The following is a 57671-nucleotide window of genomic DNA, read 5'->3' as shown; positions in this document are numbered from 1 at the left end:
CAGCGGGAATCTCCAGCGCACGGGCGACCTCCTCGCAGGTCAGGTCCGCCCAGGCGATCAGGAGCACCACCTCACGGTCGGCTGGCGCGATCTCCCCCAGCGCCGCCGCGAGCCTTCCGCGCACGGCCTGCGCGTCCAGCCGTACGGCGACCAGGTCGGCCGGGCCGTCGACGCTGTCCGGGTCGGCCGTGGTGACCTGGTCCGCCCGGGCCAGTGCCCGGTACTGCCGCGCCTCGGTCCGCTGGTGGCCGGCGATCAGGTGGACCCGATGCCGAACAGCCAGGGCCGGGCGCTGGGGTGCGTGGTGTCGTACCGCTGCCGGTTGTCGAACGCGACCAGAAACGTCTCCGCCGCCACGTCGTCGGCCAGGTCGCATCCCAGTCGTCGCATCGCGTAGCCATGGATCGCCGGGTAGTAGCGGTCGAAAATGTTCACCCCCGGTGCGGCCCACGCCGGCCGCCATGAGGCGTGTCGCTGAGCGGCTGCAGCGCTATCTGGACAGGTCGAACGAGATGTGTGTGGACAGCGCTTGGAGGAAGTCGGGAGCGTCAAAGACTGCGCCGGCGGAGGCGACGCCGACCGTTCTGGTCTGTCCCGCCAGGAGGCGGTGGACGGCTTCCACGGCGAGCGGCGCGCTGATGGCGTAGATGTCCTGGCCGGTTGCGGTGGCGCGTCGTTGGACGCCGCCGGCTTTCACGACGACGTCGACGAGGAAGGTCTGGGAGGATCGCCCGCGCTCGTCGACAGCTGCCGGTGCGGGTGTGTCCGGAGCTGATATGTCTCTGGCTGCCTCGACCGTCATGTACGTGTGTATCTCGGGGATGGAAAGGTGGCTGGGGACAGTGACGACATCGGCCATCGAGAACTCCCCGACAACCGCCCGATTGCCCGCCGGGGCGGGAAAGGTCCACTGGAGGGCCGGCAGGTCGTCGTCGTGGTACTGCAGGCGCCCGTTGGTGTAGCGGACGCGCCGGCCGTTGCGGCGTTCCCGGGAGACCTTCCCCGCGACGCGGGTGCCGGTCGTGGGGTGCCAGTTGCTCAGCCCGTACGCGATGTGTGCCTCGTCGGCCGCCGTCCAATCGCCCATCGCTGCGGTGGTCAGCAGGTCTCCGAGGCCGCCGAAGAAAGCCATCGCGGGGACGACTACGGTGCCGGCGGCGCGGGCCCGGTCGGCGAAGTGCGTGAACGTGTCCACGTTGGCCTCGATCTCGGCCGCCACGTCCACGTACGGGATCCCCGCGCGCAGTGCCGCCTCGATCACCGGGGCGGCGGTCGCGGCGAACGGCCCGGCGCAGTTGATGACGGCCGCCGCGCCGGCCAACGCCCGGTCAAGCGCGGCTGGGTCGTCGACCGACGCCGGCCGGGAGTCAAGCCCCGCCCGGGCGGCCAGCGCCCGCAGCTTCTCCGCGTCGCGGCCGGAGAGAATCGGGACGAACCCGCGATCCCGCAGCTCCGCCACCACAAAGCGCCCAGTGTGCCCGTAAGCGCCAAACACCGCCACGGCGTAACTCGATCCCATCAGCTCTCCCACCCGCTCAACGACTTGCGAATGACATCGTCTCGGCAGTGACCGGCCGGCGCGAGTGTCTGGAACGCCACGGTGCATACAATTTCGGACATGGGTACTGTCGCTCTGGCCGTCACCGACGGAATGCTGCACTTCGAGCTAGTGCGGTGTCCACTAACGTTCACCGGGTTTGCGGTGGGTGTTGTGGATCCTCGCCTTGGGGGCGAGCGACTCCCCACCGGGTGGTGGGGCGGGCCTCCGCGGGCCAACTGATCCTCGCGCCGCCCGGGGTGGGCGGCGGGGGTCACGTCGGGACCGGCCGGCACCGGGCAGGTTCCGGCCGGCTCGACGGTGCGTGACCACCGCCGGCAGCACGACCGCTGTCGGGGTGGTGGATCCGCCGCCCGGAACACGGGTGGCGATGCTGGCCGCCGCAACGAGGTCGCGGTGCCCGGAAAATGCGCAGTGCGGGCAGGACAACGTCCGCCCACGGGGTTTCGGCACCCGCCTTCCGCAAGCGGGACAGGTGGACGAGGTGCCGCGTTCGTCGACCAGCCGGACGGTGATACCGGCCAGCGCGGCTTTGTCGGTGAGGACCTGCAGGAGCCGGCCGATCTGCCACTGCCGCAACCGCAGGTTGTGCCGCCCCCCGGCGGAGATGTCGAGCACCCCACGGGGATCACCGACGTGCAGCACACCGACCCGCTGCCGCACCGCCCACGAGACGACGCCACGGGCGGCCTCGTGCTGGGCCTGACGGACCCTGCGCCGGTGCCGACCCTCCACCAGCCGTGCCCGGCGGCGATACTGCCGCCACCGCCGCGACCCCTTCTGGCCCGGCTTCGGCGCCCGGCGGGCCACGGCACGGCGGCGGCCCTTGGTGTCGGCCAGGTGCATCCGGTGCTCGGCGCGGATCGCCCGCCCCGACACCAACAACCCCTCCCCGTCCGGGCCGGCCACCGCGTAGGGGTGGATGATCCCCAGATCCACCCCGCCCACCCTGCCCGGATCCGGTCCCTCACCGGGCGGATAAACCGCCACCGGCACCTCGGCGGTCACGTCGAGGAACAGCCGCCCGCCCTCACACAGCAGGGTGACCGACCGGACCTGCTCGACCGGATACGGCACCTCCCGCGCCAGGCGCACCCACAGCGGCGCAGTGCCCTTGGCGGTCGGGATCCGCAACCGGCGCCCGTCGAGGGTGAACGTGCCGTGATACCAGCGCACCGGCACCAACCCCCGCCGCCGACGCGGGAACCGCGCCGACACGTCACCCGCTGTGCGGCGCTTCGCCGCCGCGAACCACGCATCCGAAAACCGGCGCAACACCGACCGCGCACCGACGGAATCCAGTTCGGCGAACGTGCCCGGCCCCGACGCCGCCAACTCCCGACACAACTCCTGATAACCGGACAGGGGTACATCCCGGCGGCGGCGCCGCCACGCATTCACCTCCAACACGCACGCCCACACGTCACCGGCCGAGCGCAGCAGGCCGAAACACCGGCGCCGCTGGCCGGGCGTGACCCGCAGCGCGACGCGGGCGGTGCGGTGCACGGCACGCGGAGCGGCGGGATCCCGACGGCGAGGCACGAACCGAAGCAAACACCAGCCCTACGACATTTTCCCAACCCCGACCAACCCGGCCAACGTTTGTGGACACGGCACTAGCCGTGGCGTACGAGGTCTTCGGCGCCGCCCCGCCCGGCCTGGCCGACCCGTGGTACGAGATCTCCCTGTGCGGTTCGGGCGCCGTGAGAGTCGGCCGGTTCCGGCTGGAGCCCGACAGCGGCTTGGACCAGCTCGCACGCGCCGAAACCGTGATCGTCCCCGCGTGCTCGGATGTCGACGAGCACCCGCCCACCGACCTCGTCGACGCGGTGCGGGCGGCCTACGATGCGGGCGCCCGCGTGGCCTCCCTCTGCACCGGCGCGTTCGTCCTGGCCGCCGCCGGCCTGCTGGACGGGCGGCGCGCGACCACGCACTGGGCACATGCCGGGGCTCTGGCGGCCCGCTATCCGCGGGTCGAGGTCGACCCGGACGTACTGTACGTCGACAACGGCCGCGTGCTCACCTCCGCCGGCAAGGCCGCCGCAATGGACCTCTGCCTGCATCTGGTCCGCCTCGACCACGGCTCAGTGATCGCCAACGCGGCCGCACGCCGCCTGGTCGTACCGCCGCACCGACCCGGCGGCCAAGCTCAGTTCGTCACCACCCCGATGCCCGCCCAGGACAACCACCCGCTCGCCGACCTGTTCCCATGGGTGATCGACCGACTGGACCAACCCCTGACCGTGGAGGAACTGGCCCGACAGGCGAACATGAGCTCGCGCAATCTCGGCCGCCATTTCAGATCGGTAACCGGCACCACCCCGCTGCAATGGCTTCTGACCCAACGAATCCGCCGCGCCCAGGAACTTCTGGAGACCACCGACGACAACGTCGACACCATCGCATCAGCCACCGGCATGGGCACCGCCACAACACTGCGCCGGCACTTCAACCGCACCGTCGGCGTGCCCCCGGACACCTACCGCCGCACGTTCCGCAGCAGCCACCCCCAATAGGACACCTACTACTCCAACCGCACTGTCCGGCTCGGGCACGCGCGCCCGGGCCGTCCGTACCTGCATCTCACCGCGCCGCCGTTCATGCGGACGTGTGGCGGTCGAAGAGACCAAAACCTATCGGGGGTCGCCACTCGGGTGGTGGTTCGGCCGCCTGCTGATGCCTACTCTTGGTTACCGCAGGTCTTGGCCGAGGCGCGGATCGCGGCAGATCCGGATGCCGAGCAGGTCAGTGCCGCTTGGAAAATGTGTGCTTGGCAAGGCAGACGGGCCTTCTCGGTGAGTGGTCAGTCAAGGCAGAATCTCGACGTACCCGTCGCTTCCGTGCACGCGGATCCGCTGCCCATCGGGAATCAGCCGGGTGGCATCGACCACACTGACGACAGCCGGCAGGCCGTACTCCCGTGCGATCACTGCGCCGTGTGTCATCAATCCTCCGACCTCCGTCACCAGGCCTGTGATGGCGACGAAGAGGGGCGTCCAGCTCGGGTCCGTGTGGGCTGTGACGAGGATGTCACCCGGTTCGAGATCAGCCTGGGCCATGTCCAGGATGACGCGGGCGCGCCCTTCGATGGTCCCGGCGGAGACCGGTAGGCCGATCAGGGCGCCGGTCGGCACGTCGTCGCGTCGGTACGCCCCGGCGATGGCCTCGCCATCCGATGTCAGCACCCGGGGCGGCGTGAGCGCGTGGTACGACCGGAACGCGTCCTTGCGCTGCTGGATGAGATGGTCGTCCAACTGGTTGCTGCGCGCGACGTCGTGGAGCTCCTGGAACGCGAGGTAGAAGACGTCCTCCTTCTCAGCGAGCACGTTGGCCTGCACGAGGCGCTCGGCCTCTTCCAGCAGGGCCTGCTTGTAGACGAAGTAGCGGCTGACGATGCCGTACTTCGGGTACTCCCGGTAGCCGATGAAGGTCCGGACCCGGTCGATCATCCGCTTGGTCTCGTCGGCTTTCTGCTCCCCGTCCGGCAGGGCCCGCAGGCGTTCCAGCAGGTCCTCTTGTTTCTTCTGCGCCTCCTGTCGCCCTTGCTCGAAGCGCCGCTCGGCGGCGCCCGGCTCGAAGAGCTTGATGTTGTCGAGGATCAGGGGCACGAGCGTGGTGGGGCGTTCGCTCCAGCGCGGCCTCGTGATGTCGATCTCGCCGACGCAGCGCATGCCGTACCGGTCGAGGTATGCCTCGATGGCATCGCGCGCTTCGGTCCCGCCCGCGAGCTTCGGCAGCTCGTCAAGGAAGTCGTCGTCCTCGACGCCCTGCAGGAACGCCACCACCTCCGGGTGCGGGCGGATCACGTCCGCGACGTCGAGCAGCGCCAGTCCCATCTCCGACGTGACGTTGCCGGGGGCGGACAGCGTGAGGGTGTCGGCCGCGTTCTTCTCGCCCAGCCATTCCTGCAGCTGGTCGTTGAGCCACCAGGTGGCCTCCATCCCCGCCATGATCGCCTGCATGCTCAATGGATCGCCGAGGACTCGCTTGTGCTCCTGGAAGGCCTCCACCAGGAAGTCGAACAGCGCCGGTCCGGTCTTCGTCCGGATGTCGCGCCGCAGGGCGGCGATGGAGGCCTGGCTGCGCTCGATCAGCTCGGTGACGATGGCCGGATCGGTCTCGATCGGGGCGGACGCGCCGCTGGCCGGCGGCCCGCCGGGACCAGCCTCCGGGAGCGTCGGGACGAAGTCGCCGCGGTCGAGGACGGTCTCCAGCGCGTCCCTGATCAGCGGATCGGACCTCCCCGCCATCTCCAGGAGGCCGGCGCGGCTCGCGGGCGAGGCCAGGCGCCGGGTGACGTCGACGAACAGCCTCCCGCCGGCCTCGTGCATCGGCGCCATGGCCGTCAGCTGCCACACGGAGACGCCCAGTGGCTTCATGGGGTCGGTCATCATCTGCTGATGACCAACGGAGAGGTAGACGTGGTTCTCCCGGTCGCGGGCCGCGGGGATGGGGAACAGCGTGGTGATTGGCCGGCTCTGCACGATCTGGAAGTCATCGTCGACCAGGCACCATTCGATGTCCTGCGGGCGGCCGAAATGCGCTTCGATCCGCCGCCCGAGCTGCACGAGCCGCACGACCTGCGCATCCGTCAGCGCCGGCTGCTCCTGCCGCTGCGGGTCGATCGCCACTTCCTGCGTCCCGCCAGCCGGCAGGGCGTGGATGGCACGCTGTTTGGCGGCGACCGCCTTGGCGACGATTTCGCCGTCGCGCACCTTGAAGACGTCCGGGTTCACCAGGCCGGAGACCATGGCCTCGCCGAGGCCGAAGCTGGCGTCCACGGTGGCGACCTTCCGGTTGCCCGTGACGGGGTCGGCCGTGAACAGGATGCCGGCCGCATCCGGGAAGACCATCTGCTGCACGACCACGGCCATGTGGACCGTACGGTGGTCGATGCCGTTGCGCTGGCGGTAGGTCACGGCCCGCTCGGTGAACAGCGACGCCCAGCACCGGCTGACGTGCCGCAGGATCGCCGCCGGCCCGACGACGTTCAGGTACGTGTCCTGCTGGCCGGCGAAGGAGGCCGTCGGCAGGTCCTCTGCCGTCGCGCTGGATCGCACGGCGTAGGCGGCTTGCTCGCCGAGCTGGGCGAGCGCGCGGGTGATCGCCGCCGCCAGATCGCCCGGGATGGCAATCCCTTCGATGATCCGGCGGATCTCCGCGCTGAGCGTGCGGATCGCCTCCCGGTCATCCGGGTTCAGGCGGGACAGCTGATCGAGTCGATCGTCGATCGACGGCGCTTCCGCCATGATCCGCCGGAAGGCGGCCGTCGTCACGCAAAAGCCAGCCGGCGCGCGGATGCCTTCGATCCGCGACAGCCCGCCCAGGTGCGCGGCCTTGCCACCAACGACCGCGACCTGCGTCTCGTCAACCTCTTGAAGATCCAACACGTACTGCTCGATCATTGCGATACCTCCGAGGCAGCCGTGCTCCGTTGCACTGCACTGGCCGATCGAATCACCGACGCCTCGAGCTGTGTCGAACCTCTTGTTGGGCACGTCCTCATGTCTGGTTGGCTTCCCTCTGACGAGTCGGCCGGCCGCTGCGCCCGGTCGGGCGGCGCGCACCCCCGCACCTCCGCGTCAAGAGCCCGCAACTGCACCGCCAATCTCATCAGCGGTTCGAGGTCGCCGCGTCCCCCGTACATCGACAACACACCCACGTCGTGCGCCCCATTTCCTCGTCGGTGCTGTGTCCGGCCGCCGATTCTGCGGCAAGACCCGGGTCTTGCCGCAAGCCCCCCTGTGCGCTATACGTTAGAAGTGGCAAGGAGTGAGATCTTCTTGCCTTTGCTTTTGTCGTCCGCCGCGGGCTGAGATCCTTCGACCGCCTGGAGCGTGCCGGGTACCCCCGGCGGGTGCCGGACCCCCACGACCGCCGCAGCGCCCGGGCACTCTCAGAGCGCGTTTGGGATGTGAGTTGGTCGGGCGTGTCGCACAGCGGGTCCGATCGATGGGTGCGGCTCGGTCGGTGGACAGGTATGGATCGTGTGCGGCGGTATCCGTCTGACCTGACCGACGTCGAGTGGGAGATCGTGGAGCCGATGCTGCCGTCTCCGCAGTGGATGGGCAGGCCGGAGAAGCATCCTCGCCGGGCGATCATCGACGGGATCTTGTACGTAGTGCGCGCGGGCTGCGCGTGGCGGTACCTCCCGGTCGATTCTCCGCCCTGGCAGACGGTGTACGCGCACTTCACGAGGCTGAACAGCCGGGGTGTGACCGAGCGGATCCTCACCGAACTGCGGGAGCAGGTCCGCCTGGCCCACGGCAGGCAGGCCGAGCCGACGGCGGGGATCATCGACTCGCAGAGCGTCAAGGGCGCCGACACCGTGCCCCGGGGTTCCCGCGGCTACGACGCCGGTAAAAAGATCAACGGCAGGAAGCGGTTCATCGTCACCGACACCGACACCCTCGGACTGCTGGTCACCGTCTGGGTGTTAGCAGCGCGGCTCGCCTGATGGTCGACCGGATGATGACGGCATCTGCCGGTAGGTGGCGTGATCTCACAGAGTCCTTGCGGCTGGAGTCCGACCGCCGGCACGTCGACAGCATCGGGGCGACGGGCCGGCGCCACACGGGCTCGCCCGGCGACGTGTCCCAACGCCAGGCCGGGCTCACCCCCTCCAGTCCCGTCCGCCCCGGACGCGAGCGCCGCTCATATTCGTCCCTCCCCGCCATGGTGGGTCAGCGGGAGCGGGGCTCGGGCGCAGATCAGGCACAACGAATGCCTTTCGTCGCTCGTGCTCGCCGGTTTGGCTGCTCACCTGGCTGCCCGCCGGGGATGCTGATGCCTCGCTTACAAGCTCTGTGCGGCGGGTCCGTTCGTGTACGCGCCCGTGCCCGGCCCCGGTCGCTCGTCCGGCGGCGATCCAGCGCACCCGCCGCCGTACAGGCCCTTGCTGTCAACCTTGCCGTCGGGCCGTTAATCCCTGGCTGGAGCGGACGCCCGCGGTTACCTTCGGGCACATGAACCAGGTCACCGAGGCAGAGCTGCGTGCGTCCTTCGTCAACTGCACTCGGGGCGAGCGGGCTCGGATCACACTGCCTGGGCCGCTCGCCACGGTTGACTTCGACCGCCTCGATTTCCTCGGCTGGCGCGACCCCAAGGCACCCGACCGCGCTTGCCTGGTCACCCAGGCCGACGATCGTTGGGTCGGCATCGTGCTACGGGCGGCGGCGAAATCGGCGAAGTCACTCACGAAGAGCACGATGTGCTCGCTGTGCATGACCTTGCACGCCTCCTCGGGCGTCGCGCTCTTCTCGGCACCGCTCGCTGGGACGGCCGGCCGCAACGGCAACAGTGTCGGCACCTACATGTGCGCCGATCTGCAATGCTCGCTCTACGTGCGTGGGCTGCGGAAGTCAGATGCGATCGCCCGGATGAACGAGACCATCGACCAGGCCGAGCGCATCGACCGGCTACGTCGGCAGGTCGGCCTGTTCATCGACAACGTGCTTGCGCCGACCCTGGTGTGAGGGCCTTGCTGTCAGCGTTGCTGTCAGTCGACCCAGCACGGATCTTGATGTTCAGGATTCCCGGTGGGGTTGGAGCCCCCAGCCGGGATCGAACCGGCGACCTCTCGCTTACAAGCGCTGCCAGCATGAGCCGGAGCGTCGGCCGTCGGTTGCCCCGTCCGGCTCGTTCCTGGGGCGCGTGCGCGTCCGTCTCTCGCGGTCTGCGACGGCTGATGTCAGCCGTCGATGTCAGTCGGCGTGGACCTGGCCCTCGTCGACGACGTGCAGGACTCCCACGTAAACCGGTCCCGCTACGGTGATCCCGTGGCACGTTTCAGCATGATGGCTCGCGTCGATCGTCCCGCCGAGGTTGCAGAGGCCGCCGCGTGGATCGAGCAGCACCGTCACGTCGTGACCTCGATATCGCAAGGTGGCTGCGGTTGCTGTGTCCGTTCCTGGCGGATCGATGGACCGCGACACCTAGCAGACACCATCCCGCCGGCGTTGACTGTGGACGACCCATACTGGGAGCGAGACCGAGCCACGCAATGATCGTCAGACGTTGAAGCGGAACTAGAAGCTGCTATCCGTCCACCGGCCAGAACAGCCCTCGGCACCTGCTCACGCGGCCTCTGGGCTTGCCACGGCTGATCGCTGGTTGACGACGGTTTCACGGCCTCTTGGGCCCCCCGCGTGCCCCGCACTGCCAGGAGCCGGCAGACGGAGGTCAACGCCACGGGACGCTGATCAAGGGGACCGCGGACGTGGAGTTCGTTGACGGTCGGCTCCGTTGATGTCAGCTGTGGATATCAGGCGAAGCGTCAAGCCCCGCACTGCCGGGGCCGCGCGGGCGCCACCGGATTCTTGATGCATTCAAGAAAGTGGGGGATACTGCGCAGCGTGCCCGCGACCTCGGACTTCGAGCGCATGCTGCGCGGGGCGGCGCTTCGCGTGACCCGTCCGCGGCTGGCGGTGCTGACCGCGGTGCACGCGCATCCGCACGCCGACACCGTCTCGATCTTCGGTGCCGTGCGTACGGAGCTCCCCGAGGTGTCCCACCAGGCCGTGTACGACGTGCTGCGTGCGCTGACCGCCGCGGGGCTGGTGCGGCGCATCCAGCCTTCCGGCTCAGTGGCTCGCTACGAGTCGCGGGTCGGGGACAACCACCACCACGTCGTGTGCCGGTCGTGCGGTGCCATCGCCGACGTCGACTGCGCCGTCGGCGAGACTCCCTGCCTGACCGCGTCTGACGACCAGGGCTTCTCGATCGACGAGGCCGACGTCACCTACTGGGGCATTTGTCTCGAGTGTGTCCCGGCACCAGCAACCAGTTGATAGAACGAGAAGTAAAGACGGGAGAAGGAACGACGTGTCTGATCGCGGCAGCGAGAGTGAAAACCCTGTAATCCCATCCCCCACTCAGAAGCGGACTCGACCCAGGACGAACCAGGACTGGTGGCCGAATCAGCTGAACCTGCAGGTTCTCCACCAGCACTCGCCGCGAGCCAATCCGATGGGCGGGGACTTCGACTACGCCGAGGAGTTCAAGACCCTCAACGTCGAGGAGCTCAAGCAGGACGTCCTCGACGTGATGACGACGTCGCAGGACTGGTGGCCGGCCGACTACGGTCACTACGGGCCGCTCTTCATCCGGATGAGCTGGCACTCCGCCGGCACGTACCGCATCGAAGACGGCCGTGGCGGTGGCGGCGACGGCGCCCAGCGCTTCGCCCCTCTCAACAGTTGGCCCGACAACGCGAACCTCGACAAGGCGCGCCGGTTGCTGTGGCCGGTCAAGCAGAAGTACGGCCGGAAGATCTCCTGGGCCGACCTCCTGGTCTTCGCCGGCAACGTTGCCCTGGAGTCGATGGGCTTCAAGACGTTCGGCTTCGGCTTCGGGCGAGAGGACATCTGGGAGCCCGAGGAGATCTTCTGGGGGCCTGAGGACACGTGGCTCGGAGACGAGCGCTACAGCGGTGACAGGGAGCTCACCGGTCCTTTCGGTGCCGTCCAGATGGGCCTGATCTACGTGAACCCGGAGGGCCCGAACGGCAAGCCGGATCCGCTGGCTTCCGCACGTGACATCCGGGAGACCTTCCGTCGCATGGCGATGAACGACGAGGAGACAGTTGCACTCATCGCCGGCGGCCACACGTTCGGCAAGACCCACGGTGCGGGCGACGCCAGCTTGGTCGGCCCCGAGCCCGAGGGCTGCCCCGTCGACCATCAGGGCCTTGGCTGGAAGAGCACCTTCGGCAGCGGCAAGGGCAAGGACACGATCACCAGCGGGCTCGAGGGGGCGTGGACGCCCACCCCGATCACCTGGGACAACAGCTTCTTCGAGACGCTGTTCGGGCACGAGTGGGAGCTGACCGAGAGCCCTGCCGGCGCGAAGCAGTGGAAACCGAAGGACGGCGCCGCGGCGGACGCCGTGCCCGACGCGCACGACCCCTCGGTCAGGCACGCTCCGATGATGGCGACGACGGACCTCGCGCTGCGCGTCGACCCGGTGTACGAGCAGATCTCGCGGCGTTTCCTGGAGAATCCGGACCAGTTCGCGGAGGCGTTCGCCAAGGCGTGGTTCAAGCTGTTGCACCGCGACATGGGCCCCGTCTCGCGCTACCTCGGCCCGTGGGTTCCGGAGCCGCAACTGTGGCAGGACCCCGTCCCGGCGGTCGATCACGAGCTGGTCGCGGACGAGGACATCGCTGCCCTCAAGGCCAAGCTCCTCGCATCGGGACTGTCCAGCTCCCAGTTGGTCTCGACCGCCTGGGCGTCGGCGGCGAGCTTCCGCGGCACCGACATGCGGGGCGGGGCCAACGGGGCGCGGATCCGCCTCGAGCCGCAGAAGAACTGGGAGGTCAACGACCCGGCCGAGCTCGCCACCGTGCTGCAGGCCCTGGAGCAGATCCAGCAGGAATTCAACAACTCACAGTCCGGCGGGAAGAAGGTCTCGCTTGCTGACCTGATCGTCCTCGGCGGGTGCGCGGCCGTCGAGCAAGCGGCCAAGAACGCCGGGCATGACGTCGCGGTCCCGTTCTCACCCGGGCGCACGGACGCCTCCCAGGAGCAGACCGACGTGGAGACGTTCACCGTGCTCGAGCCGAAGGCAGACGGGTTCCGCAACTACCTGCGAGCCGGAGAGAAGTTGTCGCCGGAGACCCTGCTGCTGGACCGGGCCAACCTGTTGACGCTGACCGCTCCCGAGATGACGGTCCTGATCGGCGGCATGCGGGCCCTGAACGCCAACGTGGGGCAAGCACGACACGGCGTCTTCACCGGGCGGCCCGAGACGTTGACGAACGACTTCTTCGTGAACCTGCTGGACATCGGCACGGAGTGGAAGCCATCCGCCTCGGCCGAGAGCGTCTTCGAGGGTCGGGATCGCGCCACAGGCGAGGTCAAGTGGACCGCCACCACGGTTGATCTCCTCTTCGGTTCGAACTCCCAGCTCCGAGCCATCGCGGAGGTCTACGCCAGTTACGACGGGCAGGAGAAGTTCGTCCAGGACTTCGTCGCGGCGTGGGTCAAGGTCATGAACCTGGACCGGTACGACCTCGCCTGATGCCAAGGGGCCCCGGTCACCGAGAACGGGACCGGGGCCCCTCTGTCCCTGGCCAGATGGGGGTGGGCGCGGCAGGTTTCGAACCTGAGACCCCTCGCTTGTAAGCTCCGCGCGCTCCGAAGCGCAGTAGCGGCAACAGCGCGACCGCCGGCACCTCGCTGACGCGGCCGGCTTGCGCTCCCCCACGCCGCGCCGGTCCTGGCCCCGCGGCCCGGCCGGCTGCCGGCCCACTGCCTTACCCGTCAACCGCCTGTGGTTGTCCAGCGGTCCGCCGGGCTCCCCGCTCTCCACGCCAGCCGCCGGGCGTTCGGCGCGGTCCCGTCCATGGCGCGACGCAGAGGGGCGGCTCGGAGCCTTGGCTGGCATCCCATCATCGGTCACCAGCTTCGGATTCGGGCGCTTCCCCGAATCTGGCGGCCTCGGTCCGCGCCGTGTCGATGATGGCGCCGGCCTCCAACCGGGCCACTGTCGCACGACGGCGTCCAGTCGGGACGGGGGCGGGCGCTCGACCCGGATGGGGCTGCCGCGGACGAGGGTGTCGTAACTGCATCAACACACCCCGCGCAGAGGTCGGCTGGCGCCCGTCGGTATCGGCGGAGCGGTAGAACAGGAATAATTCCGCGGCATGCGGGCGCGATTCGCCGCGGTCAGGCGGTGGTACGGGGAGCACAGGCGGGTCGTCCGCCGTGTGCTTCTCGCGATGGTCGTCGGTGCGGTGCTGTCGAGCGGCTGCACGGTGGCCAGCGTGGCGTGGATCCGCAGTGGTGCGGACGGCCACATCTACAGCGAGGCCGGCGTGCCGGATGCGCCGGTCGCCCTGGTCCTGGGCACCAAGGTGGGCACGGACGGCACGCCGTCACCGTTCCTCGCCGCCCGGCTGGAGATCGCGCAGCGGCTGTTCGACGGCGGCAAGGTTCGGGCGATCCTGGTGTCCGGCGACAACATGAATGCCGACTACAACGAGCCCGACGCGATGCTGCGCTGGCTGGTCGACCGGGGCGTGCCGGCGCAGAAAGTGGTGCTGGACCACGCCGGCTTCGACACGTACGACTCGTGCGCGCGGGCAAAGCGGATCTTCGGGGTGCAGCGCGCGACCGTGGTGACCCAGTCTTTCCACCTGCCCCGGGCCGTGGCGCTGTGCCGGAGCCTCGGCATCGATGCCAACGGCGTGGGCGACGAGACCGCGAAGCGGTACGCCCAGCGGTGGTGGGTCAGCTCCAGCCGCGAGTACGGCGCCTGCGTTAAGGCGGCGCTGGACCTGCTCTCCGGCCGGGACCCGATCCATCTCGGCCGCCGCGAGACCGGCATCGACGACGCTCTCCGGGACGGCTGACGACGGCCGACACCGGCAGCCGGGCACGACGGGAGTCGAGATGATCACTAGAGCCTCCGTCGCCCGGGACGCGCGCGGCTTCGTCCGTTGGGTGCCAGCCCTTCCGCAGGGGTGCGTCGGCGCGCCGGTCCTCATCTGGAACCCCGGGCCAACGGCCCATACACCGGGCGTACCACCGAGCCCGCCCTGACCTGAGCAGCGGCAAGCAGCAGGCGGACGTCCTGCTCGTCTTCGCCCCTACGTCCTTGGCCCTGCCCAGGCGTCCGTTACCCGGAAGGGCACCCCGATGTGGTGTGATCTCAAGGCATGAAGGTCAGGGTCGTCGGTGCCGGTGTTGTGGGCTTGACCAGTGCACTCCGTCTGAGGCAAACCGGTCATGAGGTCGACGTAGTTGCCGCGAGAATGGGGAAGAGCACCACATCGTCGGTCGCCGCGGCACTCTGGTATCCCTACCGCGCCTACCCGGAGGCGGACGTAACCCGATGGTCGGCGACCACCTACCAGGTGCTGCGCGGCCTGACCTCCGATCCGTCCGCCGGCGTGCGAATGCGCCACGGGCAGGAGTTGTTCCGTCAGCACACCTCCGACCCGTGGTGGCGGGATGCGGTTCCCGAGCTGGGTCGGGTTGCGGTCGACCGACTGCCGGCCGGCTACGTCGACGGTTACGAACTGAGCGTTCCGGTGGTGGACATGGCGGTGCATCTGCCATGGCTGCTCGGTCAGTTGCAAACGGCGGGGGTCGCCGTTTCAACCCGGTACGTGGATGATCTGGCCGGGGCCTTCGAGGACGTGGATGCCGTGGTGAACTGCACCGGGCTGGGTTCCAGGGAGTTGGTCCACGACGAGACCCTCACACCGGTACGGGGACAGGTGATCGTCGTCGCACAGTTCGGCCTGACCGAATGGCTACTCGACCAGAACGATCCCGAACAACTGATCTACGTCGTACCCAGGAGCGACACCGTGCTGCTCGGCGGCACCGCCGAGGAGGGCGACGAGGACCTAACCGTCAGGCCGCAAACGATCACCGACATCCTGAAACGGTGCACCGAGCTGGTGCCCGCGCTCGACAAGGCCCGCATCCTCAGCCATCGCGTGGGCCTACGTCCTGGGCGCCCGACCGTGCGGCTGGAAACCGAGTTCATCGACCGCGGTCCGGTGGTGCACTGCTATGGCCACGGTGGCGCCGGAGTCACACTGTCCTACGGCTGCGCCGAGGACGTCGCCGAACTCGTATCAGGACTGTCCTGACCGCTGTGGGCCCGGCGTCGCAGCGGTGCCGCCTTACCGTCATTCGGCGCGCGGCCGTTAGGGTCGCGTGGTGAGTCAGGGCGGCGAGCATGACGTGGAACAACCCTTGGCCGGGGGCCGTTTGACGGCTGGTGTGGTGCGGGTTGGAGACACGGTGCGCCGCCCAGCGTCGCCGGCGTCGCGTTACGTGGCGCGACTGCTGGCTCATCTCGTCAGGAAGGGTTTCGACGGCTGCCCTCAGCACCAGGGGTGGGACCAATACGGCCGTGACATCTTGTCGTTCGTGCCCGGCCACGTTCCTCCACGATGGCAGCACTTCACCGACGACCAGGTCGGACAGGCAGCGACGCTGCTGCGAAAACTGCACGATGCCACGCGAGACCTGATGCCCAGCCTCCGGGAGGAGGTGGTTTGCCATCACGACCCCGGTCCGAACAACACGGTCTTCCGCGACGGTCAGCCGATCGCCTTCATCGACTTCGACTTCGCGGCGCCAGGCCACCCGCTGGAGGACGTGGGGTACATGGCGTGGGCATGGTGCATCTCGTCACGGCCCGATCGGGGACCCGCGACAGAGCAGGCCCGCCAGGTGCGGATCCTGGCGGACGCCTACGGCTTGAGCCCGACCGACCGGGACCGTCTACCTGCCGCCATCGGCGAGCGCTTACGCCGCAACGAGGCGTTCTGGCGAGACATCCTCGACGACGAAGCGGCCTCGGTCGCTCGCGCACGCTCTGGCGAGGTGCTCGCCTGGACCCGACGCGAATTGGCCTACACCGAGGCCAACCAAAAGACCTTTATCGCCGCACTCAATTCGGCATGAGTTGCAGCCGGGCCCAATCATGCAACGGCCGGAAGCCGACACCTTCGGAGCAGCCGAAGAGGTCACCGAGCAGAAAGTCCTGATCGATCGATATTGATGTCGAGCCGCCAGGCCACCCACGTCGCCCTCGTACAGGTCGGCGACGAGCGGCATTCGCATTCCTCGACTGGGCGCAGCGCGAACTGCTGCCTGCCCTGCTTGAGCTCCGCTGACAGGGGCACGGCAGACTGGTGGCATGACGCGAGGCATTGCCCTGGTCCGGCGACCCAGCGGCCGGCTGGCCGAGGGGCTGGTCACCCACATCGAGCGCAGCGACGTGGACGTCGCGCAGGCCCGGCGTCAGCACGAGGCGTACCGGGCCGCGCTCGCCGAAGCCGGCTGGCAGGTGCGCGAGGTCGCCCCCGCCGACCACTGCCCCGACTCGGTGTTCGTCGAGGACACCGTCGTGGTCTGCGATGGCCTGGCGGTGATCACCCGGCCGGGCGCGGCACAGCGCCGTCCAGAGATCCCCGGCACGGAGAAGGCGGTACGCGAGGCCGGGCTGGAAGTCGTGCGCATCGAGGCTCCCGGGACGCTGGACGGCGGCGACGTGCTGCAAATCGGCACCACCGTGTACGTGGGCCGAGGCGGCCGCACCAACGGCGAGGGCGTGGCCCAACTGCGCGCCCACCTGGCGTCCCGCGGACGCACGGTAATCCCGGTCCCGCTGCGCGACGTGCTGCATCTCAAGTCGGCCGTGACCGCGCTGCCCGACGGCACCCTCCTCGCGCTGCCGGAACTGCTCGACACGACCGCGCTCCGACAGCCGATGCGCACGGTCGACGAGGAGGCCGGCTGCCACGTCGTACCACTCGGGGATGACCTCGTACTGCTGGCCGCGTCGGCGCCGCGCACCGCGGCGCTCGTTGCGGACCTCGGCTTCACACCGGTCGTCGTCGACATCGGCGAGTACGAGAAGCTTGAGGGCTGCGTCACCTGCCTGAGCGTGCTGATCCCCCGGGTCCAACCCACGCCTGCGCCGGACTCGGTCGGCGGCAGATGAGTACGTCGGCCGGCGAGTGCGGCAGGGCGCGGTCGCGGACGCGGACGCGAACGCGGTAGAAGCCGACCACCACGGACAGACGGCGCGAGACTGTCGAGGGCTGGAAGCGGCGTACGTCCTGGAGCCAGTGCCCGTGTCGCTCGATGTCCGCGCGTGCGGCCGACAGCGGAACGCCCGACCCGGCCACGTTTGGTTCATCGCGTACGCCCCAGCTCCATGGCGAGCGGCAGGTGGCTCTGTCGCTGCCGGCCGGTCGTCTCGCTGTGGAGTCTTGTGGGCCGGCGGCGCGGCGCCGGCGGTTAGGCTGTACGGATGCAGGGGGCGGTGTCCTGGAGCGACCTCGATGGCTGACGCCGACGATGTCCGTCAGGTGGCGGTGGCGCTGCCTCACGTGGTCGAGATCGACAGTGACGGCTTCGACTTCCGAGTCGCCGGCAAAGGGTTTGTTTGGTCCTACCCGGAGCGCAGAGCTGGTACGTCGCGCCTCATCCGGACCGATATCGCGGTGCTGTACGTCGGCGACGAAGCGGAGAAGCAGGCGTTACTCCTCGGCGAGCCCGAGGTTTTCTTCACCACGCCCGCGTATGACGGGTTGCCCCTGGTCATGCTGCGGTTGACGCACGTGAGCGTCGACCGTCTACAGGAGCTCATCACCGACGCGTGGCGCATGCGTGCCCCGGACTCGCTCGTCGGTGACCTCGATGACGGAACCGACTCGTTGGACCCAGGTCTGAGCAGAGCTGATCAGTAGGTAGAGGTAGCGCTCCCCCCGCCACCGGAGGCGGAGCCTGCGGAAGGCTGGTCGATCGCCGTCTGCGCCAGCAGCAGCAAGGTTGCGTGTCCCGCACGCTCCGCGGCATGACAGTACGTTTCTCAGGAGGCGTCGAACCATCGCTTGCCAGCTGCCCAGTGCCGTAGCCACCCGGCGAACCCCGGGCTGGCGGTGGTGTGACCGAACTCCGCCCCGAACGGAGCGGCGCCCTCAGGGCTGATGTTCCAGATATGGCCGCGATGCCGGCCGGTCACTATCAGGTGCCAGTACATCCCACAGCCGTCCGTGCCGAGCACGACCGACCCGTGGTTGAAGACTGGGTCGAGCAGCGGCTCGATCTCCTCGTATGGTCGGGGATCGTCCTCCCATAGCCACCCCTCAGTCAGCGGGAAGGGTGCGCTCAGGTTTCGCACCGGACGATCGTCGCCCCAGTCGTCGGGCATCTCCGCGACGCCTACGAGGCCGTAGTCCGGCGGTCCGGAGAAGGATCCATCCGTGATCTCGGCGACGAACGTCCGGTACGGCTCCGGCAGAACGATGCCGTGCTCTGCTTCGAAGGCGTATACCCCTGCCCAGCCCAGAGCCGATTCGCCAGCGTCATCCACGCTGAAGGCGTTACGGAGCTCGGTGAGGTCGTCCGGGTAGGCGTACTCGGTGTTCATGTCGCGGTTGATATCACGGTCCTTCTTCAAGGTGTAATCGGCAGAGTCGACCGTCCTGCAGCGAGCTCGACGGCCACGCGACCAGCGGCAAATGAGTGCGCTTGGTCAGCTAGCGCCCGCTGATACGGTGCCCGCGTGATCAAGGACTTGACCGACGCCTACCTCCAAGCGGTGGACGAGGCGCTGCCTGGCTTCGTCGAGAAGCTCCACGTCGTCGGCTCGGCGGCACTCGGGGCCTGGGTGCCCAACGCTAGTGCCGTGTCCACAAGCGTTGGCCGGGTTGGTCGGGGTTGGGGAAAGTGTCGTAGGGGTGGTGTTGGCTTCGGTTCGTGCCTCGTCGTCGGGATCCCGCCGCTCCTCGGGTTGTGCATCGCACCGCACGGATCGGATTGCGGGTGACGCCGGGCCAGCGGCGCCGTTGTTTCGGGCTGCTGCGCTCGGCCGGTGATGTATGGGCGTGTGTGTTGGAGGTGAACGCGTGGCGGCGGCGCCGCCGGGACGCGCCGCTGGTCGGCTATCAGCAGCTGTGCCGCGAGTTGGCGGCATCCGGGCCGGGCACCTTCGCTGAACTCGATTGCACCGGGGCGCGGTCGGTGTTGCGGCGGTTTTCGGATGCGTGGTTCGCGGCGGCGAAGCGCCGCAGCGCCGGTGACGTGTCGGCGCGGTTCCCGCGTCGTCGGCGGGGGCTGGTGCCGGTGCGCTGGTATCACGGCACGTTCACCCTCGACGGGCGCCAGGTGCGGATCCCGACCGCCAGAGGCACTACCCCGTTGTGGGTGCGCCTGGCGCGCGACGTGCCGTATCCGGCCGAGCAGGTCCGCTCGATCACCCTGCTGTGCGAGGGTAGGCGGCTGTTCCTCGACGTGGCCGCCGAGGTGCCGGTGGCCGTCTATCCGCCCGGCGAGGAACCGGACCCCGGCCGGGTGGCCGGGGTGGATCTCGGGATCATCCACCCCTACGCCGTGGCCGGCCCCGACGGGGAGGGGTTGCTGGTGTCGGGGCGGGCGATCCGCGCCGAGCACCGGATGCACCTGGCCGACACCAAGGCCCGCCGCCGTGCCGTGGCCCGCCGTGCGCCGAAGCCGGGTGAGAAGGGGTCGCGGCGGTGGCGGCAGTACCGGCGTCGGGCACGCCTGGTGGAGGGCCGGCACCGGCGCAGGGTTCGTCAGGCCCAGCACGAGGCCGCCTCCACGGTGATCTCGTGGGCGGTGCGGCAGCGGGTCGGTGTGCTGCACGTGGGCGATCCCCGCGGGGTGCTGGACCTGCCTGCCGGGCGGCGGCACAACCTGCGGCTGCGGCAGTGGCAGATCGGCCGGCTCCTGCAGGTCCTCACCGACAAGGCCACCCTGGCCGGTATCACCGTCCGGCTGGTCGACGAACGCGACACCTCCTCCACCTGCCCCGCCTGCCGACGGCGGGTGCCGAAACCGCGTGGGCGGACCTTGTCCTGCCCGCACTGCGCGTTCTCCGGGCACCGCGACCTGGTCGCGGCCGCCAGCATCGCCACCCGTACCCCGGGCGGCGGATCCACCACCCCGGCAGCGGTTGTGCTGCCGCAGGTGGTCACGCACCGTCGAGCCGGCTGGCACCTGCCCGGTGCCGGCCGGTCCCGGCGTGACCCCCGCCGGCGGCGCGAGGATCAGTTGGCCCGCGGAGGCCCGCCCCACCAACCGGTGGGGAGTCGCTCGCCTGCTACGGCGAGGATCCACAACACCCACCGGAGACCCGGTGAACGTTAGTGGACACCGCACTAGCGACGTCGACACGGTCATCGTGACATCACGCGTCGCGAGCCCAAGTGACCTGGCTGCGCTGGCGAAGGTTCACGAGACCATGCCAGCCAAGCCGCACTTGGACGGCGTGTACCTCGATCAGGCGACGTTCGAGGAGTTCCCCATTGATCCTCGCGTGGTTCCGTTCGTAGTCAATGGCGAGCCTCGCACCGACAAGCCATGCGGCGAATTGACTCCTGTGCTCTGGCTGACCCTGCAGCGGTACGGAATCCGGGTTCGCGGGCCGGAGGTCGACGAACTCGGCATACACGTCGACTCAGCGGCGCTGCGCCGGTACAACCTTGAGAACCTTCGTGACTACTGGAAGCCAGCGGCCCCAAACATCTATCAGCACGTTGCCGAGCTACCCGCAGACACCCCTGTGGATGCTAACGCCGTAGCGTGGTGCGTCCTCGGTCCAGCCCGGCTGCACTACACGCTCGCCTACGAAGACATCACCTCGAAGGCCGGCGCCGCAGCGCACCTTGCCGAGATCTTCCCCGAATGGAAAGCCTTAGCCCACCGGGCAGTCCGGTGGCGCACCAGTCAAGAGGAGTCGTTCACCGCGCCGGACATGCGGGAAGTCGCCCGCAGCATCGATGCCGTAACTGACGACGCTTGGAAGCGCTGGGGCGACCAGATCGCCTGAGCCGTAAGGCATTCACAGCCTCATGGGGCAGCCAGTTGCGGTCGACGTAGTGCGGAACGTCTGTCGCGCCGGTAGGCCGCTGCCGAGCAACCAACGCGCGCTCATCGGCATTGCCACGCTCATCGCGGCAGAAGCGCGCAGTCGCTTGGTCTTGCGGGGGCTTCGAGGTGATCGAAGCCCCCGCTTTGACTGTCGGCGCCGCATCAGTGCGAAGACCCCCCAGCCAAGGTAGGGCCGCAGGTAACGGACGTACCGCAGCGGGGCGGTATCAAGCTCGATACGAAACTCGCCAGCCAGTTCATCGTGCGGATTCGCGTTGAGCCAGTTGCGCACGGTGATCCACTGAGCGGCGACGTACCGGTCCCAGCTGTCCTCGTCGGCGAGCACCATCTCGACCAGGTCCCACCCCAGCTGTCCGAACAGCTCGACGAGGCCGGGCAGGTCACGGTAATCCTCTGCGGCGGAGGCGTGGCACCCTTCCACGGTTGCCTGATCTGGTGGGGTCGCTTTCCAGAACGGCTCGCCGACGAGCAGCATCCCTCCCGGGCAGATACTGCGCTGCAGTTGAGCAATGGTGCCGGCGATGCCGCCGCCGATCCAGGTGGCCCCGATGCAGGCGGCGACGTCGACGGGTGTGGCTGCCACGTACCCGGCGGCGTCGCCGTGCCGGAACATGACCCGGTCGCCGACACCGAGTTCGACGGCACGGGCTCGGGCGTCGCCGATCGAGACCGTGCTGATGTCGATTCCGGTACCGATGATGCCGTGGTCACGGCTCCAGGTGCACAGCATCTCCCCACTGCCGCAGGCGAGGTCGAGCACGCTCATCTCTGTCTGCAGGCCGATGGCCTGGCCTAGCGTGGCGAGCTTTTCGGCGGTGAAGGGGTTGTGGATGCGGTGGTTACGTTCCCGGATGGTGAAGTTGCGCGGAAGATCCACTTCTAGAGTTCCTCACGTCGATGCTGCGGATGGTGACAAGGCCAACGCGGATTGACGTGACGGACACACGCATAAAATGCCTCCAAGGTCATGCGAGGCCAGAAGGTAGGTGCTCCGGAGGCTGCGGTCAACGGGATATTGCCGGTGCCTCCACGCCGCGGTTCGATCCTCCGCAGAGCTGGGCCGGGGCGCACTCATCTCGGCACGACCACGCGATCAGCGGCAATTTAGAGCGTTGGAGGGTCGAGACGAGGCTCCTGGCAGGCGTCGTAAGCGCTCATTCCTCTGCGTTGCTCGGCCAGACAGAAGCCTGTGCGACGTTCACTCGCTCCCGTTGAATGTGAGTGCCGGGCCGCCATAGAGGTGGAACCCGACGTCAAGGGCCTCACTGACCCGACGGCGAAACGTCCCGTCGTCAGGTCCGGTCAGGACGCGGTAGCGCGGCAGGCCCTCGGGTGGCTGGTCGATCATGGCGCAAGCCTGCCAGATGAACTTCGGACTGCTCGCGAACGAACCGATCAGCGGCAGATGTGTGCGCCCCAAGCGCGTCGGCGGTTGTTAAAGTCGACGCCTTAATCGGCAGGAGGGCGGCGCAGGACATGCGGGTGACGATGACGAGCGCTGCGGGACGGACTGGCCACGCGAACGAGGACTTCACTGGCGCCGTACCGACGGCAGCGGTGCTCATCGACGGCGCCGGCATCTCCGGCACCGAATCGATCTGCCGACACGGCGTGGCCTGGTACGCCAGCCGCCTGGGAGGCAGCCTCCTCAGCCTCTTGTCACTCGTGCGGGACCGCAGCCTTTCGGCGCTGCTCGCCGAGGCCATCAGGCAGGTGACGGACGATCACCGGGACACCTGCGACGTCGCCGACCCCATCAGTCCGTCGGCGACCGTAGCCATCCTGCGCCTGTCCGACGGCCTCATCGAGCACCTGGTGCTCGGTGACTCGGTCCTCGTGCTCGACCGAGCAGACGGTGCGCCGCTCGTCGTCTCCGATCCCCGGGAGGTGATCATCAGCCGGTCGTACCGGTCCGCGCTCGAGGCCGCCGCCGAGGGTAGCGACGAGTACCACCGAGTCCTCCGAGACTTGCGCGCCAATCGGAACCAGCCGGGCGGCTTCTGGCTGGCCAAGGACGACCCGCGGGCGGCAGACGAGGCGATCACCGGAAGCTGTCCGATCTCCGAGCTGGCCGGTGCCGTCCTGCTCAGCAATGGAGCCAGCCGCATCGTGGACCGGTTCCGGCTCGCCGACTGGCCAGGGGTCATGGCCGTCCTAGCGTCGAGCGGACCCGCCGAAATCATCCATCGTGTCCGCCAGGCGGAGGCGCGCCACGCGGTGGCGGCGGACGATGCGACGATCGCACACTGTACCGACCTCGGCGAGGCCTGACCGTCGCCAGCGGAGCGCACTCTCACCGGTCTCCTCCCCCGGGCCGCCGCCTTTCCCGACCGAGGAGAAGGGCGTGCGGCGGGAGCACGCCGGGGCACCGAACCTCAGCCCAGATGTCTGAACCACTGTCGGCGAGGCGGTGTGCGCGGACCCGGGCGGCCAGGTGCGGTGGCGGATCGACTTCGGGCCACGTCGCGGTAGTGCGGCCTGGACGGATCTACGGCCTGGTCATCGACCACGAGGGGACATCCAACTCCGTCCCACTCCTCAGCGCCGACAACTGCTCCACCTCACCCTCAACATCGCCTGCGGGATCGTGCTGATGTCCCAGGCGTCCGACGCCGCACGGGCCATCACCGGAACGAGCGCGGTGACCGCGGCCGAGCTGCTACATCGGTTGGGCCGGGAGGCTCTCCTGGGAGTCGCGGCTCGCAGATCGCCTATCACGGCCCGCTGTCCCCCGAGGGAAGAGTTGGATCCTGGCAATCGGCACCCGCCGTCCGTGGTTACCTGGCACCGGGTCGCGCCCCACTTCACGAGCTGTTAAGAAAAATACGCTATCTGGGGGATTTATTTGACCAAACCATCATCACCTGCCTTGCGGGGGCCACCGTGCTGGCCGCCGTGATCGGCCTGTGGTCTGCCGCACCAGCGCGGGCTGGGGGTGGCACGACGATCAACATCGATCCGGCGGACACCGGCACGACGGCGGCCGCGTTCGGCACTCACACGTGCGACCCGAACCTCGGTGGTGGCCCCTTCCAGGCCGAGGACGTCTGGGTCTTCGCCCTGCCGGCTGCGAAGCAGCAGGGCACCTTCACCTCACTGACCATCGAGTTCGCCACGGAGGGTGGCCCCGTCACGGAGACCATCACGACCACGCCTGCCGCTGACCGCGCGATCGTCGGCGACAGGGCGTGGATCAGGACGCCAGCCGGCCCGTCCGCAACCGGCGATCTGGTGGATCCGTTCGCCCTCACCAACGCCACGGCGGTGATCACGGGCACCGACGGAACATTCGACCTGGCGCAGACCTGCCCGGCGACCGGCGGGACACCTAGCCCCAGCCTGCCGGTGACCGACGCGGGAATCTCCGGCCCAACGCTCGGCAAGCTCACTGCGGTGGGCGGCAGTCTCATCGTGGTCGGCCTCGTACTGCTTCTCGCGCAACGGCGTCGTCGCTACGTCGCATGACCTGAGCCGGTTCATCCGAACACCGGGGTTCTGCCCGGCAGGGCCGGGTCAGCCGACTGGATCTGCCGCTGGCCGGCGCCCGAGAGCTTGGGTGCCGGCCAGGGACTGTCGTCCGAGTTATCTCCCACCTCGCCATCTCGGCCCCGACATCACGCAGGTCAGGCCGAGGGCAATCCTGGCCAAATCGGCTCAGGGCCGGGTGGGCTTCCGTACGCTGCGCTGAGTGAAATGGGCACGTTCCTTCGTCGCGCTGGCGGCGACCCTGACAGTTGCGGCGTGCGATGCCGCCCGGACCCCGCCGGCCGGTGCGCCCATTGGTCGGGCCCTCACGCGCAGCGTCGGGCAACGTCAGCTATGGATCTGGTGGCTGCGCCCATGCTGAGCCGTGCGCGGCCGCTCTCCAGCCCGGACACCAGACCGGACCGGCCCGAGCGACCGCGAACTCCCCCGCCCAGGTGACCCTCGTTCCGTTCTTCACCAGCAAGCCGGGTGCGGTCGACGAGGTGCATCGGGCCCACCTCGCGATGGTGGAGCCGACCCGGGCCGAGCACGGCTGCCTCGACTACGACCTGTACCAGTCCGGGAGGACCCGTCGTTGATGTTCTTCTACGAGAACTGGACCGACCAGGAGGTGCTCGCCAAGCACATGAACAAGCCGAACTTCTACCGGTATGTTCGGGGCGAGGTGGACGGGAGCTTGGTGGTCCCTTGGACCGCGCACGTGATGGCGATGGTCAGCCAGCCCTCCAGCTAGACCAGCCGGGCGGCTTCGGAGTCCCGGCCCTGGGCCTGCTCGGCGCCGGACGCGGGCCCACCCGGGTGGGAGCATCCCGGTCGGCCTGCTGCCACAGTTCGACGGCACCGATCATGTTCGCGCACCAACCGGCCGACGCAGGCGCTCCGCTTGCGCTCGCCTAGCGGGGACCGGACCGGGCTGGCCGTCACAGTCAACTTGTTCGGGGGCAGGACATGCGGTTGGGACGGAGTGTCCTCGGCTGGCTCCGCCGCCGGGACCCGGGATACCGGACAGGTCGCCGGGCGGCGCGGCTGACCCTCGTCGCCTCCGTCAGCTTCTACGGCTGCCGGTACGGTCTGGGCAGCACCGTTCTGGCGACGTACGCGTTGTTCGCCACGGTCGCTACCGGCGAGTTCGCCCAGTTGCCGGGCGACGCGTCCCAGCGAGCGCGCACGCTGCTCGCCGCACTGCCGATGGCGTGGGTGCTGGTGGCCATCGGCACCGTCCTGGCCTGGAGCACCTGGGCCGCGGCGGCCGGCATGCTGGTCGTCGGGTTCGCCGTGGCGTTCGCCGGCGTCGGCGGCCCGCGCCTGGTCGGGCTGGCCAACGCGTTCCAGCTCTTCTACATCCTGGCCTGCTTCCCGCCGTATCAGCCCGGGACGCTTCCGGCCCGGTTGGCTGGTCTGACGCTGGGCATCGTGCTCGTGAGCCTCGCCGAGGTGGCGCTGTGGCCCGACCCGGCACCGGTCGCCTTTCCGCACCGCCTGGGCGACGCGGCGAGGGGGGTCGCCGCGTTCCTCGAGGGAATCGCGGACGTGATGTCCGGGCAGCAAGGTGCAGACGCGGAGGTGGCGCGGCGCCACACTCGGGCCATCCGTGCGGTCGAACAGGTGCGGATACTGCAGCTACCCCCTACCCAGCGGCCCATGTCCGCCAGCGTGCGGGACCGTGCGTTGCGAGACGCTGCCGCCGCCGTACACGAGATGCTCGCGCTCGCCGAGTCGCTCGCGACCGAACGGGGGACAACCGAGACCAGGGACGCCGACGCGGCGCGGCTGCTGCGGCAGTCCGCAGCATCGATCCGCTCCTCCGGCGACATCGCGCTCGGGGAAGCCCAGGCAGCCGGCACGGACGACCACCTTGATGCCGCGGGCGCCGCACTCGAAAGGCGGCGGGCCCGGGCGGGGCAGCGGGCCGACGCCATTCGTCTGCGCGTAGACGCCATCGTTCAGGCAGTGGTCGAACAGGCCGGCATCTTCGCGACCGCCGCGCGGGTGGCTGGTGGCTTCCGGACGAGGCAGGCCACCGAGCGTCCGGCCACCGGTCCCGACCAGTTCTGGTACGCCCGGCGCAGCGTCCTGTCGTTGTACTGGCAGCAGTTTCGCGCGCACCTCACCCCACGCTCGGTGTATTTCGAGGGAGCCGTCCGGCTTGCCGTGGCTCTCGCCGCCGCCCGCATCATCGCCGGAACGTTCAACCTGCTCCACGGCTTCTGGGTGCTTCTCGCCATCCTCACTCTCCTGCGGACCTCGGGCGCGGACACCCGCACCACGTTGCGTCCCGCACTGGTCGGCACCCTCATCGGTGCAGTCGCCGGCGGCCTGCTGCTCCTCAGTTCTCCACCGCCCGAGATCTACGCGGCGCTGCTGCCGATCAGCATGGTGCTGGCGTTCGGCGTGGGCCCTCTGCTGGGCATGGGCTGGTCGCAGGCCATGCTGACACTGCTGCTCATCTTCGTCTTCGCCCAGCTCACGCCGGCGAATTGGCAGCTGGTCGGGGCCCGTCTGGTGGATGTCCTGATCGGTGCGGCGGTCGGTGTTCTTGCCGGGTTGCTGATGTGGCCCCGCGGCGCCAGCAGCGAACTGCGGCGCAACGCTGCCGCCTACCTCGGGTCTGCTGCGGAGGCCATCGCACAAACCGTGCAGGTACTCGCGGGGAAAGACCGAAGGCCCGGGGCGCTCGACGCCGCGCGTCGAGGGAAGATCCTCACCGACGCATCCTTCGCCCAGTACCATTTCGAGCGCCACGATCCGCGGATGTCGTATGTGGACTGGGAGGTCGTACTGATCGCCGGGAACCGCATCCTGCAGGGCGCAGAGGCGCTTCTCGTCCGCGATCGGCCCGGCGTTCTGGCGTCCTGGCCCGAGTCCGCAGCCCAGCTCGTCGGCTGGGCCCAGCGACTGCGGTCCGCTTACGCCGACCTGGCCAGACAGTTGCCGCAGGGGCAGATCCGCCGCCCCGTCGCCCCGCCGGCGGCTGCCCCGGACATCGTCGACCGCGTCGACGAGAGCATCCGGAGCGGCGAGACCCGGCCCGAGGTCCTGCGCCCGGTCGAGGTCGACGTCTGGCTTGCCGGCCTCACTGGCCACATCGCGCGGATCCAGTCACCACCGACGATGCCGGCGGGACATCGGCAGAAGACCTAGACGACGTCCTGCCCATCCCGGCTGAGGCAGGTGGCCTGGCGTCGCCGCAAAATGCGGTCCGCTCGGGCGAGCCGTCCTGGTTGCGGGGATGTCCGCACGCCTGTCCCGATCGCGGTCGCCATGTCACAGGCGAGACGCACTGCGCCCGTGATCACTCCAAGCAGCCTCCCAGCTTGGCTTATTACTTTGGGTGACGATCGGGCGACCGGATGGCGTCCGGCTGAGGCGTGAGGGGCTGGAGCGGGTGCAACAAAGATCACGACGGATTGTGGTGGCCGTGCTGGCGGCACTGCTGGTGCTGGGCGGCGGCGCGGCCTTCGCCATCGGGGCGTACGGCCGTTCGCTCAACGACAACCTGGCCCGCGCGGACGCCTTCGCCGGACTGCCGGCCGACGCTCGCCCGACGCAGCCGGTCACCGGCGCCATGAACGTGCTGCTGCTCGGCAGCGACTCCCGCGACCCGGACACGACCGCGAGCTCGCGGACCGACACGATCATGCTTCTGCACCTCGAAGCCGACCACAAGAAGGCTGAGGTCATCTCGATCCCTCGGGACACCTGGGTCTTCGTCCCCAAGTCGACCGACGGTCGACACGGGAACACCATGGCGAAGATCAACTCCGCGTACGCCTGGGGCGGCACGCCGCTCATGGTCCAGACCGTGGAGACCTTCACCGGCGTTCACATCGACCACGTCGGACTGGTCGACTTCGCCGGTTTCGAGCAGGTGGTCAACGCCTTGGGCGGCGTGGATCTGAAGATCGAGAAGACCATCACGTCGATTCACCCGCCGTACCGGACCTTCGACAAGGGCACCCACCATCTGAACGGCGCGGAAGCGCTCGACTACGTACGCCAGCGCTACCAGTTCGCCGACGGCGACTTCAGCCGGGAACGGCACCAGCGAGAGTTCCTCCAGGCACTGCTCGACCGGGCGGCGAGCCTCGGCACGTTGGCCAACCCGGTCAAGCTCAACTCCTTCCTCCAGGCCGTCACCAGGTCGGTCACCGTCGACAAGGACTTCGACCTGGTCGACGTCGCGCTGGAACTGCGGGACCTGCGCAGCACGGACCTGACCTTCCTGGGCAGCCCGAGCGCGGGGACCGGCACCAGGAGTGGGCAGAGCGTGGTGCTGTCGGACACTGCCCGGGCGGGGGCGCTCTTCCAGGCGGTCGCCCACGACACGGTCCAGGAGTACGTGCGGGGAAGCGAGGGCCCGACACCGTCCCCGACCCACTCCGCCAACACCCGCCTCTAGTGCGGTCTTCACGAGCGCTCACCGGTCGGGGTGGCTGTGGTGGATCCTCGTCGACAGGGCGCCCCGGCCGCCTCGTCCTGCCGCTCTGCGTGCCGGGCCGGGCGGAGCGACAGCGGCCAGTCAGCTCGCAGCCGGGGCCGGCTTGAGCGCCTTGCACGCCTCCCGCGCCGCGCTGGCCGTCGGATCACTCGCCTCCGGGGTGGCGCCGCGCTGCACTCCGTGGTCCGAGAGGCAGTGGGCGTACGCCGGGTTCGTTCCCGACCCGCTGCCAGGGCCGTTGCCGTCACGGGCGCGACCCGGGCCGCCGCTGGGCAGTGCCGAACGGCAGGCCTCCTGAGCCTTCTGCCAGGTCGCGTCGTCGACACCCCGACGGGCGGAGCCCCGCGAACCCACCGGGCTGGCCGCCGCCCGGGCGGCCCGACGCGGCCGGGAACGGGGCGCCCGAGGGGCGGCCGGGCGGGCGGCCGGATGGCCGGCCGGACGGGCGCACGGTGGGCAGGTTGTCGGGCGCAGGCGGGGCGGACCGCCGGGTGGGGTTTCAGCGGCCCCGCGTGGCCCGGCAGATCTCCACCGGCGGAGCCGGTGCGCCGTCGACCGGCGCCCGGTCCTCCGGCATGCCGCCGATCCCGCCGGCCGCGATCCGGTCCAGGGTGGCCAGTCCAGCTTCGTCGGTGCCGAAGACGGTCTAGTTGGGGCGCAGCACCGGCGATGCGTGCGGGCATTGCGCCGGGTTACCTGATGGGCCTGGCGTCGGTCAGGAAATCGCCTCTTCATCGGCGCCGGCACAACGGTGCGCACAGTCGATCTCGGGCACCTCGGCCCCGCCACCGAATGGCCGGTCCGCCAACCCGTCAACGGCCTCGTGCTGACCCCCGACGGTCACCGCCTCTACGTAGGTCAGACCGATGCCGTGCGCTGGCACGATCCCGCCACCGGCACCGAACTCGGCCGCGCCGCCGTACCCGGCCTATGCCTACATGGCCTGGCCGGACACGCCTGACCCACCTCGTGCGTCCCGCTCTCGTGGCAGGGGGCCATCCGACCACTCGTGCAGCTCAAGCGGCCTTGAGCGCGAGCGCCTCGGTGACCTGTACGTGACGTTGACGATGAACGATGAGCGGTATGCAGTTCACCCGACGGACCCTGCTCGGCGCCACCGCGGCAGCCGGAGTGACCGGTCTGGCCACCGGCTGTGAGCCGGACCGGCGGGAATCCGGTGCTCCACCGGCCGACGGCCCGGCGAGCGCCGCACCGCCCTTCGACCCGGCGAGCTGGGACAGCGTGCGCGCACAGTTCGCGCTCGACCGCAGCCGGGCGCACCTGGCCACCTTCGTCTTCTCGGCACACCCCGCACCGGTCCGCGCCGCCGTCGCCGCGCACCGGGACGGGCTCGACCGGGATGCGATGGGCTACCTGGGCGCCAACGAGCAACGGCTCGACGAAGCTGTGCTCGAGGCGGCCGCCGACCACCTCGACACCCGCCCGGACCAGATCGCCCTGACCGATTCGACCACGATGGGCCTCGGCCTGCTCTACACCGCGGTACGGCTACGGCCCGGCGACGAGGTGCTGACCACCGAGCACGACTTCTACGCCACGCACGAGTCGTTGCGGCTGCGGGCCGAGCGGGACGGGGTGACCGTCCGCCGGGTGCGCCTCTACCGGGACCCGGCGGTGACCACCGTTGACGAGGTGGTCGCCAACCTCTCGGCGGCGGTCACCACCCGAACCAGGGTCGTCGCGCTCACCTGGGTGCACTCCAGCACCGGGGTGAAGCTGCCGATTCGGCAGCTCGCCAAGGCGGTTCGCGCGCGCAGCCCGGAAGCGCTGGTCTGCGTCGACGGGGTGCACGGCTTCGGCGCCGAGGCGGTGACCCCGGCCCATCTCGGCTGCGACGTCCTGGTCTCCGGCTGCCACAAGTGGCTGCTCGGGCCGCGTGGCACCGGACTCGTCTGGGGCAGTGAGCGGGCGTGGGGCCGGATGACGCCGGTGATCCCCACCTTTGACGGGCGCAGCATCGGCCACTGGCTGTTCGGACGTGTGGGCGGCCCGGCGCCGCCCGCGGGACCCGCGCACACGCCGGGTGGTTACCACAGCTTCGAGCACCGGTGGGCGCTGGCCGAGGCGTTCGAGTTCCACCGACGGATCGGGCCGGAGCGGGTCGCCGCGCGGACCCGCGAACTGGCCGACCGGCTCAAGGACGGCCTGGCCGGCATTCGCGGGGTGCGGCTGGTCACCCCGCGCTCGTCCGAGCTTTCCGCCGGCGTCGTCTGCTGCGACGTGACCGACGTGCCGGTAGGTGAGGCAGTAGGACGGCTGCACGCCGCGGGCGTGATCGCCAGCAGCACGCCGTACCGCCCCTCCTACCTGCGATTCGGAGCGACCATCGCCAACAGCGAGGCGGATGTCGACTCGGCACTACGGGCGGTTCGGGGGCTGGTCTGAGCGCTGCTATGCGCCAGCATCCCCGTCAGGGTCACACACGCCTGCGGGACCGCCCGGTGCGCGGCAGATTGGTACGTCGGCTCTGGGAATGCCTCTGGGGACGTGCTACGCGTCAGGCCCGATCAGCAGGCCACCGCCCGTGTGGACGGGGACCTCGAGGTGCGTGCCACACAGGGACAGAAGAGGCCCCTGGCCAGCGGTGACGCCGGTCAGGGGCCCCCTTGACGCGATCAGGCCTACGTCAGCCGTCGGACTCCGACGACGGGAGGTAGGCGCCCGGCACGTCCTCCGGCGCGAAGATCTTGTCCTCGCCGGGGTACGGCTTCGTCCACTCGTGCGTCTCGTACCACGTGAAGTGGTTCATCTGCGCGGGGTTCGCGAAGTCGGGCTTGGCGTCGGGCCCGGTCAGCCGCTGGTGCGACTTCCACTCGTCCCACTGCGCCGCCACCCGCTGCTTGTCCGCCGGCACCTTCCCCGACGGTGCGGCCGCGGCGTTCGGGTTCTGCGGCGCGGGGGTGTCCAGGCCGCAGGCAGGCGGGGTCTTCAGACCCGCGGTCAGCGAGGTCCGGTTGGGCAGCGCGGTGAACGGCGTGAAGTCCGCGTTCTGGGTGAACGCCACACGCATCGGGCTGGCCGCGCTGTCCTTCTGGTTCATCGGGTGGATCCCGAGGATCTGCTCGATCGTCCGGATCATCGTGATCTGCGTGTAGTAGTGGCTGTCGACGACGCCGTGCCGGGCCCAGGGGCTGATGATCTGGATCGGGGCACGGTGGCCGTCAACGTGGTCGAGGCCGGCCTGGGAGTCGTCCTCGACAACGAAGATCGCCGAGTCCTTCCAGTACGGGCTGTGCGAGATCGTGTCGACGATCTTGCCGACCGCGAGGTCGTTGTCCGCAACCTGAGCGGCCCCGTTCGGCGGACCACCGGTGTGGTCGCTGGAGAGCCAGAACATGTTCAGGTTCGCCAGCCCGTTCTTCTCAAAGTCACGCTTCCAGATCTCGTACCGGTAGATGTCCGGGACACCGGTGTCGAACTTCGGGAAGCCGTGCACCGACACGTTGTTGAGCGACGGGATCGGCGAGGACGAGACCATGGGGTAGGCGGTGTCCTGTCCGGTCGCCGCCATGTTCTTGGTGTCGCAGTACAGGTTCTGCCAGCTCGCGCCGGCCGGCTTGGTCAGGAACTGATGGAACTCGCCGAAGTTCCGCACGGTCTTTCCGGCCGCCTGCGCACCGGTCCAGAGGAAGCCGGTCCGCTGGTGGCCGAGAGCGTCGTCCTCCGTGTCGTAGCTGCGGATGTACTCACCGGCCGAGGACTCGGTGTACTCCGGGTTGTCGGCCTGCATCAGCCAGTTGTGACCCTCGGCCGAGTTCGTGCCGACGTCGTACGTGTTGTCGTACAGCCCGAACTGCTGCGCCATCGCGTGCTGGTTCGGCGTCACGTTCTCGCCGAACTGCGCCAGCGACGGGTCGCCGTTGCCACGCGGGACGTCACCGAAGACCTGGTCGTAGGTCCGGTTCTCCTTGACGATCAGGAAGACATGGTTGATCGTCGAGGGGTCACCGAGCCGCAGCGGGACCGGCACCGGCTTCGCGTCGCCCGTGCCCTCGGTCAGCGTGACCGAGCCGCCGTGCCAGCCGTTCTGGCTGAAGACCTTGCCGGTCTCGGACTTGATGACATCGTCGCTGGGCAGCGTGAACCGCTGCAGGCTCGACGTCGTGTCGTGGGTGCCGTGCGCGGCGCTGTTGGTGGGGCGGCGGGCGTCGATACCACGGGTGTTGGAGACCAGCACGTCGTTGCCGACGGTGGTGATCTCCGCGGGGAAGTAGTCCGTCGGGAGCAGGCCGACGTAGCTGACCGGCTCCAGCGGGGTCGTGTACCGGTAGACGGCGACCGCGTTGGCGCGGCCGAGCGTCACCAGCAGGTGACCGTCGTCGGTGAGCGTCACCGCGTCGGGCTCGTAGCCCACCGTCGCCTCCGGCCACGGCTGGGTGGCGATGGTCTGGACGACCTTGTTACTCGCGGTGTCGATCACCGACACGTCGTTGGTGGCGGTGTTGGTGACGAACAGCGCCCCGTTCTTGGCGTACAGGGCGGTCGGGTGCAGACCGACGTCGATGCTCGTGACGGCGGCAGCCGGGTTCGCCAGGTCGATGACGCTGACCGTGCCGGTGGTGGTGGCAGCGGTCACCGGGTCGGCCGGCACCGGGGTGTTGTAGGAGTTGATCGTGGTGTCGCCGGGCTTGGCCGGACGGCCGCCCTCGTTGCTGACGTAGAGCTTGCCGCCAACCATGATCATGTCGCGGGGCGCGTTGCCCACGGCCCAGCTCTGCTGGATGGCCCCGGTCGCCGCGTTGATGGCGACCACCCGGTTCTGGCCGTTGACGGCGGAGTACACGGTGGAGCCGTCGGGCGAGAACACCGCCTCGCCCACCAGCGCGCGCTTGGGCCCGTCCTGCGGGATCCGGATGAGCGTCGGGTTGGCGAGGGTGCCGTCCGGGTTCACGGTGAACGTGCGGTAGCCGTCGGCCTGGCCCAGCCACAGCTGCGAACCGTCGGGCGAGTACGTGGGGCCTTCCTGGCCCACGTCGTTGCCGCTGATGCGCAGGTTCGCCGCCGCGTTGTTGCCGACGAGTTGCTGCACCTTCCAGTTTTTCAGGTCCACGATGGCGAGCGCCATCCCACCGTCGGCGACCGAGGCCGCGACGTGGGTGCCGTCCGGGCTGACCGAGGACGACATGATCTTGCCGTTGTTGATGACGAGGCGATCGCCGATCGGGTTGAGGTACTGGTCGCTGGATACGACCAGGCCCTGGTCGGTGGTCTGGCCGACCTGGTCGGTGCCGAACTGGTGCGTCTGGGCGAAACCGATGCCGGGGCCCGCGACGACGACGACAGCGGCGGTGCCTGCCGCTACAAGGGGTATCCGGTGACCGATGCGTCGACCGAAAAGGCCGGAATGGTCCTTTTCGACACGCCGACGGCGTGTTACTTGCATGGACTTATCCCTTCGGGCTGGTGGGAAGCAGTTCGACGTTGCCGTCGAACTGCCAGAGCGGGTTCGGCGCGTCCCCGGTCGGGGTCCGCACCAGGAAGTAGCCGTTCACTTCCTTCGGTCCGTCGCCATCGGCCACGAACCGCCCGTCTGCGGTGACGTCGAGCTGGTAGATGGCCGTCCCGGTGGCCTCGACGTCGGGGAGATGCCAGGAGATGACGCAACGCCAGTCGTTGCCCGGCCCCTGGGCCGCGACCTTGCCGCCGCCCTTGTTGCACGTCGCCGTGGCCTTCAGCTGCGCTTCGGTGACGTCGGGGCGGTTGAGCTGCTCGGTCTGCATGCGGTAGAGGTGGGCGAACGCCGTGGCGACCGAGCGCTGCACTTTGTCCTGCTCGATCCCGGAGCCCGTGGCCGAGGTCGTCCCGGCGACGACCGCGACCGTCACGGCGACCAGCCCGACGAGCGGCAGGACTCCGGCGGTGACCGCGCGGCGCCCCGAGCCGTCGTAGGTCGGGTTGGTGAAGTCGCGGCGCAGGAAAAGCAGGTAAGCCAGCGCTGTCGCGGTCACGGCCCACATCAGGCTGACCACGATGCCGATCAGGAGCGGGCCGAGCTGTGCCGGGCTGGTGAACAGACCGTTCCAGGCGATGAAGGCGTAGCCGGGCAGGGCGAGGCGTACGGCGACGGGGAGCGGCAGCATCTGGGCGAGCTGCATCGCGAGCGCGACGAGCGCGGGCAGCAGCAGTCCCATCGGGGACCGCCCCAGCGCGACGGACCCGAGTAGTCCGATCGCGGCGAGGGCCAGGGTCGGGGCGAGTACGCAGACCCAGGCGAGCAGGACCTTCCCGGCGGCGTCCGCCGGCGTCAGCAGGTGGCCGTCGAGGCCGACCAGGCGCTGGTTGCCGACCGCCACGACCCCGCCGGCCGCGCTGGAACAGGCCAGCCCGGCTACGAGCAGCAGGATGACGGTGAGGCTGGACAATGCCTTCGCCGCGAAGATCCGTCGAGGCGACCGGACCGCCACGAGCAGGTGGCGCCAGGTGCCGAGCCGGTCCTCGGAGGCGAACACGTCGCCGGCGACCACCGAGGTCAGCAGCGGGAGCGCCCAGGTGCCCGCGAAACCGAGCATCACCAGCGGTCCGGCCCACCCCGTGGCGTGCATCCAGCGACCGAAGAGGGTGTCGACGGGCAGCGAGCTCTGCTGGCTCACCGCGGCGACGAAGAGCGCCGGCGCGATCCAGCAGGCGAGGACCAGCAAGCGGATCCGCCATTGCGAGACCAGCTTGACCAGCTCGAAGCGGTAGCCGCGCGCCACCGAGACGCGGCGGGCACCGGCAGCGTGGTCGTCGGCGATGGTCGCGGTCATCGGCTGGCCTCCTGCTGCTCGGTGAGGGCGAGGAACGCGGCCTCGAGCGGCGACACCACGGGTGCGAGCTCGCGCACCGCGATGTCCGCGTGCACGAGCCGCACCACCAGTTCGTCGAGGGCGGGCACCAGCGCGCGCACGACGAGCACCGCGGCGTCGTGCCGTGCCCCGGCGTCGTCGACGATGCGGATCCCGGCCGTGTCGACAGCCAGCCGGCGGGCGGCCTGCGGGTCGGAGGTGAGCAGCCGGTAGTCGAGTTCACGGTTCTCGGCGGCCAGCTTGCTCAGCGGGCCGGAGAAGACGACCCGTCCGGTGGCGACGATGGTGACCTCGGAGCACAGTGCCTCGAGGTCGTCCATGCGGTGGCTCGAGAGCACGACGCTGGTTCCGTCCGTCGCGAGCCGGGTGAGGATACGGTGTACGTGTTTTTTGCCGGCCGGGTCGAGGCCGTTGGAAGGTTCGTCGAGCACGAGCAGCCGGGGCTTGGTGAGCAGGGCGGCGGCGAGCCCGAGCCGCTGACGCATGCCGAGGGAGAAGCCGCGGGCCCGGTCGTCGGCGACATCGGTGAGCCCGACCTGGTCGAGCACGTCGTCGATCCCCGTTGTCCGCGCGTTGCGGCCGCGGAGAGCGGCCAGCGCGGCGAGGTTCTGCCGGGCGGTGAGCGAGGGATAGAGGCCGGGCCCGTCCACGAAGCCGGCGACACCATCCGGTGCGGCGAGCACCCGCCCGACCGGCGTACCCAGGATCTCGAGGCGGCCGCTGTCGGCGACGGCCAGGCCCAGCAGGAGGCCGAGCAGTGTCGTCTTGCCGGCGCCGTTCGGCCCGACGAGGCCGTGGATCTGCCCCTGCGCCACATCCAGATCGATGCCGTCGAGTGCGACGACGTCGCCGAAACACTTGGTGATCCCGCGAGCCCGGATTGCGAGGAGTGCGTCCATGAGCCCCTTCTTTCGTAGCCTTAAGCAACTTAGGGACGGCAAACAACGCAGGCAGGAACAGCTGGCTGAACGTTCATGGAACGGGAGACGGCCGGCATCCCAGGGCCCGGAGTAGTCCGCGAGCCGGCACCAGCCAGGCAGGAAGCAGCGGAGCCTGACCACTTCGGATCCGCCGAAGAGGTCACCAGGCGAGAAGTCCTGGTCAGCGTCTCGCCCGTGAGATCCGCGTTCAACCAGCTAGGACAGTTCTCGACGCCCAAGCGGCGCAGCGCCGCTGCAGATGCCGTTGTACATCCCGACGTCCGTGCTGACCCTCCGCCCAGCGTCTACGACGGAGCTCCGCTTCGACCTCGACCTACGCGCGTTGTCCGACGGGAGCAACAAGCTGAGGACGCTGCTTGACCTCACCGAGGAACTCTGGTCGGAGACGCGGCTCACCGGGCCGTTCCTGATGGCCCCGCAAGCCGACCCGGCCCGGCCGGTACTCGCATTGCAGGGGCTGGGCGGTGCCCGCCTACGCCTGCTGGACTGACAGCGAGGATGTACGAGACACTTCGGGCTCGTTGCCCGCGCGGAACCGGTCGCAGGAGATTCGGGGCGGCCATCCGGTCCGGCCCGGTCCACCGGTGGTTGATGAATCAGCGGGGAGTGCCTGCGCCACGTGGTTCACCGGCGCTTCGGAACCCACCGGCGGACCGCAGGTCGTTCGCCGGCGCGGGCATGATCCGCCGAACGTTCGCTCAGCAGCCGTTTCGCGGCAATCCACCGTGCCGGAGTTGTGCAGCTGCGTCTACCTACGCTGCGGTCGATCATCCCCAGCACGACTGGAGCCTCAGATATGCGAAGCATTTGGCGAAGTGCGATCGCGGCGGCCGCAGCCGCTGCGGTCGTGACTGGCTTGATGGGCGCAGGCAGCGCGTACGCAGACCATGACGATCACGAGGATGGACACGCGAACGGCCGTTCGTACACGGTCGGGCTTTTCGGTGACGTGCCGTACGGCGCCTCCGGACGGATCGAGTACCCGCGTCTGATCGCGGACATGAACGACGCTAACCTCGCGTTCTCGATCTTCGATGGCGACCTCAAGGCGGGCGGCGACGGCGCCTGCACAGATGCGCTGTACACGCAGTCGCTGGAGTGGTTCAACAGCTTCGACCGCCCGGTGGTCGCCCTACCAGGCGACAACGACTGGACGGACTGCTGGGGCCGCTACGGCCCGGCCACCGGGGGCTTCGACCCGCTCGAGCGACTCGACCACGAGCGGCAGGTCTTCTGTCCGACCGATCAGAGCCTTGGGCGTCACACGATGACGGTGCGGCGGGAAAGCGAGGAACCCGGCTACGAGAAGTACCGGGAGAACGTTCGTTTGGTCGAAGGTCCGGTGATGTTCATCGGCCTCAACGTCCAAGGCTCCAACGACAACCTGCCGCACGCGGGTGTCGACGGCGAGAACCGGCCGGCAAGCGAGATCGCGCGGATGGCTGCCGAGCACCAGGAGCGTGAGGCGGCCAACATCCACTGGCTGTCGGAGTCCTACGCGGAGGCCAAGCGGCTGGGGCTGAAGGGCGTACTCGTGGACTGGCAGGCCGACCCGAACTTCAACAACGAGCAGAAGCTGCAGCCCGCACAGTACGACGGCTTCAGCGGGATCCTCCCCGAGCTGCGCAGGCAGGTCCTCGCGTTCCCGGGCCAGTCTGCGCTCGTGCACGGTGACAGCCACTACTTCAAGGAGGACAAGCCGCTGAAGTACGACAACGGCCAGGTCGTGGCGAATTTCACCCGGGTTGAGACGTTCGGCGACGGCAACACCCACTGGGTGGCCGTGACTATCGACCCGAACGACCCGAACCTGTTCGAGTTCAGCCCGAGGATCGTGGCCGCCAACGTGAACGACCGCTGAGCCGCGACGGGACGAGGACCCCGGCGGCAGGTGAACGGGCCCGCGTCAGTGGACGCGGGCCCGTTCAGCTTTGCCGCTGCTCGGTGGAGCGGTCCAGCTTGTCCTTGACCAACCGGAACCGGGACAGCCGGATCACCCCCTTGAGCGCATCTGGCCAAGCCGGACCGGACAGCGCGGGAGATCGCCGACGACCTGGGCGCCACGCCCAGCCGGATAGGGGACGCGGTGGCCCGGTTGGTGGAACTGGGCGTGCTGCGAAGAGAACGACACGGCCAGTACCGGCCGGTCAGCCCGCGGACCGCGTTGAGCGCACTGCTCGCCAAGCGCCGAGCCGATTCCGAGGCGCGTTCGCCGCGCTGGGGGACGCGGTCGATGACCTGGCAAGTGAGTACCGCGCCAGCCGACTGCAGGGGGCTCCGACCGAGCTGGTGGAGGTGATCACCCGTGAGGTGGCGGTCACCCTGCGGGTGTCCGAGCTGACGAGGGACCTGCTGGACCGCGGCGTCGGACCGTCAGGTCGCACTGGTCGCACTGATCGGAGGACGGTATGAGGCCGCCGCCCAGCGTGCCCCCGACGCCGGGCTCGACGTCGTCATGGACCGTTGCCCGGCGATCGGGTGGGCGCGACGCCGGGGCGTGCAGGCGTGTGTCGGGCGGGACTGTCGCTCGGGCGGGACCGCGGGTGGCGGCCCCGCCCGAGCGACGGGCTGAGGGTGGTTACTTCAGCCCGAAGGCGCGGGTGATGCTCTGGGTGACGCTGTTGCCCTGGTCGTCGTGCGCGGAGGCGCGCAGGGTGACGTACGTGGCGCCGGCCGGGGCGTGGAGCACGGTCTCCCAGCCGTCACCGATGTGGTTGAGCGCTGCCTGCTGCCAGGTGGCGCCGTCGTCGTAGGAGACGTCAAGGGTGACGTCGCCGATCGCCTTGGAGCTCGGTCCTCCCGCGAGGTGGGAGGGAGTGACCACGAGGTCGGCGGTCCGGCTTGCCTTGCCCGCGGTGTCGGTGTCGACCTTGTAGTCGAGCTGGATCAACGGCAGGACTGCGGACGTACCGGTGTCGCCGGCCGCCGAGGTGAACCCCCACTCGGTCCGCGTGCTGGTGGAGTACGGGTTCTTCCAGTCGCCCCGGGAGTTCTCCGAGACGAGCCGGTAGGGAAGGCGCTGGGGGCTGAGTCCCGAGACCGCCATATAGTCGGCGGGCCACGTGGACAGGAGCGTGTCTCCCTGGTACAGCGTCACCGTGTTCCTGACTAGGGGGTTGCTGGCGGTGATGCCCACGTGGTCCACACCGGAGTCGCCCCAGCCCGGGATCGCGGCGTCGATCTTGTCGTCAGTCCTATTCCCCCCTGTCTGGTTGTCGAGGCGGGGACGGTGGATCGGGCCGAACCAGTGAAGGTCGCTGGTGGTGCCCGCCTTGTAGCGCACCGCCGAGGCCGCCTCCTGGACTTCACCGGGGAGCTGGGCCCGCTCCTTCCACTGGATGTCCGTGTTGTCGGCAGAGACCCAGTCGGTGCGCTCACCCTGGGCTGGAGCCTCGTTAAGGAAAGAGGCGCCTGTTATGAATCCCTGCCAGATGTCTGAGCGGTATTCGGTCGCCCTGTTCGGCCGGTAGTTACGGAAGGAGACGTCGACGCGGGCCAAGTCCTCCTCTGCCGGCTGGTAGGTCAGGTCGTCGGGTACCGCGCCGACGTAGTGACGGACAAGGTCGTAGAGGTAGTCCGTGACGCGGCTGGAGACCAGGGTCAGCGGGGTCTTACCGTGCTGGATCTGGGTGATCAGCTCCTCGCCCTCGTCCTGGGTGAGGGTGGCCACTGAGACAGGCGGAAGGAACGGAAGGGAGCTGATGGGCTGCCTGGGCCAGGGCGCCAGCCGGCCCACCCCATCGTTGACGACCAGCAGCAGCCGTGCGCCGGCCTGTGCGGCCGCGGCCTCCTGCTGCTCCAGTACGACGGTGTCGTTGCGGCGCACCACGACGATCTTGCCGTGGGCCTGTAGCCCGGCGTAGTCGGCCGGGGCGCCCTGCCCGGCGAAGATCGTGTCGAGGGTCATCCGTCCATCGGGAAGCGGCTTCGAGCCTCGCTGAAACCTCAGGTCGTCGAAGCTCCGCTTGTCGGAGGCCACCGTCAGTGCGGGCTCCTCCTTGCGCCAGCGCGCGCCAAAGGAGAAGTCACCGTTGGTGACCTTATTGCCGGTGGGCAGCGCCCACATGCTGTCGTACCCGGGCATGAAGGTGCCCGCGGTGCTCATCACGCGATGGGCGGAATCAAATGATCGGTAGACGTCCATGTGGGCATGGGAGTCGGTGGTCTCCTTGGGAACGACGGCCCTGACCTGCCGGGCGGCCGAGGCGTCCAGCGTGACCGCGCGATCCCGGTCCAGGGCGATCTCGGGAGCGCTCAGCAGCGCTACGCCCCGGGAGTGCGGGCCGTGCGTGCCCTGCACGTCGGCTTGGAGGAAGGCAGCGTACGTGCCGGCCGGCAGCCGGAGGTCGACCTTGCCCGACTCATCGATCCCGTAGAAGTGAGAGAAGTTCTTTCCCGCCACCCAGAGCAGCCCGGAGAGCGGCTCGCCGCTGCGGTCCTTGGCGGTGATCGAGAGGTTGTAGCGCTCCGCTTCCTTGCCCACTCCGATGAGGGTGTGAGCGAGGATCTTACCGTCGGCGTCGGCGGCCTTGATCATGCCGCTGAAGTGGCTGTCCAGGGGGGCCTTGTCCATGTTGGCCGTGTAGGTGACCTTGCTGGTGCCGTGCGCGGGCACGGTGACCTGCGTGGCGGACAGGGTGAACAGACCCGCAGGCGCGTCAGGCGCGTTGATCGCCAGATTGAGGGTGACCGGGGCGTCGGCGGTGTTGGTGTAGGTCACCTCCTTGTCGTGCTTCTCACCGGGCTGGTGCGGCCACGGGTCGAGGCCGGCGTAGGCGCCGCCGGTCGCGAACACCGTGTCCCGCACAGCGGCCGCGACGTCCAGGCGGCCGGCGCCGGCCGCATAGGGGGTGTACTGCGGGGTGGCCTTGGTGGAGCTGATCAGGGCATCCTTGAGCTGCTGGCCGGTCCAGTCCGGGTGCGCGGCGGCCAGCAGCGCGGCGGCTCCCGCGACGTGCGGGGTGGCCATCGAGGTGCCGCTCATCGTCGTGTAGGGGCCCTCGCCCGGATTCGCGGTGTAGTGCGAACGTGCCGCAAGCACGTCGACTCCCGGTGCGGTGAGCTCCGGCTTGAGCCCGAAGTCGCCTACGCGCGGGCCCTGGCTGGAGAAGTCGGCGAGCTGGTCGGAGCTGTCCACCGCTCCGACGGTCAGCGCGGCGTCCGCGGCACCCGGCGAGGCGACGGTGCCCGGGGCGCCGCTGTTACCCGCCGCGATGACGAAGAGCGCGCCGGTCTCCGCGCTGAGCTTGTTGACGGCCTGGCTCATCGGGTCGGTGCCGTCGGTCGGCTGGCCTCCGAGACTCATGCTGATGATCTTGGCGTGCTGGTCGCGGGCGGCCCACTCCATACCCGCCAGGATCCACGACTGCTGGCCTACGGTGTCGCAGCCCGCGCACACCGAGAAGAGCACCTTGCCGATGTGCAGGCGGGCGCCGGGGGCGACGCCCTTCTCCTTGCCGTCCGAGGCGGCGCCGGTGCCGGCGATGGTGGAGGCGACGTGCGTGCCATGGCCTTGGTAGTCGTTGACGTCGGGATCGTTGGGCACGAAGCTGGCCGAGCCGGCGATGCGGTCCGCCAGGTCCGGGTGGCTGGCGTCCACGCCGGTGTCCAGCACGGCGACGTCGACGCCCTGACCGGTGTCGCCTGCCGCCCATACCTCCGGGGCGCCGATCTGCGCGGTGGTGTCGGCCAGAGCGGCCTTGACCTTCCCGTCCAGCCACACCTTGGCGATACCACCGGTGAAGGAGGGCTGGGCGCCGCCGGTGACGCGTGCGGCACTTTGCGCGCCGGCCCCTCCGGTGAGCCCGGACCAGAACTCGGCGGCGTGGCCGTGGCTCTCGGTCAGCGCGGCGCCCTGAATGCTGCTGAGGGTGCGGACCTTCGCGACTCCAGCGGGAAGCGCTTGGGCGCGGGCGCGGGCGGCGCTGTCGGTATAGCTGACGAGCAGCGGGAGATGGTCGGTGTGCGCGTCATCGTAGCCGTCGGCGAGCAGCTCGGTGACGTTGAACAGCTCCTTGTCCAGGCGCCCGGCGGAGACGTACGGCAGGGCGGAGTCGGGGTAGACGTAGGTGCTCTTCCCGACCTGGTGGATCTTGAACCCGATGGCTTCACCGTCCGGTCCCGTGACCTCCTTGCTTTCGGTGCCGTCGGCGGCGGTGGTGACCGTGACCGTGTCCCCGGTGATCAGGGTGACGGTGCGAAGGGCGCTCGGACCGGATCCGGTGCCGGCGTGCGATGTGCTGGTAGCGCCAGGGGTGGTATCCACCGTGGCGGCGAACGCCGGCGGGCTGACCGTCAGGATCGCCAGGGCAGACGCCAAAGCTGTCAGCTTCGATCTGCGGGGCAATGGGGTTGGCAAGGGGGGCTCCTTTGATGATGTCCCTGAGCCGGGGGCGGCCGGACGGGGTTGATCACGAACCGCCGCAGCCAGGCTGGCAGCGCGCCAGCCGCTGGCGCAAGATGGCAGGCTGACCAATACTTGCCAGGTGGCGGCTTTATGCCGGCCAGCACGATGGTCAGCGGCTGCCGGGACACGCAGCCGGCATCACGCAGAACAGCCGGGTGCCGCCCTCGCATTGGAAAGCCCCGCCAACAACGGAAGCCTGGAGGGCGACATGTTCAAAGCACTGGGCCTCGCGCCGGCGGAGAGTGCCGTGTACGTCGCGCTGGTGGGCAACCCTCGAGCGAGCGCGGACGAACTTGCCGCAACCGCCCGGCTGTCCCCGGCTCAGGCCAGAGGTGCACTGGTCCGGCTAACCGAGCGCGGTCTGGTCAGCCGGCTTCCGGGACGGCCGGTGCGCTATCTCGCCGCGCCACCTGACGCTGCGATCGGCGAACTGATCGGCGCGGTCGAGTCGAGACTGTGGCAGGCGCGCGACGCCGCACAGGCACTGATGGAGACGCACCGGGCCGCATCTCGTTACATCCATCCGGAGCAGTCACTGGAGGTGCTTGTCGGCCAGGACAACATCGGTCGCAGAGTGACGCACATCGAGAACAGCGCCAAGACGCAGGTACGCGGCTTCGACAAGCCGCCCTACGTCAGCACGCCCAGCGCGAATGTGGAGAACGCGAATGTGGAGAACCAGGGCAAGCGGCTGCGCCGGGGCATCCGGTATCGGGTGATCTACAGCCGAAAAGCGGTCGCCTGGCCTGGGCGGCTACGAGCCGGCCTACTCGCGACGCTGCGCGAGGGTGAACAAGCGCGGGTAAGGCCGGACCTGCCGCTCAAAATGCTCATGGTCGATGACCGGATGGCCGTCATTCCAATCAGCTCCAGCGAGAAGAACGGCCTGGCCTACCTGATCCACCCATCCTCCCTCCTCGACGCGCTGATCACGCTCTTCGAGGCGGAGTGGGAGCGGGGCGTGCCGCTGTCCGTCGACGGGCCGGTGGACGGCGCGAGCGGACCGGACGAGGAAACCAGGGATCTATTGATGCTGCTCGCTTCAGGGCTGACGGACCAAGGTATCGCCAGGTCGCTAGGCTGGTCGATCAGAACCACGCAGCGCCGGATCCACGCGCTGATGGAAGACCTCGGTGCCGCTACCCGCTTCCAGATGGGCATGAGCGCCAAAACGCGTGGCTGGCTGTGACTCTCTGGACCCAACCGCCGCCGGGCGGAACGCGCTCTCGATCCCCTTTCGATGATCGGTTCCCGGGCTCAGAGACAGCGGTCGGGTTTGCTACGGGTCGACTGGTGACGGGAGAGAGGTGAGGCCGCACCACTTCGGTGTGAAGCAGGACGCCGCACCGGCTCTGACCTGTGTAAACGTGAGGCCGCAGGTGGGAGCCGGTGCCGTTGCGGCCAGTTGAGCGCCGTTCGATGCAGTTGAGCGCCGTTTGGTGCAAGGAGAACGCCCGACGAGCAGGTACCCCCCCCCCTCGCAATCCGATTCCGCCCAAGTACGGCCGAGACTGCTGAGGTCGATGGACGCTGATCCGGCTCGCGCTTGTCCATGCATCATGGATGGGCCGTCCTGGTTGATGACAGCCAGCGGGCTGGCGCGGCAAGGAGCCGCTGGTGGAACGGCTGGTCGGGCCGAGCACATCCCACTCGATTGCACCCGGGCGGGGGCGCCGGCCACCGGCCGACGCCCCCGGGAAAGCTCGGCTCAGCGCCGCCAGATCACCTGAGACGTGGTGGTCGGATCGAGGACAACATCGCCGTTCCAGGTTAGGAAGGACGCCTGGGGCAGGTAGTCCTGGCCCAGGAAGAAGCCACGCTGGATTCCGGTCACGTGCACTGCCGCGCCGTTGTCGGCACCGACCACGACCCGGTGGACACTCACCTCGGCGATGTCGTCGGTCGTGGTGCCCGCGGGCAGTTCGACGGTGGTGGCCGCCGGGATGTCGCGCTGGATCGACCAGGTGGGGTCGACGTGGTGCGACAGGTAGACGGTCTGGCCGTTGACGAGGCGTACGCCGAGCGAAGCCCCGACCCAGTTCGACCCCGAGTTGGCCGGCAGAGTGGTCTTGTCGACCACGGCGTACAGGTAGTTGCGCTGGTCGCTCACGTTCGGCGTGAGTGCCGCCGCGGTTGAGGCCGGCTCGATCTTGCCCTCGCGGAGCATCTCCTTGGCCATGATCTGGTACGTCCAGGGATTCGTGTCCATGAGGTACTCGCGCGCCTTGCCGGTGGGCAGGCTCTGCAGGGTCGACAAGAAGAACCGCATCGGGTCGTCTACGACGTCGCACATGTTGTTGTTCGAGGTGCAGGTCTGCAGGAGGGCGTGGTCGCCCTCGTACCGGCCCGAGAAGTGCAGCGTCTGGTGGTTCGGCGCCTGGTAGATGTCGCTGCCCGCGACCCGGTTGCCGCTTTCATCGACCTCCACCGAATAGATCCACTCGACGTCCGTCGTACGACCCCAGCGGGCCATCAGCGCGGGCGAGTTGGTCCCGCCGTCCTCGTTGCTCCACACGACCGAGTACGTGAGCAGCTTGTGACCCGCGGTAGCGGCCGGCGCGATCTCGTGCCAGGCGATGAGCGGCGTGTCGGTGGTCCCGTTCTGGTAGGGGCTGCCGAGAGCCGCGAGGTTGCGGCCGTAGACCACCGGCGCGTACCGGAGCACAAGGTATTCCGAGGTGTCCGGCGCGTACGTGGATAGGCGCAGGCCGTCCAGCAGGACGGACGTGCTTGCGGCTGCGGAGCGCTCCGCCGCAAAGTGCAGGCGCAGCTGGTGCACTCCGGCACCGAGGTGCCCAAGCGCGAGCTGCCGGTGCAGCGGCTGGTCACCGGACGCGACGAGATCGGTGATGTACCGGTCATCGAGCGAGATGGAGACGACCGCCGACTCGGCGCCCGCAGTCGACCAGTCGGTGCCCGGGGCTGCCACGTCCAGGTCGACGACGGCCTCGCCCGGAGTCCGCACGACCACGGGAACCCGCACGTCCGGGTGGTCGCGGCGGACGGCGGCGTGTGGAACCCCGGTGGTGTTGCCCGGTGCGGACTGCGCCTGGGCCGGCACGGCCAGGCCGGCAAGCGCGGTCGCGGCGGCGATCGGCGCGGCCAGCATGTGAACGAATCCCATCAGTTTCCTTCCGATGTAGATGTAGGGCAGCGGGAGCGGGCGGCGAGCCCACCAGGGGACAGGGTCGCCGCGCTCGCAAACAGGAGCTACCTACCGCTACGTCTATCGATCGGGATTGACGAGGCAACCAACGGCGGGGAACGGCGGCACAAAGAGCGCAACAAGTGACTTCATCACCGGCTCCGCCTCCCTGCCGCTGAACATCGGAGCAGCCACGACCCAATAGCTGCAGTCCTCTTCGGGCTGGCAGAGAGCTCACCGCGCTCGAGGCCCTGGTCAGGGCATTGCCGGTGGGAGCCGAGTCTCAGCTCGCGGGCCCATAGCAAGGCCGGTCTTGGTCGGTGCCGTGGGACTCGAGACGACAGTCGGCACCAACGAGGCAGAAAGCAGCACAGCCTGACCACTTCGGTGTGAACTCTCGGCGAGCCGGTCGGATCGGGTGTCGTCCGAGGTCATCCGGGCACGGCCGGTCCCTAGCTGGCGGCGCTCACACCCTCAGTTTGGAAGGTGCGCTCTTCATCCGTATGACAAGCCGGCGCGTCAGATTGCGACCGGGTGGCGCGGCTCGTAGAGACCGAGTTCGCCGCCACCGGGCAGCCGCAGCGCAGTGCGCAGCCCCCACCGCTCCTCGGTGACCGGGATCGTGAACTCGACGCCCTTCGCGGCCAGGTCGGCCATGGTCGCCGCGACGTCGTCGCACATGAGGAAGAGTTCGTGGGCCGGCTCGCCCTCGGTCGGGTGCAAGGCGAGCTCGGCCGGCGGGAGCTCGAAGATGAGCCAGCCATGGCCGGCGTCGACGTGGTGGTAGCCGAGCGTGTCCCGGAAGAAGGCGCGGTCCGCCTCCGGGTCGCGGCTGTAGATGATCACATGAGCACCATTGATCATTCACCGACCATAATGCTGAGGTCCGACGTGGCAACGCCAATCTCGCCAAAAAATGCCACCGCCGCTCGCGCCGCCCCAACTGTCAGTACCGGGGCCAGGTGCCCGATGATCTCTTCGCGGCGTTGTCGCAGCTCAGCGACGGTGAAGAGTGGGCCGCCAGGGACTTGAACCCTGGACCCCTCCGGCGCGAAGTCCCGGGAGGAACTCGGCCAACCCGTGTACTACGCGGCATCGTTAGAGCCAAAGGTTCAGGTGGTGCTCGGTCGAGTCTCGTGCCGCCCCCCACCCGAACCGCTGCAGGGCTCGCTCATGGTCGTCCTTGTCGACAAGCGCTCGAATCGCCTGCCTGCGATCATCGAGGTCCGGCATAGTCGCACCAGGGTTCGGGACCTCCCGGACCCGGCCACGGTCGGGAGCAGCTGGATACAGAACAAGATCGCCCAGCGCTACCCATGGTTGAAAGGCATGGGCGACAAGAAGTCCGGGGAGGACACGTGGCTCAGCGAGGGCAGCGTCATCTGGGTGGACGACCAGGAAGCGTCACCCCTGACCTTCGTCGCGACGTTCCCGCCGACCCAGGAGCAGCCTCAGCCTCAACGACAGGCTGCCGTCACCACCGCGCCGGTCGTGATCCCGGACCTGCTCCTGGCCATGGTGTGCATCGGATCCGACGACCAGATCTACTGGGCGCACCGGCTGCAGGGCTGAGCAAGCGAGACCGTCAGATGTTGAAGCGGAACTAAGAGCCCCGATCGACCCACCAGCGGGAACGATGCTCGACGCCTGATCACACGGTGTCGCAGGCTGCCATGGCTGGTCACTGGTCGACAACATTTGACAGCGTCTCGTGCCTGCTGGATGCCCCAGACAGCCATGCGCCGACCGCTGTCCGCCGTCATCGATGGGGCACGGATAGGGCACGGATGCTGGCTACACTGTCGCGAATGTCAGTCAGTTATCCGGTGTTTCTCGTCATCGTTGGCGGCATGCTCTTTGCCGGGGTGTTCGCGATACCTACCGGCGTTCTCGCGATCCGCTCCGGCGTCGCCCGCGGTATCAAGGTCATCGGCACGATGATCATGCCCGTGGTGGGACTTGGCGCGGGCGTCGGACTGCTCTGGGTGAACCCCATCGAAGGCGAATACAAGGTGGGGCTCTGGTTCCTTCTCCTGGGTGTGCTCGGACCCTTCGCCGCCGTCTACGACCTGCGCCGGGTGTTCGAACACCGGCAGGAGGCGCGAGCGGAGGCGGAGCGTGCGGCGCGACGCCCATCCTACGAGCTGAGCAAGGTGAAACTGCCACCCATGGACTAAGGGCGCGTCTCATTTGGATGGTCGTTGGCCTGGGGGCATGATCTGCTCCCGTGGACGAGGCCATGATCCGCACCTGGGCGCCGGATGATCTCTGGGAGATAGCGGCGCCGTTGATCCCGCCCGCGCCGGTTCGTCGGCAGGGTGGTGGTCGCCGGCGGGTGGATGACCGGGCGGTGCTGGCCGCGATCGTGTACGTGACCCAGGCGGGTTGTTCCTGGTGGAAGCTGCCGGAGGCGTCGTTCGGTGTCACCAGGGCCACCGCGCACCGCAGGTTCACCGAGTGGACCGCGGCCGGTTTGTGGCTCCGGCTGCACGAGGCGACCCTGGACCGGCTCGGCGCCGACCGGCGGATCGACTGGTCGAGGGCGGTGGTCGACTCGATCAGTGTGCGGGCGGAAAAGGGGGCGATCTGACGGGCCCAAACCCGGTCGACCGCGGCAAACCAGGCAGCAAACTCCACGTCATCTGCGACCGCAACGGGCTGCCCCTGGCTGTGCTGGCCACCGCCGCGAACGTCCACGACAGCCAACTGCTGCTCCCGATGCTCGACAGCGTCCCGGCGATCCGCACACCCAACGGGCGCCGCCGGTGGCGGCCAGACAAGTTGCACGCCGACAAGGCGTACGACGCCCGCGAGCTGCGCCGCGAGGTCCGGCGACGGGGCATCAAGGTACGCATCGCCCGTAAGGGCATCGAGTCCTCCACGCGTCTGGGCCGGCACCGCTGGGTCGTTGAAGCCTGCATGTCCTGGCTGATGCGCTACCGGCGCCTCGTTCGCCGCTATGACCGCAAGGGCGATCACTTCGAAGCCTTCGCCACCATCGCCAGCACCCTGATCTGCTACCGCCGCCTCACCAAATGAGACGCGCCCTAACTAGCAGATCGAAGGTGGCATTCCAATGGCCCTGTGGGTGGCCGGTAATCGCCCGGGCCTGGTGGAGTCCTCAGCTTGGTCATCTTCGCCATCCTCACTGTCTGCCGTCGACCCGCCCTCCTGAGGAGCGGGCCGCCGCCCGACCCGCCACGTCATCCATGAAGGAGCGGGGCCGGTCAAGGGTGGGGTTGCGGCACATCGAGAAGCACCAGCATTTCGCCCGCGGGGTGATCGAACGCCTCGCCGCCCGTAAACCCCGGGTGACGCCCGGAGACCCCCCTCAGTCCCCGGTGGAACCGGCAGCCTCGACGATCGAGACGGGAGTGCCAAGTTCGACGGTACGGGAGACGGTGCAGAGCCGTTCGTGCGACTGCTGCAGCGACCGGGGCAGCGCCTCGCGCGCCCTGTCGCCGTCCGCGCCCACCGGGAACGTCACGGTGAACTCGACCCTGAGGTTCTGCATCCGGTTTCCTCCCGCCTCGTCCCGGATCTTGTCGCCAGTGACTTCGACGGAGAACTGGGTCGGCTCGGCGCGGCGGCTGGTGATGTGGTCCACGTCTATCGCAGTGCAGCCGCCGATGGCAGCCAGAAGCAGCTCCACCGGCGTAAAGCTGGCATCCTCGCCCGTGCCCACCGACATCGACCCGCCGCGGACATTCCGCACGACGTACTTCCCCGCGCTGGTGCGCTCGATCTCCACCGAGCGGAAGGTGTCCTCACTCATGACAGGGAAACTACCCAGGCCCTCTGGCCCCCGAGCCACCGGCCTGGCCGGCCGATCGGCCCATCCTCAACCGTCGAGACCGCCATCTGGCTATAGCTTCGGCCACACCGTCAGGCAAAGCATTCGGCCACACTCTCTGCTACATGAGCCTGTACAGGCCGCGCCACTGCTGCCGATCAGGCCGCCCGGTCTTGCCGCTCGGCATCCGCTTCCCCGAGCAGATCACCGAGTTACAGACGGATCAAGGTCTGACCGATAGCCGGATTCGCGAAGAAGACCCGATAGGTTCGGCTTTCTACTAAGGTGAGGGCTGCTCGCACAATCCCCACCCTCCTGGCTGGGCGCGGCCTGGCGTGACTCGTCTAGTGCGGTGTCCACTAACGTTCACCGGGTTTGCGGTGGGTGTTGTGGATCCTCGCCTTGGGGGCGAGCGACTCCCCACCGGGTGGTGGGGCGGGCCTCCGCGGGCCAACTGATCCTCGCGCCGGCCCGGGTGGGCGGCGGGGGTCACGTCGGGACCGGCCGGCGCCGGGTAGGTGCCGGCCGGCTCGACGGTGCGTGACCACCTGCGGCAGCACAATCGCTGTCGGGGTGGTGGATCCGCCGCCCGGGGTGCGGGTGGCGATGCTGGCCGCCGCGACCAGGTGACGGTGGCCGGAGAATCCGCAGTGCGGGCAGGACAGGGTCCGCCCACGAGGTTTCGGTACACGTTTGCGGCAGGCGGGGCAGGTCGACGAGGTGCCGCGTTCGTCGACCAGCCGGACGGTGATACCGGCGAGGGTGGCTTTGTCGGTGAGGATCTGCAGGAGCCGGCCGATCTGCCACTGCCGCAACCGCAGGTTGTGCCGCCGCCCCGCCGGCAGATTCAGCACCCCGCGGGGGTCGCCCACGTGCAGCACACCGACCCGCTGCCGCACCGCCCACGAGACGACGCTGCGGGCGGCTTCGTGCTGGGCCTGACGTACCCTGCGCCGGTGCCGGCCCTCCACCAGGCGTGCCCGGCGGCGGTACTGCCGCCACCGCCGCGACCCCTTCTGACCAGGTTTCGGCGCCCGCCGCTCCACGGCGCGGCGGCGGCCCTTGGTGTCGGCCAGGTGCATGCGGTGTTCGGCGCGGATCGCCCGCCCGGACACCAGCAGTGCCTCCCCGTCGGGGCCGGCCACCGCGTAGGGGTGGATAATCCCGAGATCCACCCCGGCCACCCTGCCGGAGTCCGGTCCCTCACCCGGCGGGTAGACCGCCACCGGCACCTCGGCGGTGACGTCGAGGAACAGCTGGCCACCCTCACACAGCAACGTGACCGACCGGACCTGCTCGGCCGGATACGGCACCTCCCGCGCCAGGCGCACCCACAACGGCGCACTGCCCCTGGCGGTCGGGATCCGGACGCGGCGCCCGTCGAGGGTGAACGTGCCGTGATACCAGCGCACCGGCACCAACCCCCGCCGACGACGCGGGAACCGGGCCGACAGGTCACCGCCCTTGCGGCGTTTCGCCGCCGCGAACCACGCATCGGAGAACCGGCGCAACACCGACCGGGCCCCAACCGAATCCAGTTCCGCGAACGTGCCCGGCCCCGACGCCGCCAACTCCCGGCACAACTCCTGATAACCGGACAGCGGTACGTCCCGGCGGCGGCGCCGCCACGCGTTCACCTCCAACACGCACGCCCACAGGTCACCGGCGGAGCGCAGCAGCCCGAAACACCGGCGCCGCTGGCCGGGCGTCACCCGCAACGCGACGCGTGCGGTGCGGTGCACGACCCGCGGGGCGGCGGGATCCCGACGACGAGGCACGAACCGAAGCCAACACCACCAGTACGACACTTTCCCCAACCCCGACCAACCCGGCCAACGTTTGTGGTCAGAGCACTAGCGAGGTCTCGGTGCTCTCGCCATCCGTGACATCCCGATCCGGCGCGCGACCCCTGGTCGCAGTGTGCGTGATCTTCGCCGCCGTGTCGCTGGTCGCGGTGCCGGCCAGTCTCGACCTCGGCTGGGACGAGGTCGTCTATGTGAGCCAGCACGGCAAACATGCGCCGCCGGCGTTCATGAGCGCACCGCGCGCCCGGGGCGTGACCCTGCTGGTGTGGCCGGTGGCGTCCTGGCTCGATTCCACCGTCGTGCTCCGCCTGTTCCTCACCGTCACCGCGGCGGCGTCGCTCGGGCTGGCGTTCTGGGTGTGGTCGCGGGTGTCCCGGTGGCCCGGCACCGCCGCGATAGCCGCCGGGCTGTACGCGAGCCTCTGGACCGCCCTGTTCTACGCGAACGCCGCAATGCCCAACCACTACACGGCGATGGCGACGGTGGCGGCGGTCGGGTGTTTCCTGCTGGCCGCGGCCGAGCCAGCCCGGCCCGGGGCGTACCTCGGGCTCGTCGCCGCCCTCGCCGCGGTGCCCGCGTTCCGGCGGTGGCGGCTGACCGCCGCAGTGGTCGCAGGCCTCGTGCTGGGCGGCGCACCGTGGGCGGTCGAGGCCGAGCTGCGCTACGGCGGGCTCTTGGAGCGCATCCGTCAGGCCGGTCACGTGCAGGGCGGCGCGAAGCCGCAGTTCTCCCTCGGGCACGTGATCAGCACCCTGGACGGGCCGATCCTGTGCCGCCCGTGCGGCAGCCCCGTGCGGTGGCCGGCGGTGCTGTGGTGGCTGGCGCTGGCGGTGCTGATGCCACTGGCTGTCCGGGCGGCCCACCGGGCGGGCATGGCACGGACGGCATGGCTGCCATTCGTGGTCGCCGTCGCCATGGCCTTCCCCTATCTGTTCCTGATCGGATACTCCGCCCCCCGGTTCCTGCTGCCGACGTACGCCGTTGCTCTGGTCTGCGCCGCCCCGGGGCTCGCCGCATTGTTCTCCACGGCCGTCGGCCAGTGGCGGCGGGTCGTCGCCGCCGTTATTGCGCTGGGCTTCGCCGGCCACCTCGCCATCCAGGCCGGCATCCTGCACCACGTCGTGGCGGAGCAGGTCCGCGGCCGCGGCGACTGGACCCGCCTCGTCCAGACCCTGCAGTCGCAAGGGGTGCGACCGCCGTGCGTGATCTCCGGCCACGAGGCCATCCCGATCGCCTACTATGCGGGCTGCCGGGCGCTGGAAGACCGGGGATACAACCGCAACGCGAGCACCGCGCAGCTGCGGCAGGCCGCGGCGACCGGACGCTTCGCCCTCCTGGTCAAGGGCTCCGCCCCGCCCGACTGGGCCAAGGACTGCCACCGGATTCCGGTGCCGAACCTCACCACCTCCGGCTGGGAGGTGTGCCTGCCGCAGCGCCCGGCGACAGCACCGAAATAAGACGGCTGCGCGGCGGGTGCGGGCCGCGGACGGCTGCCGCGCCCGGCACCGCGCTCGTTCGGGCATACGCCGGGCGCCGGCGGGTATGCGCGGCGGATGCGCACCGGCGAGGTGGCCCGGCTCTACCACCACCAGACGAACCAGTGTCGCGGCGGCCGGCCGCCGGGTGTCCCGGGGTTCGTCCCGATGGACCCGAGCAACCGTCCCCAGCCCTTCAAACGCCACCTCGGGGCGCCGGTGCACTCCCTCCCCCGCGACCTGCCGCCAACCGGGGCGCCGGCCACGGTGACCCTGTCCGGACGGGTACCGCCGAGCGACCCGACCATCGACGGCGAACTCCTCGCCCGGCTGCTGTTCTACTCGGCCGGCGTCACCCGAACCGCCGGAGACAACCTCTGGTTCCGGGCCGCCCCCTCCGCCGGCAATCTCCACCCCCTTGAGATGTACGCGGTGGCCAGCGAGGTGGCCGGGCTCGACGCCGGGCTGTACCACTTCGCACCGGAGGTGTTCGGCCTGGAGGCACTCGCGGCCGGGGACCACCGCCGGGCGCTGGCCGACGCCACCGCCGACCCAGACGTCGCGGCCAGCCCGCTCGCCCTCGTCGTCACCGGCCTCCCGTGGCGCACCGCGTGGAAGTACGCCGAACGGGGCTGGCGGCACGTCTACTGGGACGCCGGGACAATGCTGGCGAATCTGCTCGCCGTCGCCGAAGGCCACGGGCTACCGGCGCGGGTACGGCTAGGCTTCGTCGACGCCGCCGTGTCTCGCCTGCTCGGCGTCGACGGCGTGACGGAGTTCCCGGTGGCGGTGATCACCTGCGGCCGGCCCACCGCGACCGCCGCCGCCGAACCGGTCGAGCTACCTCCGCCGCCGTTCCCGCCGACGCCGCTCTCCCCCGCGCCGGTCGACTTCCCGCTGGTCATCCGGGTGCAGCAGGCCGGCGAGCTCACCACGGGCGACGACGTGACCGGCTGGCGCGCGGCCGCCGTCGCGGGTCTTCCCCGCGCCACCGACACCGTCGATGCGCCGGTTGCGGCCGGCAGCGAGCCGATCGAGTCGGTCATCCTGCGCCGCGGCTCCACCCGGCGCATGCGCCGCCAACTCGCCCCCGCCGAGCTGCTGCACTGGGCGATGGCTGCAGCGACCCGAGCGGTCCCCGCCGACGCAATCCCGACCGGGACCACCCTGCTCTCCCACGAGGTCGCGGTCCACGCGGTGCGCGGCACGGAGCCGGGCCTGTACCAGCAGGTCGACGGCCCGCCGCAGCTGCGCCGGCCGGCGCCGGAGCCCAAGGTGCGGGCGCTGAGCCAGGGGCTCTGCCTCGACCAGCCGCTCGGCGGCGACTCGGCGTACACCGACTTCGCCTGCGCCGATCTCGACCAGGTGCTCGGCGGGTACGGCGAGCGCGGGTACCGGGTCGCCCAGTTCGAGGCGGGGGTGGCCGCCGGCCGCCTGCAACTGGCCGCCTTCACCCTCGGTCATGGCGGCACCGGCCTGACCTTCTGCGACCAGGACATCTCGGATGCGTTCGACACCCGAGCGGCCTGCATGCTCGCCATCGCCATCGGGCTACCCACCTACCGGCCGAAGCCGGGCGGCCCGCCCGGCCGGCCCCGGCGGATCACCCGCTGACGGGTCCCGCTGGTGCTGCTTCACCACACTGCCGCACGGCGCATGACCACAGACCGCAACCGGCCGTTACCGGGAGTGGCTCACTGATGAGGTTTTGAGCTGCGCAACCGCAAACTGCTGCCTGTACCGCTCGGAAAGTCGGTTACAGCTACGCCACCTGGGCGTATTCGTTGATCAGTCCGTTGAGGATCTTCCGGCGGCGAACTCGTGCTGCGGTCAGGTCGGCGACCGGTGAGGGCGGTACGTCGGTGGGGTTGGGTGGGTGTTGGCGTCGTCCTTGGTGAGGTCGGTGGTCGTTGTAGTGCGTCACGTACTCGCCGAGGTTGCCCAGTAGGTGGCGTTGGTTGTAGATCAGCATCCAGTCGAGGCACTCACGGCGGACCGTGCGTACCCATCGTTCCGCGTACGGGTTCGCCCGCGGTGCCCTCGGCGGGGTACGCAGGATCTCGATGCCCTCCGTGGTGAAGAACGCAGCGGTGTACTTGCTGTCACGATCCCGGATCAAGAACCTGAACTGGCGACGCGGTCACCGAGGTCCATCAACAGGCTCCGCGCCTGCTGGGTAACCCACTCCCCCGCCGGGTTCGTGGTGGCCCCCGAGGATATGTACCCGCCGGGTCGCGATCTCCATCAGGAACCGCACCTCAGAGACCAGAACCGGGTTTCCGAGCGGTACAGGCCCGCCCAGCGTGCCCAAAGACGGCGAATTGCATCGTTCAGATATCTGAAGCAAATCCGACTCGGCGCTCGATCACCTCTGGCGTCGCGCCGATTATATCGATAATGTCCGTTTTCGTTGCAGCCTCAGCGCTTGCGGGCGGAGCGTCTGATAGACAGCGATCGCCTCCTTGGTCATGATGCCGATGTGCCCTGACCCGGGCATCACCCCCGCTGAGGAGAAGCAGAATGATCTTCAGGTCGAGGGGATTACGGCGAGCAAGTTTGGCCGTGATCCCAATTGTCGCCATCGCGGGCAGCATCGCTGTCGCGACCACGTCCGATGCGGCGTCGTCGCCAGGCAATTCGAGCGGCTACACCGACGGCCGCTACATCGTTACGTTCGCCGATGACCCCGTCGGCAGCTACGAGGGCTACAACTCCGGCTTCAAGGCCACCAAGCCCAAGGCGGGCGACAAGCTCGACCCCGATTCGTCGGCGGTGAAGGCGTGGCGCGCGCATCTGACGGGTAAGCACAACGTGGCACTGGCCAAGGTCGGCGCGACCAAGATCTACGACTACACGATCACGAACAACGGCGTCGCCGCCAACCTCACCAAGGCCCAGGCAACCGCGCTCGCGAAGACCCCGGGGATCGTCGGGCTCGAGCGCGACCAGGTGTCGCACCTCGACACCACGGTCTCTCCGGAGTTCCTCGGCCTCAGCGCCGCGGGCGGCGTGTGGTCGCAGGCGGGCGGTCAGGCCAACGCCGGCGCCGGCATCGTCGTCGGCGTCATCGACAGCGGCATCTGGCCCGAGAATCCCTCCTTCGCCAACGAGAAGGTCAACCCACGGCCGAAGAACTGGCATGGCGCGTGCGTCGCCGGTGAAAACTTCGCAGTGTCGCTGTGCGGCAACAAGTTGGTCGGCGCGCGGTACTACGTCGAGGGATTCGGCAAGCAGAACATCGCCAACGAGGACTTCCTGTCGCCGCGCGACGGGTCCGGCCACGGTTCGCACACCTCCTCGACGGCCGCCGGCAACGCCGGCGTCACGGTGACCATCGACGGCAAGCAGATCGGCACCGCGTCGGGCATGGCTCCGGCCGCCTCCATCGCGATGTACAAGGTGTGCTGGGAGGGCGCGCCGGGCGTGCAGGCCGGATGCTTCAACTCCGACAGCGTCGCCGCGGTCAACGACGCCGTCCTCGACGGTGTCGACGTGCTCAACTACTCCATCGGTGGCTCGTCCGAGTCGTCGGTGCTCGACTCGGTGGCGCAGGCGTTCCGGGCGGCGTCCAACGTCGGTGTCTTCGTGGCCAACTCGGCCGGCAACAGCGGACCGGGTGCGAGCACCCTGGACCACCCCGCGCCGTGGGTCACCACTGTCGCGGCCGCCACCTTCCGGAAGGCGTACCGAGTGGTTGCGCTCGGCAACGGGGCGCGGTACGTGGGCGCTTCGACCACCCCGGCGCTGACGACACCAGCGCCGCTGATCACCGCACTGAGCGGGAAACTGGCCGGTGCGAGCGACAACGACGCCAAGCTCTGCTTCGACCGCACCCTCGACCCGGTGAAGGTGACCGGCAAGGTGGTGGTCTGTGACCGGGGTGGCAACGATCGTATTGACAAGAGCTTCGAGGTCAAGCGCGCAGGCGGCGTCGGTATGGTACTGGTGAACACCAGCGCGAACTCGCTCAACGGCGACTACCACCCGATCCCGTCGGTCCACCTGAACAACGTCGATGGTGCCGCCGTCAAGACCTACGCTGACACGGCGGGCGCGACCGCGAGCATCGTGGACCTGAGCCCGGCGGAGCTCGCGGCGGCGCCGGACGTGCCTGATGTCACCGACTTCTCTTCGCGGGGACCGTCGACGACCACGGGTGGCGACATCCTCAAGCCTGACATTGCCGCACCCGGCAACGATGTCGTCGCCGCGGTGGCGCCGCCGAGCAACCACGGCCGGGACTGGGACTTCTACTCGGGCACCTCGATGTCCTCGCCGCATATCGCGGGCATCGGCGCGCTCATGAAGCAGCTGCACCCCGGCTGGCTGCCGTCTGAGATCAAGTCCGCGCTCATGACGTCGGCGATCGACACCAAGACGACGACGAGCCCGTTCGCCCAGGGCGCCGGATTCGTGAACCCGAATCGTGCGGC

At 69.3% G+C, this 57671-nt stretch carries 46 protein-coding genes (2 of these 46 only partly in view); 28 read left to right on the top strand and 18 right to left on the bottom strand.

The window, feature by feature from the left end; genetic code table 11:
* The 4 genes from ACTWO6_RS10930 to ACTWO6_RS10915 all read right to left on the bottom strand — a co-directional run.
* Positions 1 to 124, bottom strand: the 5' portion of a protein-coding gene (locus tag ACTWO6_RS10930; RefSeq protein WP_446219510.1) for an RNA polymerase sigma factor. 41 nt of this gene lie to the left of the window's left edge; 124 of the gene's 165 nt are visible here — the first part of the coding sequence; its start codon is at positions 122 to 124; the stop codon falls past the left edge of the window.
* A gap of 131 nt (positions 125 to 255) precedes the next feature.
* On the bottom strand, positions 256 to 435 hold the full coding sequence (locus ACTWO6_RS10925) for an RNA polymerase sigma factor (RefSeq protein ID WP_446219509.1): 180 nt from the start codon (positions 433 to 435) through the stop codon (positions 256 to 258).
* 55 nt (positions 436 to 490) lie between these two features.
* The gene (locus ACTWO6_RS10920; RefSeq protein WP_446219508.1) at positions 491 to 1519 is read right to left on the bottom strand and encodes a saccharopine dehydrogenase family protein; all 1029 of its coding nucleotides are present in this window, start codon (positions 1517 to 1519) and stop codon (positions 491 to 493) included.
* A 162-nt stretch (positions 1520 to 1681) separates the two neighbouring features.
* Positions 1682 to 3064 (bottom strand): RNA-guided endonuclease InsQ/TnpB family protein, encoded by a 1383-nt coding sequence (locus ACTWO6_RS10915; protein ID WP_446220624.1) that lies wholly within the window; start codon positions 3062 to 3064, stop codon positions 1682 to 1684.
* Positions 3065 to 3180: 116 nt separating this feature from the next.
* Here ACTWO6_RS10915 and ACTWO6_RS10910 point away from each other — a divergent pair, with 116 nt between their 5' ends.
* Positions 3181 to 4074, top strand: a complete 894-nt coding sequence (locus ACTWO6_RS10910; protein ID WP_446219507.1) for a helix-turn-helix domain-containing protein — start codon at positions 3181 to 3183, stop codon at positions 4072 to 4074.
* A gap of 291 nt (positions 4075 to 4365) precedes the next feature.
* Here the strand turns inward: ACTWO6_RS10910 and rph are convergent, their stop codons facing one another.
* Positions 4366 to 6963 carry a rifamycin-inactivating phosphotransferase gene (gene rph, locus ACTWO6_RS10905; RefSeq protein ID WP_446219506.1) on the bottom strand — a complete coding sequence of 866 codons (2598 nt, stop codon included), beginning with the start codon at positions 6961 to 6963 and terminating at the stop codon, positions 4366 to 4368.
* Between the two features lie 575 nt (positions 6964 to 7538).
* Here rph and ACTWO6_RS10900 point away from each other — a divergent pair.
* Together ACTWO6_RS10900 and ACTWO6_RS10895 are read left to right on the top strand one after the other, a co-directional pair.
* On the top strand, positions 7539 to 8015 hold the full coding sequence (locus ACTWO6_RS10900; RefSeq protein ID WP_446219505.1) for an IS5 family transposase: 477 nt from the start codon (positions 7539 to 7541) through the stop codon (positions 8013 to 8015).
* Between the two features lie 508 nt (positions 8016 to 8523).
* Entirely contained in the window at positions 8524 to 9033 is a 510-nt protein-coding gene (locus ACTWO6_RS10895) for an FBP domain-containing protein (RefSeq protein WP_446219504.1), read from the top strand.
* Positions 9034 to 9261: 228 nt separating this feature from the next.
* Here ACTWO6_RS10895 and ACTWO6_RS10890 read toward each other — a convergent pair whose 3' ends face one another.
* Positions 9262 to 9420 (bottom strand): hypothetical protein, encoded by a 159-nt coding sequence (locus ACTWO6_RS10890; RefSeq protein WP_446219503.1) that lies wholly within the window; start codon positions 9418 to 9420, stop codon positions 9262 to 9264.
* 519 nt (positions 9421 to 9939) lie between these two features.
* Between ACTWO6_RS10890 and ACTWO6_RS10885 the strand changes: the two genes are divergently transcribed.
* From ACTWO6_RS10885 to ACTWO6_RS10855, 7 genes are all read left to right on the top strand, one after another.
* A complete protein-coding gene (locus ACTWO6_RS10885) occupies positions 9940 to 10347 on the top strand; it encodes a Fur family transcriptional regulator (RefSeq protein WP_446220623.1) in 408 nt (135 codons plus the stop codon).
* A gap of 34 nt (positions 10348 to 10381) precedes the next feature.
* Positions 10382 to 12577: a catalase/peroxidase HPI gene (gene katG / locus ACTWO6_RS10880; protein WP_446219502.1), complete on the top strand. Its 2196-nt coding sequence runs from the start codon at positions 10382 to 10384 to the stop codon at positions 12575 to 12577.
* Positions 12578 to 13202: 625 nt separating this feature from the next.
* Positions 13203 to 13910, top strand: a complete 708-nt coding sequence (locus ACTWO6_RS10875) for a SanA/YdcF family protein (protein WP_446219501.1) — start codon at positions 13203 to 13205, stop codon at positions 13908 to 13910.
* A gap of 306 nt (positions 13911 to 14216) precedes the next feature.
* Entirely contained in the window at positions 14217 to 15161 is a 945-nt protein-coding gene (locus ACTWO6_RS10870) for an FAD-dependent oxidoreductase (RefSeq protein WP_446219500.1), read from the top strand.
* A 70-nt stretch (positions 15162 to 15231) separates the two neighbouring features.
* Positions 15232 to 15984, top strand: coding sequence for a phosphotransferase (locus tag ACTWO6_RS10865; protein ID WP_446219499.1), 753 nt, complete (start codon positions 15232 to 15234; stop codon positions 15982 to 15984).
* Positions 15985 to 16219: 235 nt separating this feature from the next.
* Positions 16220 to 17026, top strand: coding sequence for a dimethylargininase (ddaH, locus tag ACTWO6_RS10860; protein ID WP_446219498.1), 807 nt, complete (start codon positions 16220 to 16222; stop codon positions 17024 to 17026).
* A gap of 343 nt (positions 17027 to 17369) precedes the next feature.
* Complete coding sequence (locus ACTWO6_RS10855) at positions 17370 to 17777, top strand: MmcQ/YjbR family DNA-binding protein (RefSeq protein WP_446219497.1); 408 nt, start codon at positions 17370 to 17372, stop codon at positions 17775 to 17777.
* Positions 17778 to 17899: 122 nt separating this feature from the next.
* Here the strand turns inward: ACTWO6_RS10855 and ACTWO6_RS10850 are convergent, their stop codons facing one another.
* Entirely contained in the window at positions 17900 to 18490 is a 591-nt protein-coding gene (locus ACTWO6_RS10850; RefSeq protein ID WP_446219496.1) for an SMI1/KNR4 family protein, read from the bottom strand.
* 299 nt (positions 18491 to 18789) lie between these two features.
* On the opposite strand from ACTWO6_RS10850, the gene ACTWO6_RS10845 reads away from it, so the two are divergent.
* Positions 18790 to 20199 carry an RNA-guided endonuclease InsQ/TnpB family protein gene (locus tag ACTWO6_RS10845; protein ID WP_446219495.1) on the top strand — a complete coding sequence of 470 codons (1410 nt, stop codon included), beginning with the start codon at positions 18790 to 18792 and terminating at the stop codon, positions 20197 to 20199.
* A gap of 34 nt (positions 20200 to 20233) precedes the next feature.
* Positions 20234 to 20881, top strand: a complete 648-nt coding sequence (locus ACTWO6_RS10840; protein ID WP_446219494.1) for a hypothetical protein — start codon at positions 20234 to 20236, stop codon at positions 20879 to 20881.
* A 12-nt stretch (positions 20882 to 20893) separates the two neighbouring features.
* On the opposite strand, the gene ACTWO6_RS10835 is transcribed toward ACTWO6_RS10840, so the two are convergent.
* Positions 20894 to 21820, bottom strand: coding sequence for an SAM-dependent methyltransferase (locus ACTWO6_RS10835; RefSeq protein ID WP_446219493.1), 927 nt, complete (start codon positions 21818 to 21820; stop codon positions 20894 to 20896).
* Positions 21821 to 22141: 321 nt separating this feature from the next.
* Positions 22142 to 22291, bottom strand: coding sequence for a DUF1737 domain-containing protein (locus ACTWO6_RS10830; RefSeq protein WP_446219492.1), 150 nt, complete (start codon positions 22289 to 22291; stop codon positions 22142 to 22144).
* A gap of 128 nt (positions 22292 to 22419) precedes the next feature.
* Between ACTWO6_RS10830 and ACTWO6_RS10825 the strand changes: the two genes are divergently transcribed.
* From ACTWO6_RS10825 to ACTWO6_RS10795, 7 genes are all read left to right on the top strand, one after another.
* Positions 22420 to 23214: a hypothetical protein gene (locus ACTWO6_RS10825; protein WP_446219491.1), complete on the top strand. Its 795-nt coding sequence runs from the start codon at positions 22420 to 22422 to the stop codon at positions 23212 to 23214.
* Between the two features lie 612 nt (positions 23215 to 23826).
* Positions 23827 to 24408 carry a hypothetical protein gene (locus ACTWO6_RS10820; RefSeq protein WP_446219490.1) on the top strand — a complete coding sequence of 194 codons (582 nt, stop codon included), beginning with the start codon at positions 23827 to 23829 and terminating at the stop codon, positions 24406 to 24408.
* A gap of 455 nt (positions 24409 to 24863) precedes the next feature.
* Positions 24864 to 25007, top strand: coding sequence for a putative quinol monooxygenase (locus ACTWO6_RS10815; protein ID WP_446219489.1), 144 nt, complete (start codon positions 24864 to 24866; stop codon positions 25005 to 25007).
* Positions 25007 to 25162: a hypothetical protein gene (locus ACTWO6_RS10810; RefSeq protein WP_446219488.1), complete on the top strand. Its 156-nt coding sequence runs from the start codon at positions 25007 to 25009 to the stop codon at positions 25160 to 25162. The genes ACTWO6_RS10815 and ACTWO6_RS10810 overlap by 1 nt, the downstream gene beginning before the upstream one ends.
* A 215-nt stretch (positions 25163 to 25377) precedes the next feature.
* Positions 25378 to 27570 (top strand): FUSC family protein, encoded by a 2193-nt coding sequence (locus tag ACTWO6_RS10805; protein ID WP_446219487.1) that lies wholly within the window; start codon positions 25378 to 25380, stop codon positions 27568 to 27570.
* 277 nt (positions 27571 to 27847) lie between these two features.
* On the top strand, positions 27848 to 28828 hold the full coding sequence (locus tag ACTWO6_RS10800; protein WP_446219486.1) for an LCP family protein: 981 nt from the start codon (positions 27848 to 27850) through the stop codon (positions 28826 to 28828).
* Between the two features lie 1113 nt (positions 28829 to 29941).
* Positions 29942 to 31273, top strand: a complete 1332-nt coding sequence (locus ACTWO6_RS10795; RefSeq protein WP_446219485.1) for an aminotransferase class V-fold PLP-dependent enzyme — start codon at positions 29942 to 29944, stop codon at positions 31271 to 31273.
* Between the two features lie 241 nt (positions 31274 to 31514).
* On the opposite strand, the gene ACTWO6_RS10790 is transcribed toward ACTWO6_RS10795, so the two are convergent.
* The 3 genes from ACTWO6_RS10790 to ACTWO6_RS10780 are packed head-to-tail and all read right to left on the bottom strand — an operon-like array spanning position 31515 to position 36572.
* Complete coding sequence (locus ACTWO6_RS10790; RefSeq protein ID WP_446219484.1) at positions 31515 to 34271, bottom strand: alkaline phosphatase family protein; 2757 nt, start codon at positions 34269 to 34271, stop codon at positions 31515 to 31517.
* A gap of 4 nt (positions 34272 to 34275) precedes the next feature.
* On the bottom strand, positions 34276 to 35634 hold the full coding sequence (locus tag ACTWO6_RS10785; protein WP_446219483.1) for an ABC transporter permease: 1359 nt from the start codon (positions 35632 to 35634) through the stop codon (positions 34276 to 34278).
* A complete protein-coding gene (locus ACTWO6_RS10780; protein WP_446219482.1) occupies positions 35631 to 36572 on the bottom strand; it encodes an ABC transporter ATP-binding protein in 942 nt (313 codons plus the stop codon). Before ACTWO6_RS10780 ends, ACTWO6_RS10785 begins: the two co-directional genes overlap by 4 nt.
* Before the next feature lie 280 nt (positions 36573 to 36852).
* On the opposite strand from ACTWO6_RS10780, the gene ACTWO6_RS10775 reads away from it, so the two are divergent.
* Together ACTWO6_RS10775 and ACTWO6_RS10770 are read left to right on the top strand one after the other, a co-directional pair.
* Complete coding sequence (locus ACTWO6_RS10775; RefSeq protein ID WP_446219481.1) at positions 36853 to 37104, top strand: hypothetical protein; 252 nt, start codon at positions 36853 to 36855, stop codon at positions 37102 to 37104.
* Between the two features lie 306 nt (positions 37105 to 37410).
* Positions 37411 to 38475: a hypothetical protein gene (locus tag ACTWO6_RS10770; RefSeq protein ID WP_446219480.1), complete on the top strand. Its 1065-nt coding sequence runs from the start codon at positions 37411 to 37413 to the stop codon at positions 38473 to 38475.
* A gap of 717 nt (positions 38476 to 39192) precedes the next feature.
* On the opposite strand, the gene ACTWO6_RS10765 is transcribed toward ACTWO6_RS10770, so the two are convergent.
* The gene (locus tag ACTWO6_RS10765; RefSeq protein ID WP_446219479.1) at positions 39193 to 42933 is read right to left on the bottom strand and encodes a S8 family serine peptidase; all 3741 of its coding nucleotides are present in this window, start codon (positions 42931 to 42933) and stop codon (positions 39193 to 39195) included.
* Positions 42934 to 43228: 295 nt separating this feature from the next.
* On the opposite strand from ACTWO6_RS10765, the gene ACTWO6_RS10760 reads away from it, so the two are divergent.
* Positions 43229 to 44209 (top strand): helix-turn-helix domain-containing protein, encoded by a 981-nt coding sequence (locus ACTWO6_RS10760; RefSeq protein ID WP_446219478.1) that lies wholly within the window; start codon positions 43229 to 43231, stop codon positions 44207 to 44209.
* Positions 44210 to 44728: 519 nt separating this feature from the next.
* Here ACTWO6_RS10760 and ACTWO6_RS10755 read toward each other — a convergent pair.
* Positions 44729 to 46144: a hypothetical protein gene (locus tag ACTWO6_RS10755; protein WP_446219477.1), complete on the bottom strand. Its 1416-nt coding sequence runs from the start codon at positions 46142 to 46144 to the stop codon at positions 44729 to 44731.
* Between the two features lie 540 nt (positions 46145 to 46684).
* Entirely contained in the window at positions 46685 to 47029 is a 345-nt protein-coding gene (locus tag ACTWO6_RS10750; RefSeq protein WP_446219476.1) for a VOC family protein, read from the bottom strand.
* A gap of 309 nt (positions 47030 to 47338) precedes the next feature.
* Here ACTWO6_RS10750 and ACTWO6_RS10745 point away from each other — a divergent pair, with 309 nt between their 5' ends.
* The 3 genes from ACTWO6_RS10745 (at position 47339) to ACTWO6_RS10735 (ending at position 49204) form a co-directional block, all read left to right on the top strand.
* On the top strand, positions 47339 to 47737 hold the full coding sequence (locus ACTWO6_RS10745; protein ID WP_446219475.1) for a hypothetical protein: 399 nt from the start codon (positions 47339 to 47341) through the stop codon (positions 47735 to 47737).
* A 236-nt stretch (positions 47738 to 47973) separates the two neighbouring features.
* The gene (locus ACTWO6_RS10740; RefSeq protein WP_446219474.1) at positions 47974 to 48342 is read left to right on the top strand and encodes a hypothetical protein; all 369 of its coding nucleotides are present in this window, start codon (positions 47974 to 47976) and stop codon (positions 48340 to 48342) included.
* 62 nt (positions 48343 to 48404) lie between these two features.
* A protein-coding gene (locus ACTWO6_RS10735; protein ID WP_446220622.1) for an IS5 family transposase occupies positions 48405 to 49204 on the top strand; the annotation gives its coding sequence in 2 pieces (ribosomal slippage) (positions 48405 to 48738 and positions 48738 to 49204; 801 coding nt in all).
* 292 nt (positions 49205 to 49496) lie between these two features.
* On the opposite strand, the gene ACTWO6_RS10730 is transcribed toward ACTWO6_RS10735, so the two are convergent.
* Complete coding sequence (locus ACTWO6_RS10730) at positions 49497 to 49940, bottom strand: OsmC family protein (protein ID WP_446219473.1); 444 nt, start codon at positions 49938 to 49940, stop codon at positions 49497 to 49499.
* Between the two features lie 377 nt (positions 49941 to 50317).
* Positions 50318 to 51736, bottom strand: a complete 1419-nt coding sequence (locus tag ACTWO6_RS10725) for an RNA-guided endonuclease InsQ/TnpB family protein (protein WP_446219472.1) — start codon at positions 51734 to 51736, stop codon at positions 50318 to 50320.
* 146 nt (positions 51737 to 51882) lie between these two features.
* On the opposite strand from ACTWO6_RS10725, the gene ACTWO6_RS10720 reads away from it, so the two are divergent.
* Both ACTWO6_RS10720 and ACTWO6_RS10715 read left to right on the top strand, forming a co-directional pair.
* On the top strand, positions 51883 to 53220 hold the full coding sequence (locus tag ACTWO6_RS10720) for a hypothetical protein (protein WP_446219471.1): 1338 nt from the start codon (positions 51883 to 51885) through the stop codon (positions 53218 to 53220).
* 96 nt (positions 53221 to 53316) lie between these two features.
* Positions 53317 to 54852, top strand: coding sequence for a SagB family peptide dehydrogenase (locus ACTWO6_RS10715; protein WP_446219470.1), 1536 nt, complete (start codon positions 53317 to 53319; stop codon positions 54850 to 54852).
* A gap of 148 nt (positions 54853 to 55000) precedes the next feature.
* Here the strand turns inward: ACTWO6_RS10715 and ACTWO6_RS10710 are convergent, their stop codons facing one another.
* Positions 55001 to 55357 (bottom strand): integrase core domain-containing protein, encoded by a 357-nt coding sequence (locus tag ACTWO6_RS10710; protein ID WP_446219469.1) that lies wholly within the window; start codon positions 55355 to 55357, stop codon positions 55001 to 55003.
* A gap of 443 nt (positions 55358 to 55800) precedes the next feature.
* On the opposite strand from ACTWO6_RS10710, the gene ACTWO6_RS10705 reads away from it, so the two are divergent.
* On the top strand, positions 55801 to 57671 hold the 5' portion of the coding sequence (locus ACTWO6_RS10705) for a S8 family serine peptidase (protein WP_446219468.1). 1006 nt of this gene lie beyond the right edge of the window; the window shows 1871 of its 2877 coding nt (coding positions 1-1871); it begins with the start codon at positions 55801 to 55803; the stop codon falls past the right edge of the window.

The organism is Micromonospora sp. IBHARD004 (genome assembly GCF_052814115.1).
The sequence above is the reverse complement of the archived record's forward strand: the minus strand, read 5'-3'. Positions and strand labels throughout refer to the sequence as shown.

What these genes read in the sequence shown, in the direction of transcription:
- ACTWO6_RS10770 (WP_446219480.1), top strand. Translation starts at nt 37,411, where the DNA reads ATGCGAAGCATTTGGCGAAGTGCGATCGCGGCGGCCGCAGCCGCTGCG.
- ACTWO6_RS10870 (WP_446219500.1), top strand. Translation starts at nt 14,217, where the DNA reads ATGAAGGTCAGGGTCGTCGGTGCCGGTGTTGTGGGCTTGACCAGTGCA.
- ACTWO6_RS10740 (WP_446219474.1), top strand. Translation starts at nt 47,974, where the DNA reads ATGTCAGTCAGTTATCCGGTGTTTCTCGTCATCGTTGGCGGCATGCTC.
- ACTWO6_RS10805 (WP_446219487.1), top strand. Translation starts at nt 25,378, where the DNA reads ATGCGGTTGGGACGGAGTGTCCTCGGCTGGCTCCGCCGCCGGGACCCG.
- ACTWO6_RS10900 (WP_446219505.1), top strand. Translation starts at nt 7,539, where the DNA reads ATGGATCGTGTGCGGCGGTATCCGTCTGACCTGACCGACGTCGAGTGG.
- ACTWO6_RS10750 (WP_446219476.1), bottom strand. Translation starts at nt 47,029, where the DNA reads ATGATCAATGGTGCTCATGTGATCATCTACAGCCGCGACCCGGAGGCG.
- ACTWO6_RS10895 (WP_446219504.1), top strand. Translation starts at nt 8,524, where the DNA reads ATGAACCAGGTCACCGAGGCAGAGCTGCGTGCGTCCTTCGTCAACTGC.
- ACTWO6_RS10855 (WP_446219497.1), top strand. Translation starts at nt 17,370, where the DNA reads ATGGCTGACGCCGACGATGTCCGTCAGGTGGCGGTGGCGCTGCCTCAC.
- ACTWO6_RS10795 (WP_446219485.1), top strand. Translation starts at nt 29,942, where the DNA reads ATGAGCGGTATGCAGTTCACCCGACGGACCCTGCTCGGCGCCACCGCG.
- ACTWO6_RS10745 (WP_446219475.1), top strand. Translation starts at nt 47,339, where the DNA reads ATGGTCGTCCTTGTCGACAAGCGCTCGAATCGCCTGCCTGCGATCATC.
- ACTWO6_RS10810 (WP_446219488.1), top strand. Translation starts at nt 25,007, where the DNA reads ATGTTCTTCTACGAGAACTGGACCGACCAGGAGGTGCTCGCCAAGCAC.
- ACTWO6_RS10780 (WP_446219482.1), bottom strand. Translation starts at nt 36,572, where the DNA reads ATGGACGCACTCCTCGCAATCCGGGCTCGCGGGATCACCAAGTGTTTC.
- ddaH (WP_446219498.1), top strand. Translation starts at nt 16,220, where the DNA reads ATGACGCGAGGCATTGCCCTGGTCCGGCGACCCAGCGGCCGGCTGGCC.
- ACTWO6_RS10875 (WP_446219501.1), top strand. Translation starts at nt 13,203, where the DNA reads ATGCGGGCGCGATTCGCCGCGGTCAGGCGGTGGTACGGGGAGCACAGG.
- ACTWO6_RS10730 (WP_446219473.1), bottom strand. Translation starts at nt 49,940, where the DNA reads ATGAGTGAGGACACCTTCCGCTCGGTGGAGATCGAGCGCACCAGCGCG.
- rph (WP_446219506.1), bottom strand. Translation starts at nt 6,963, where the DNA reads ATGATCGAGCAGTACGTGTTGGATCTTCAAGAGGTTGACGAGACGCAG.
- ACTWO6_RS10775 (WP_446219481.1), top strand. Translation starts at nt 36,853, where the DNA reads ATGCCGTTGTACATCCCGACGTCCGTGCTGACCCTCCGCCCAGCGTCT.
- ACTWO6_RS10920 (WP_446219508.1), bottom strand. Translation starts at nt 1,519, where the DNA reads ATGGGATCGAGTTACGCCGTGGCGGTGTTTGGCGCTTACGGGCACACT.
- ACTWO6_RS10715 (WP_446219470.1), top strand. Translation starts at nt 53,317, where the DNA reads ATGCGCACCGGCGAGGTGGCCCGGCTCTACCACCACCAGACGAACCAG.
- ACTWO6_RS10755 (WP_446219477.1), bottom strand. Translation starts at nt 46,144, where the DNA reads ATGGGATTCGTTCACATGCTGGCCGCGCCGATCGCCGCCGCGACCGCG.
- ACTWO6_RS10790 (WP_446219484.1), bottom strand. Translation starts at nt 34,271, where the DNA reads ATGCAAGTAACACGCCGTCGGCGTGTCGAAAAGGACCATTCCGGCCTT.
- ACTWO6_RS10885 (WP_446220623.1), top strand. Translation starts at nt 9,940, where the DNA reads ATGCTGCGCGGGGCGGCGCTTCGCGTGACCCGTCCGCGGCTGGCGGTG.
- ACTWO6_RS10760 (WP_446219478.1), top strand. Translation starts at nt 43,229, where the DNA reads ATGTTCAAAGCACTGGGCCTCGCGCCGGCGGAGAGTGCCGTGTACGTC.
- ACTWO6_RS10785 (WP_446219483.1), bottom strand. Translation starts at nt 35,634, where the DNA reads ATGACCGCGACCATCGCCGACGACCACGCTGCCGGTGCCCGCCGCGTC.
- ACTWO6_RS10825 (WP_446219491.1), top strand. Translation starts at nt 22,420, where the DNA reads ATGCGGGTGACGATGACGAGCGCTGCGGGACGGACTGGCCACGCGAAC.
- ACTWO6_RS10830 (WP_446219492.1), bottom strand. Translation starts at nt 22,291, where the DNA reads ATGATCGACCAGCCACCCGAGGGCCTGCCGCGCTACCGCGTCCTGACC.